44 protein-coding genes (1 of these 44 cut by a window edge) are annotated in these 49,526 nt (G+C 41.0%); 12 read left to right on the plus strand and 32 right to left on the minus strand.

The window, feature by feature from the left end:
* From RYH73_RS19340 to RYH73_RS19375, 8 genes are all read right to left on the minus strand, one after another.
* On the minus strand, window positions 1-1,465 hold the 5' portion of the coding sequence (locus RYH73_RS19340) for a RagB/SusD family nutrient uptake outer membrane protein (RefSeq protein ID WP_335315121.1). Its footprint begins 2 nt before the window's first position; the window shows 1,465 of its 1,467 coding nt (coding positions 1-1,465); its start codon is at window positions 1,463-1,465; its stop codon straddles the left edge of the window (only 1 of its three bases is visible, at window position 1).
* Between the two features lie 17 nt (window positions 1,466-1,482).
* Window positions 1,483-4,578 carry a SusC/RagA family TonB-linked outer membrane protein gene (locus tag RYH73_RS19345; RefSeq protein WP_335315122.1) on the minus strand — a complete coding sequence of 1,032 codons (3,096 nt, stop codon included), beginning with the start codon at window positions 4,576-4,578 and terminating at the stop codon, window positions 1,483-1,485.
* A 607-nt stretch (window positions 4,579-5,185) separates the two neighbouring features.
* The gene (locus tag RYH73_RS19350; RefSeq protein WP_335315123.1) at window positions 5,186-5,401 is read right to left on the minus strand and encodes a hypothetical protein; all 216 of its coding nucleotides are present in this window, start codon (window positions 5,399-5,401) and stop codon (window positions 5,186-5,188) included.
* A 201-nt stretch (window positions 5,402-5,602) separates the two neighbouring features.
* Entirely contained in the window at window positions 5,603-6,034 is a 432-nt protein-coding gene (locus tag RYH73_RS19355; protein ID WP_335315124.1) for a DUF5675 family protein, read from the minus strand.
* 185 nt (window positions 6,035-6,219) lie between these two features.
* Window positions 6,220-6,852, minus strand: a complete 633-nt coding sequence (locus RYH73_RS19360; RefSeq protein ID WP_335315125.1) for a DUF6266 family protein — start codon at window positions 6,850-6,852, stop codon at window positions 6,220-6,222.
* A 49-nt stretch (window positions 6,853-6,901) separates the two neighbouring features.
* Window positions 6,902-7,543 carry a DUF6266 family protein gene (locus tag RYH73_RS19365; protein WP_335315126.1) on the minus strand — a complete coding sequence of 214 codons (642 nt, stop codon included), beginning with the start codon at window positions 7,541-7,543 and terminating at the stop codon, window positions 6,902-6,904.
* A 383-nt stretch (window positions 7,544-7,926) separates the two neighbouring features.
* A complete protein-coding gene (locus RYH73_RS19370; RefSeq protein ID WP_335315127.1) occupies window positions 7,927-8,217 on the minus strand; it encodes a hypothetical protein in 291 nt (96 codons plus the stop codon).
* Between the two features lie 179 nt (window positions 8,218-8,396).
* The gene (locus tag RYH73_RS19375) at window positions 8,397-9,266 is read right to left on the minus strand and encodes a hypothetical protein (protein WP_335315128.1); all 870 of its coding nucleotides are present in this window, start codon (window positions 9,264-9,266) and stop codon (window positions 8,397-8,399) included.
* Between the two features lie 209 nt (window positions 9,267-9,475).
* Here RYH73_RS19375 and RYH73_RS19380 point away from each other — a divergent pair, with 209 nt between their 5' ends.
* From RYH73_RS19380 to RYH73_RS19390, 3 genes are all read left to right on the plus strand, one after another.
* The gene (locus RYH73_RS19380) at window positions 9,476-9,865 is read left to right on the plus strand and encodes a hypothetical protein (RefSeq protein WP_335315129.1); all 390 of its coding nucleotides are present in this window, start codon (window positions 9,476-9,478) and stop codon (window positions 9,863-9,865) included.
* A gap of 102 nt (window positions 9,866-9,967) precedes the next feature.
* The gene (locus RYH73_RS19385; protein ID WP_335315130.1) at window positions 9,968-10,975 is read left to right on the plus strand and encodes a helix-turn-helix transcriptional regulator; all 1,008 of its coding nucleotides are present in this window, start codon (window positions 9,968-9,970) and stop codon (window positions 10,973-10,975) included.
* Between the two features lie 416 nt (window positions 10,976-11,391).
* Window positions 11,392-11,724, plus strand: coding sequence for a hypothetical protein (locus tag RYH73_RS19390; protein ID WP_335315131.1), 333 nt, complete (start codon window positions 11,392-11,394; stop codon window positions 11,722-11,724).
* Between the two features lie 60 nt (window positions 11,725-11,784).
* Here RYH73_RS19390 and RYH73_RS19395 read toward each other — a convergent pair whose 3' ends face one another.
* The 4 genes from RYH73_RS19395 to RYH73_RS19410 all read right to left on the minus strand — a co-directional run bounded on the left by RYH73_RS19395 (window position 11,785) and on the right by RYH73_RS19410 (window position 18,760).
* Window positions 11,785-13,272, minus strand: a complete 1,488-nt coding sequence (locus RYH73_RS19395) for a TlpA family protein disulfide reductase (protein ID WP_335315132.1) — start codon at window positions 13,270-13,272, stop codon at window positions 11,785-11,787.
* Between the two features lie 2 nt (window positions 13,273-13,274).
* Complete coding sequence (locus RYH73_RS19400) at window positions 13,275-14,666, minus strand: RagB/SusD family nutrient uptake outer membrane protein (protein WP_335315133.1); 1,392 nt, start codon at window positions 14,664-14,666, stop codon at window positions 13,275-13,277.
* 10 nt (window positions 14,667-14,676) lie between these two features.
* Window positions 14,677-18,339, minus strand: coding sequence for a SusC/RagA family TonB-linked outer membrane protein (locus RYH73_RS19405; RefSeq protein WP_335315134.1), 3,663 nt, complete (start codon window positions 18,337-18,339; stop codon window positions 14,677-14,679).
* A gap of 283 nt (window positions 18,340-18,622) precedes the next feature.
* Window positions 18,623-18,760: a hypothetical protein gene (locus RYH73_RS19410; protein WP_335315135.1), complete on the minus strand. Its 138-nt coding sequence runs from the start codon at window positions 18,758-18,760 to the stop codon at window positions 18,623-18,625.
* A 351-nt stretch (window positions 18,761-19,111) separates the two neighbouring features.
* Between RYH73_RS19410 and RYH73_RS19415 the strand changes: the two genes are divergently transcribed.
* Window positions 19,112-19,684, plus strand: a complete 573-nt coding sequence (locus RYH73_RS19415; protein ID WP_335315136.1) for a hypothetical protein — start codon at window positions 19,112-19,114, stop codon at window positions 19,682-19,684.
* A 479-nt stretch (window positions 19,685-20,163) separates the two neighbouring features.
* On the opposite strand, the gene RYH73_RS19420 is transcribed toward RYH73_RS19415, so the two are convergent.
* Entirely contained in the window at window positions 20,164-21,006 is an 843-nt protein-coding gene (locus RYH73_RS19420) for a hypothetical protein (protein WP_335315137.1), read from the minus strand.
* Between the two features lie 147 nt (window positions 21,007-21,153).
* Between RYH73_RS19420 and RYH73_RS19425 the strand changes: the two genes are divergently transcribed.
* Both RYH73_RS19425 and RYH73_RS19430 read left to right on the plus strand, forming a co-directional pair.
* Entirely contained in the window at window positions 21,154-21,345 is a 192-nt protein-coding gene (locus RYH73_RS19425; protein WP_335315138.1) for a hypothetical protein, read from the plus strand.
* A 166-nt stretch (window positions 21,346-21,511) separates the two neighbouring features.
* A complete protein-coding gene (locus RYH73_RS19430) occupies window positions 21,512-22,186 on the plus strand; it encodes a hypothetical protein (protein ID WP_335315139.1) in 675 nt (224 codons plus the stop codon).
* A gap of 292 nt (window positions 22,187-22,478) precedes the next feature.
* On the opposite strand, the gene RYH73_RS19435 is transcribed toward RYH73_RS19430, so the two are convergent.
* From RYH73_RS19435 to RYH73_RS19500, 14 genes are all read right to left on the minus strand, one after another.
* On the minus strand, window positions 22,479-24,056 hold the full coding sequence (locus tag RYH73_RS19435; RefSeq protein WP_335315140.1) for a hypothetical protein: 1,578 nt from the start codon (window positions 24,054-24,056) through the stop codon (window positions 22,479-22,481).
* An 11-nt stretch (window positions 24,057-24,067) separates the two neighbouring features.
* Window positions 24,068-25,864 (minus strand): O-antigen ligase family protein, encoded by a 1,797-nt coding sequence (locus RYH73_RS19440; RefSeq protein ID WP_335315141.1) that lies wholly within the window; start codon window positions 25,862-25,864, stop codon window positions 24,068-24,070.
* On the minus strand, window positions 25,861-26,403 hold the full coding sequence (locus tag RYH73_RS19445; RefSeq protein ID WP_335315142.1) for a TlpA family protein disulfide reductase: 543 nt from the start codon (window positions 26,401-26,403) through the stop codon (window positions 25,861-25,863). Before RYH73_RS19445 ends, RYH73_RS19440 begins: the two co-directional genes overlap by 4 nt.
* Window positions 26,404-26,449: 46 nt before the next feature.
* Window positions 26,450-28,750, minus strand: coding sequence for an outer membrane beta-barrel protein (locus tag RYH73_RS19450; RefSeq protein ID WP_335315143.1), 2,301 nt, complete (start codon window positions 28,748-28,750; stop codon window positions 26,450-26,452).
* 28 nt (window positions 28,751-28,778) lie between these two features.
* A complete protein-coding gene (locus RYH73_RS19455; RefSeq protein WP_335315144.1) occupies window positions 28,779-29,321 on the minus strand; it encodes a hypothetical protein in 543 nt (180 codons plus the stop codon).
* Entirely contained in the window at window positions 29,281-30,462 is a 1,182-nt protein-coding gene (locus RYH73_RS19460) for a hypothetical protein (protein WP_335315145.1), read from the minus strand. The genes RYH73_RS19455 and RYH73_RS19460 overlap by 41 nt, the downstream gene beginning before the upstream one ends.
* A 57-nt stretch (window positions 30,463-30,519) precedes the next feature.
* Complete coding sequence (locus RYH73_RS19465; RefSeq protein WP_335315146.1) at window positions 30,520-30,783, minus strand: hypothetical protein; 264 nt, start codon at window positions 30,781-30,783, stop codon at window positions 30,520-30,522.
* 839 nt (window positions 30,784-31,622) lie between these two features.
* The gene (locus tag RYH73_RS19470; protein ID WP_335315147.1) at window positions 31,623-31,835 is read right to left on the minus strand and encodes a hypothetical protein; all 213 of its coding nucleotides are present in this window, start codon (window positions 31,833-31,835) and stop codon (window positions 31,623-31,625) included.
* Window positions 31,836-32,251: 416 nt separating this feature from the next.
* Entirely contained in the window at window positions 32,252-32,890 is a 639-nt protein-coding gene (locus tag RYH73_RS19475) for an NADPH-dependent F420 reductase (RefSeq protein WP_335315148.1), read from the minus strand.
* Window positions 32,891-32,940: 50 nt separating this feature from the next.
* Window positions 32,941-33,723: an SDR family NAD(P)-dependent oxidoreductase gene (locus tag RYH73_RS19480; protein ID WP_335315149.1), complete on the minus strand. Its 783-nt coding sequence runs from the start codon at window positions 33,721-33,723 to the stop codon at window positions 32,941-32,943.
* Between the two features lie 69 nt (window positions 33,724-33,792).
* Window positions 33,793-34,374 carry a TetR/AcrR family transcriptional regulator gene (locus RYH73_RS19485; protein ID WP_335315150.1) on the minus strand — a complete coding sequence of 194 codons (582 nt, stop codon included), beginning with the start codon at window positions 34,372-34,374 and terminating at the stop codon, window positions 33,793-33,795.
* A gap of 764 nt (window positions 34,375-35,138) precedes the next feature.
* The gene (locus RYH73_RS19490) at window positions 35,139-35,984 is read right to left on the minus strand and encodes an aldo/keto reductase (RefSeq protein WP_335315151.1); all 846 of its coding nucleotides are present in this window, start codon (window positions 35,982-35,984) and stop codon (window positions 35,139-35,141) included.
* A gap of 62 nt (window positions 35,985-36,046) precedes the next feature.
* Window positions 36,047-36,622 (minus strand): TetR/AcrR family transcriptional regulator, encoded by a 576-nt coding sequence (locus tag RYH73_RS19495; protein WP_335315152.1) that lies wholly within the window; start codon window positions 36,620-36,622, stop codon window positions 36,047-36,049.
* 101 nt (window positions 36,623-36,723) lie between these two features.
* Window positions 36,724-37,632 (minus strand): helix-turn-helix domain-containing protein, encoded by a 909-nt coding sequence (locus RYH73_RS19500; RefSeq protein ID WP_335315153.1) that lies wholly within the window; start codon window positions 37,630-37,632, stop codon window positions 36,724-36,726.
* A 133-nt stretch (window positions 37,633-37,765) separates the two neighbouring features.
* Between RYH73_RS19500 and RYH73_RS19505 the strand changes: the two genes are divergently transcribed.
* From RYH73_RS19505 to RYH73_RS19525, 5 genes are all read left to right on the plus strand, one after another.
* Window positions 37,766-39,361, plus strand: coding sequence for a GMC family oxidoreductase (locus RYH73_RS19505; RefSeq protein WP_335315154.1), 1,596 nt, complete (start codon window positions 37,766-37,768; stop codon window positions 39,359-39,361).
* Between the two features lie 5 nt (window positions 39,362-39,366).
* Entirely contained in the window at window positions 39,367-40,848 is a 1,482-nt protein-coding gene (locus tag RYH73_RS19510) for an aldehyde dehydrogenase family protein (RefSeq protein ID WP_335315155.1), read from the plus strand.
* On the plus strand, window positions 40,832-41,401 hold the full coding sequence (locus tag RYH73_RS19515) for a hypothetical protein (RefSeq protein ID WP_335315156.1): 570 nt from the start codon (window positions 40,832-40,834) through the stop codon (window positions 41,399-41,401). Before RYH73_RS19510 ends, RYH73_RS19515 begins: the two co-directional genes overlap by 17 nt.
* 43 nt (window positions 41,402-41,444) lie before the next feature.
* Entirely contained in the window at window positions 41,445-42,524 is a 1,080-nt protein-coding gene (locus RYH73_RS19520; protein WP_335315157.1) for an MBL fold metallo-hydrolase, read from the plus strand.
* Between the two features lie 232 nt (window positions 42,525-42,756).
* Window positions 42,757-43,620 (plus strand): pirin family protein, encoded by an 864-nt coding sequence (locus RYH73_RS19525; protein ID WP_335315158.1) that lies wholly within the window; start codon window positions 42,757-42,759, stop codon window positions 43,618-43,620.
* A gap of 180 nt (window positions 43,621-43,800) precedes the next feature.
* Here the strand turns inward: RYH73_RS19525 and RYH73_RS19530 are convergent, their stop codons facing one another.
* Window positions 43,801-44,784 (minus strand): quinone oxidoreductase family protein, encoded by a 984-nt coding sequence (locus RYH73_RS19530; RefSeq protein ID WP_335315159.1) that lies wholly within the window; start codon window positions 44,782-44,784, stop codon window positions 43,801-43,803.
* Between the two features lie 177 nt (window positions 44,785-44,961).
* On the opposite strand from RYH73_RS19530, the gene RYH73_RS19535 reads away from it, so the two are divergent.
* Window positions 44,962-45,564 (plus strand): Crp/Fnr family transcriptional regulator, encoded by a 603-nt coding sequence (locus RYH73_RS19535; protein WP_335315160.1) that lies wholly within the window; start codon window positions 44,962-44,964, stop codon window positions 45,562-45,564.
* A gap of 31 nt (window positions 45,565-45,595) precedes the next feature.
* Here RYH73_RS19535 and RYH73_RS19540 read toward each other — a convergent pair whose 3' ends face one another.
* From RYH73_RS19540 to RYH73_RS19555, 4 genes are all read right to left on the minus strand, one after another.
* On the minus strand, window positions 45,596-45,784 hold the full coding sequence (locus RYH73_RS19540; RefSeq protein WP_335315161.1) for a hypothetical protein: 189 nt from the start codon (window positions 45,782-45,784) through the stop codon (window positions 45,596-45,598).
* Window positions 45,785-46,323: 539 nt separating this feature from the next.
* Complete coding sequence (locus tag RYH73_RS19545; protein ID WP_335315162.1) at window positions 46,324-46,689, minus strand: hypothetical protein; 366 nt, start codon at window positions 46,687-46,689, stop codon at window positions 46,324-46,326.
* Window positions 46,690-47,375: 686 nt separating this feature from the next.
* Complete coding sequence (locus RYH73_RS19550) at window positions 47,376-48,317, minus strand: DUF4625 domain-containing protein (RefSeq protein ID WP_335315163.1); 942 nt, start codon at window positions 48,315-48,317, stop codon at window positions 47,376-47,378.
* A gap of 188 nt (window positions 48,318-48,505) precedes the next feature.
* A complete protein-coding gene (locus RYH73_RS19555; RefSeq protein WP_335315164.1) occupies window positions 48,506-49,240 on the minus strand; it encodes a DUF3526 domain-containing protein in 735 nt (244 codons plus the stop codon).
* Window positions 49,241-49,526 lie beyond the last annotated feature (286 nt).

Genomic DNA, 49,526 nt, shown 5'->3' on the forward strand with positions numbered 1-49,526 from the left:
AATTCGCATATCCCGGATTTTGCGTTAATAATTTGTTAACGTCCAGTTCACGCTGCGGTAAAGGAAATAAATTGTGGTAATCTTTCACGTCTTGTATCCCTTTCTTTTGCATTACTTCCTGCAATTTCCCGGTCCGTACCAAGTCAAACCATCGAATCCCTTCGAAACCAAACTCCCATCGACGTTCGTCCAATATAGCTTCCCTGAATTGAGATTGGCTTAAGTTTCTAAGATCAACAGCGGGGTCCGTCCGATCCACGGGTAAACCGTAAGCACGTCTTCGTACCCGGTTGATCGCGTTATATGCTTCATCGCCGGGTCCCTCTAATTCATTCGATGCCTCGGCAGCAATAAGCAACACTTCAGCATAACGAATAACCGCATAATTAAGATTACCTTCCCCTAATGTGCTGATGGCGGCAGGGTCAAAATATTTATACCAGTGTGGCTTAAAAGTCACCTTTCCCGCTCCAGCATCATATTCCGTAAAAAAAGTACGATTGCGTCGTAAATCACCCGGAAGGAAACTGTTGTAAAACTCCTCTGTAGGCACATCTGCGCTATTTCCCGCTACGGTGCCTCCACCAGGCAAAGGAATTGTGGCCCTCGGCAGGAACAGGGCAAGTCCGAAGCCGTTACCGGTACCCGTCATGCCTTTATTTTGCACAGCAAACAAAAATTCGCGATTCTGCTTATTTTCCGGTGTAAAAAGATCAAAATAACTTTCTTCCAGTCCATAACCCGACAGGTTTAACGTTTCCTCTGCTTTACTTTTCGCAAGTGCATAGTTCTTCCTTGTCAGGTAAACAGAAGCCAGAAGCGCCTTGGCAGATGCCTTAGTGGCACGGCCGTTATTTGCCGAGCTGTTCGCTTCGTCCAAATACTCCTCAGCAAAAGTTAGGTCAGCAACAATTTGTTGATATATCTCCTCTGCGGGGCTCCTGGCAATATTCACTTCGTTCAAGGAAGTTGCCTGGTGCAGCACCAGCGGCACATCGCCGAACAATCGTACCAAGTTATAATACAGTAACGCTCTTATAAAACGGACCTCTCCCAACAGGCGATTTTTCTTTGCCACATTAAAGCTGATTGCAGGGATGTTATCGATTGCTGCATTTGAATTTTTTATAGCGGTATAATGCCCCGTATACACTGCATTTATCCGATCATTTACCGGTCCGAAAGTAAAAGCATCCAAGGCAAATATATTTGCATTGGCTACCCCTACACCGCAGGTTGCGTTATCCGTGGGTAGTTCTGCCAATAAATAAACACCTCGGTAATAGATATCCCATTGGTTGTTCAGTAAGTCGTAAGCCGCAACAACCGCCGCATCTGCATCTGCTTCGGTCTTATAGAAGTTACCGACCGTCATATCCGATCTTGCGTCCTCTTCCAAAAAGTCCTTACAAGAGGTCATCAACAGACCACTAACAATGCTTAAAATATATACTATGGTTTTCATCTTATATTTATTTCGTTTTAAAAATTCACTGCCAAACCAAATAGCCAGGTTTTCGCACTTGGATAAGCATCCGAATCGATACCCCGAAGAATATTATTTTGCCCGCTCTGATTGACTTCCGGATCATAGCCGGTATAATCTGTCCAGGTCCAAAGATTGAGCGCCGATACGTAAATACGCAACTGTTCGATAGCGCTTCTTTTGAATAAATCCTTACTGAATGTATAACCAAGTGTCGCAGTGCCCAGTCGTAAATAAGATCCGCTCTCCAACTGGGCGTCCGAAAAGAGAAAGGCTCTGCTCAGATTTGCGCGGGGAATACTGTTACTGGGATTTTCCGGTGTCCAGCGCTCCGCTACCCTTGCTGAACTATTCTTTTGCCCCGTGGGTAAATCCAGTTCGGTTCGTGTGCTGTTTAAAATTTTATTTCCGTACACCCAATTAAAGAAAAGACTAAGGTCAAAATGCTTATAAGACAATTGATGCGTCATTCCGCCAAAATGTTTTGGTTGTGCGGAACCCAGAAAAGTTCTATCACGTGCATCCAGCACACCATCACCATTGAGATCAACATATTTTCGGTCACCAGGCAACGCATTTGGTTGAGGACTATTGGCAATGTCGTCATTTAATTGAAAAATCCCCTGACTCACATAACCATAAAAGCTATTAAGAGCTTCGCCCGGCCGGATCACGATCGGATCATTCAGTTTTAAATATCCATTGATTTCACCGGTCAATATTTCGCTAACCGGGCCCAGGTCTAACACCTTGTTTCGGTTGAAGGCGATATTTGCATTAGCGGACCATTTGAAAGCTCCCTCGATAATATTAGCTTGCAGCGCTAACTCCAAACCTTTATTCTCCATACTCCCGATGTTTTGCAGTGCGGAACTAAAGCCACTGGACCAAGGTACATTGACCCAGAGCAACATGTCTTTCGTCTTTTTATAATATAGATCTGCCGTTAAGTTAATCCGTCCCTGCAAAAAGCCGACATCTAAACCTATATCGAACTGCGAAGTAGACTCCCACTTTAAATCTGGGTTCGCTATATTGCTCGGTGAAAAACCTTTTACAACGTTATCACCGATGATATAACTCATCGAACCCAAGCGTGCCAAGGATTGGTAACTATCGATTTCCTGGTTTCCCGTACGCCCATAACTTGCACGGAGTTTCAGTTCACTGAAAGTATGTAGATTCTTAATAAAGTTCTCCTCACTTAATTTATAAGCTAATGCTCCCGAGGGAAAAAATCCATAACGATTATTGATACCAAATTTAGAAGAACCGTCAACCCGTCCGGTTAAGGTTAATAATAACTTATCTTGATAACCGTAATTGGCTCTACCGATCCATGAAAGTAAACTCCAATTATTCACATTTGTAATAGGAGCATTGATAAGCGAGCCAGCTCCCAGATTATCCGGTCCTAACAGATCATTAACAAAACCAGAAGCGGAAGCAAGCACCAGCTCCCGCTCGTATTTCTGGGCGGTAAAACCCGCTAATAAGTTTAACTCATGTTCATCGAAACGGTGTTGATAGCTGAGCGTATTTTCGTTCAAAATCGAATAAGCATTAACAGTTCCAACCCTGCCTAGCCCCTGTACGTTGTAACCTGCTAAGGTCGTCCTTGGTGCATAGTAATTCTCTTTGTTATTCAAAATGTCGGCGCCGATAGAAGTTTTGAAATGTAAACCATCCAAAAGTTCGTATTCAGCAAAAACATTTCCCAGGGTTCTGTAGCTCCTCGTCCGATTTGTTAATTCGCGAGCGGTGGCTACGGGATTTCCCATCGGAATGCCCCGATCATTCTCCAACACATAACTACCGTTCGCCTGGTATACCGGTAATATCGGAGAAAATGCCAATGCCGATTGTACCACACCAATCGTTCCCTCGCCACCGTTCGTTGCACTCAACGCCTGATTTGCATCTGAGCGACTGCTGGTCAGGTGCAAACCAAAAGTCAATTTGTCAGTTGCCTTTTTTTCGAAATTAAAACGAGCAGCATATCTTTTAAAATTCGAATTGATAATTATTCCTTGTTGGTTAAAGTAATTCAGGGAAAAAGCGTACTTTGTTTTTTCATCGCCTCCCGAAGAACCTAATTGATAATTTTGCATGGGTGCAGTACGAAAAATTTCGTTCTGCCAGTCAGTGCCCTCACCAAAAGAGGCGATCTGCTCTATACTGTAAACCTCGCGCCCGTTCGCATCGTTTACCAATTGTGCAAATTCTGTTGCATTCAACAAATCAAGAGTTTTACGCACTTTTTGCGAGCCATAATAAGCATTAAATTGAAATTTATTTCTGCCCGCTTGTCCCTGCTTTGTTGTGATGAGTACAACGCCATTTGCGCCCCTCGAACCATAAATTGCTGCTGCGGAAGCATCCTTTAATACCTCCATGGAAACAATATCATCGGGATTTAGTAAGGATAGTGCATTCGTGGCCGGCCCAACCGTCGCGCCTGCACTACTGCCATCATTGTCGTTATACACCGGAAAACCATCAATCACATAGAGTGGCTCGCTTCCGGTATTAACCGAATTACTGCCTCTAATGCGAATACTGGTAGCCCCTCCTGGCTGATTTGATGTAGTCGTTACCTGAACACCTGAAGCGCGTCCACGTATTGCCTGATCAAAAGACGCCGCCGGAGTTTCTTTGATGGCATCTGCGGCAATGGAAGATACTGACCCCGTTAAATCGGCTCGTTTCTGCGTACCGTAACCAACTACAACCACATCTTCGAGCTGATTGAGGTTGGGCTCCAGAAGAATATCTATTGGACTTTTATTTACCACCAATTCTTGTGTCTGGTAACCAAGGTAATTTACAATTAAGGTGTAGGGGAATTTTTGCCCCGTAACAAACTGAAAGCCCCCCTGTTCGTCTGTACTGGCTTTGTGCGTAGTTCCCTTGATCAATACAGTAGCACCGGCTAGTGTTTCTTGCGTTTTTGCGTCCTTTACTACACCGTAAAGCGTAGAGTTAACCAATGGTTTCATTTGTTGAGCATAGGCGTGCGTAGTAAACAAAAAAAATACCGTACTATATAAAAGTAGTATAAAATTGGTACGACTGTAAAATTTGTTTGCCATAAAATAATGGATCATAGCGATAAGCTGAATTTTAATAATAGAAAAGAGGATAAGGATGGATTGATGTATTTTACTGCCAAGAGCAGTAAGGCATTTTCTATGAAAAGACAAAAATCAACAACAGTTCATTTTGGGCGAACAACATGTACGGCATGCCTTATACATTATTGTTTGCCGATTAGCATGGTATGGAATAAGAAGGTGATTGATTAAAGGCAAAATATTTGTCGTCATTTTACAATACATTAAATCTATAGTTTTAGTAGAAAATAATACACAGCAAAAGTAAGTGAGATGAATAGAAGATAACATGAATAAAACATGCATATTTTACGAATTATTTATTCGCAATTCGAGAAGCCCGTAGATTTGGAATACAGATTTGGATCCATTCGTTTCTTGCCGCCTGCGTTCTGTAATTGTTTGGTTCATGTATACGAGAGTCATGTATCAATATTATAATGCTAATTTGGACCTAAAAGAGATTTCTCTTTTTCTTATTAGCGCCTATCAAATATTAATGTAGTATATGAGTGCTAGTTTCTTTCGAAGTAGCACGCTACCTCAAAGAACGCGCTCGGCACTACATATCCGAGCGCCTCTGCTTTTAAGAATTATCCTCTTTCGCCACTGTAGAGATGGCCGAAGCCACTATACCTGCCGTTGCGAGGTAACCCGCAAGGGTAACTACCGTTGCCGGTAAAGTAATCGGAGCTGTTAGTAAAGCTCCGCCTACCGCACCCAAGGTTAAACCGATGGTTCTTATTCTTTTAAAGAACTTCGGTGTGGGTGATTTGATTCTTTCCGTTATTTCAGTTTTCATATTTTTCGTTATTTGTTATTAATTGTTCATTGTTAAAAGCGGTGATTCCGCTCAGGGTGATAAGCTGATGATTTCATGATTATTTTTTTAATTAAAATTATTTGTTGTTCTTTTGTCCTATGCGCGAGAGCCCCGTGTGATTTCATCACGCGCAACTGGCAACGCACAACTACATACATCACTCACAACTAAACTACTTAACTACTCGACAACTAAACTACTCCCCGCGGCAGCGGCCTTTGCTAATAAAGGATACACCCTTTTATAGGCATCCGCCGAATGCAGTACCCGATAGTCTCCATCAACCAATTGATAGTAGCTCCCGGTTAACAGGCAACCACGGGTGTCGGTGTGGTAGTTGCCGATATGGAAGAACACCAGACTGAAATTGGGAATCCCTCTGATTTCAACCATACCCTTGTGCATGGAATTATATCGACTTTGGTATTTCGCATTCATACCGGCCAGCTTATTCAAGCCCAGTTGATAAGTCCCCGCCGGAATGGCTGTTTCTCCCGGGATTTTCTCATCCCGTATCTTATCTTCCAGAATATAACATTGGAAGAGATCATTGATATATAATTGGCCGAGGGTCGTGTTTATGCCTTCGGCGATTCTTATTAGTTTGATCATATTATTTAGTTTTTAGGGGTTAAGGATTAGCTTTAAGTTTTCGGCCAGCAGCGGTCGGCTATCGGCAGGTAAGTCTCATTATCAAATTAGCTCATCAGCTCACCAAGCGTGGTGAGCTCATAAATACCTTTAAAGTGAACACGAAGGAATAATTCCCTACTTAACAACGTTGCTACGCAACGACTCTACGACTCCACTAAACCAGAAAACGCGCCTACATATCTGCTCTCCGAATAGGTTTTACTTAGGCGATCGGACAGGTAGTAATAAAGGTGGAATGTGCCATCTAAAATAGCATCCTGTAATGCTACCTCCAGTTGCTTATCACCTAAAGGATGCCCTTCGCTCAATTGCACGAGTTCCTGTTCTACATTATAGGCCACCAGAAATAGTTGCTGATGGTTTGAAAACCGAAAATTGTCTGCCCATTGCAGCTTCAAATGGCTATTAACCAGTTGAACAGTCTCGAGGTACAGATCGCCCGACCTACCTCTACTTACTTTTACTTTGGTAGGATCCACATAAGGACCACCTTCCGAGTTAACCAACGCTTCCCTGATCACTTGTTGTACTGCCCGGTTCATCCCTGTCATCCGCTCATTGTAAGGCCGACACGTATTATAAATAATCGATTTTAACGGAACCAGGAATCTCATAGCTGCTTTCATGCGGGCTACCTGCTTCGCCCTTATATCGCTGATCGGTTTATTACTTCTCGCTTTCTTCTTTACCGACCGTACACACTGCACGCCGTTGCGAACATAGAACAATTGATCTCCTACGCGGCCATACAAACGACCGCCCTTCATAATTGCCATAACAAGAGGGATTATGCGGGCGACAGATTGTCGCCCGCAGGGTTAAAAATTAAAGGAAGTTAATTGAGCCGACATAAGTGGTACGTGAAATTTTCTTGCCATCCAAGCTGGTAAAGAACATCCAAATATGCCCCACGTCACCTGTTTCCATATCCTCCAATGAAGCCATTGCCACACCAGCTTGGCGATCGGCTGGCGCATCCGGTGTAAAGAAAAGGTCCTGGTTTACATTATAAACCAACACGTGAGCAACATCGTCTGCTTTGCCATTAAATTCATACTCGTTGGCATTCCAACTGACAGTCAAGGTATCGACTGACACGTCCGTCGTCACGCCACGAGGGCGGAACAGTCCACCGTCGCTCAACTGGATCGCCGGATAATTAAGCTCAATCGGCGCCGTAAGTGTCACCGCCCCCATGTCCATGTTATGCTTTACCGCATAGCTAAAGGCCGTCGCCAGTTTGAGATTGCGCCCGGCAAAGCCCTTATCCAAGAGTTCTTTAAGCGGTGCGATAAATTTCACCAGCGTGGAAAAACGATCGCGCTGTAAACGCTGCAGCTCAGTTGCCGGAATTTTGGATTTTTTGCCTAATCCGCGAAGGTAATTGATCCCTCGCCAACTACTACCGATAACACTACCAACTTTGCCCGAAAAGGTACCATTGGCACCATTGATAAATTTTGCCATGTTTTTACATTTTAATTAAACATTTCATTCATCAGCGTTCAGTACCGGTACGCTTTGCTGACAGGACAAAAGTAGAAAGCCTCGAAGGGCGGAACAACAGCATAAAGTATTCATTCCCACCATGTTCCCCTAAAAAGAAAAAAAGGGAACGTAAATTCTCCTTATGTTCCCTTTTTTTGTAATTAGATTAACAGCAATGTAATAAATCAATAGGTTCAATAGTGTTCAGATTCGTTTGGCCGCTCTCTTTAAAAGGATCAATCAGGAATCAAACAGGACTTTAATCCGACCGCCATCCCTGAAAACTCCCACGTGATCCCCTTTTGATACCTTGTATGTCCGATTCCAGACGAACAGGGCATGAGGCTGGTACGAGCATTGGGCTAGCGATCTTTACGTCTTCCCCAATACCATTCAAAGCAACGATCCAAATCCGATTGACGATAAAGCGGCGCCTTTCGATCTTTTGTAATGGCTGATAAGAGTTTCCTATTGCGCCAATTAGTGATCGTTTTAGGATGTACCAGTAAATAATCCGCGGCTTGCTTTCGATTAAAAAGGTGTTCCTCTTCCGAGGTTTCCGATAGGCTTTTATGGTTTTCTTCAATATACGTTTTAATAATGGAAAGGATGATCTCCAATAAGTCTTTAATAGATTTAAGATAATGTTTCATAATGTGGTGCTTGGCTGCTTATCAGATAAGCTCGGCAATAAATCGTCAACCCTACACCACTTTGATTACGATCCCATACCTCTGATAAAGCATATTCAACAATAATTTAACTAATAAAAATATCAAAATAATAGGCCACAAGGCAGACATGTGATGAACTGAACAAAGTGAACAGTCGTTTAAGCTTTTTCCAGTTTAACATACTTACCGAAGACCTTACGATAATGTCTTCCAACCTGAACGTACCGGTCTCCGCTTCGTTCACCATCCTGATGTGCTTTGCGAATTAGGTTTTGTATATCATTGCGCATAATAACGATATGATCGCTCCGATAATCTATAATATGACTTATGGCCACCAGTGTCCACCGATTGATCTGCACACAAGTTTCTCGAGGCAAGTAAGCCTGCAAATCAGTCACCTTCATGTCCAGACTGTGCTGCTCACCATTCAATAAATAGAGAATACCTCCTATTTCCAGCTTTACGAAAGCTACCAAATGCCGTATCGGCACTTCTATGCTCATCTCATCCATACGAATAAGCAGCTGCTCTTCCTTCGTAGACGTTGCTTCTTCGTGTATAACCCGTAACTTCTTATCTGATGTCGCAAAATACCAGGCAAAATGAAAGAGATTTAGAAAAGGAATCATCCACCTAACCTCAATAAATTCCCTTTCCATATATCCGCTCGCTTCAAAATCCCCTGTGAAGCAATAAAAGAAAAATCGCACCGAGCCATATACAAAAACAATAGGTACTACAACACCCAAAAAGAATTGAAGCTCCAATCTTTTAAACCAACTATCCTCCCATGGAAGTCTTTGATCCAGTAAATTAGTGATACGATGCACGTAAGTAAGCACCCCATAAGCCACAGATACACTAAACGCCAAGCCTATCCAATAATTTGTTTGTCCCATAATTACCCAAACCGATTTGGTTTGATGATTCACTAAAATAAAGTGGCCGGCGGGAAAAGCAACGATGATACGGATGTAGCGTAAAAAATAATACCTTAACCGTCCCAAATTCGGTTTAAGTCTCATAATTAACAAGCCTTTAATTATTGTAATAGTTAATGAAATCTAGGTAAGGGTATCAAGAACCCTTGGTTAAAACGATGCATTTCGCCTGAAAAAGATTGCATTTCGCCTTTTTTTGCTTTTGCAGCCCTTTACATGCCCCGATGAGAAACATAGTTTTGAGACGAATAAACAAAAATTATTTTTTTATATCAAACTTAAATTTAACGATTATGGAAAAAGTACCATTTAATTCACTGGGTGTTAGCACCTTAATCAGCAATCTTTACGCCTTATCAGACGAGGCATTAAACAATGAAATGATTGATTTTGAGAGTAATCCAAGTAAGTGGTTAACCGCACATTTCGATTTCACTGAAAGTCAGTCAACCTATCTGGCACGGATGGACAGTGCTTTTCTGAGCTCCATGGCCATTGAAGTGAGTGATCATCTGGATGATAGGGAGCCTGTTGCCTTACTGAAAGAAGACAGGCCAAAAGATGGAGATGACCGAGGTAAATTGCTTCAATTTTCTTACACTAACAAGGATATTTATTCCTTAGCCGGTGGACGTCAGTTTACAAAAACATTGCTCATACAAATTAGTTATCCTAGCCATTAGCAGTGTTCAAATAATTACCCTACACCATTAGAACAAAACATTACCTAGCTGCCTTCGGTTTGAGCTCCCGCTGGCAGTCGGGTAATAAACAACAGACCAGAAATGATAAAACCTGTTTATATAGGTTTACCTACCGATAATAATGGCCATCTACTGTATAGTGAGCGCTTACCGGCAAATGCCATGCACCGCTTGGTGATGGCTGAAGTAAATTATTGGCAAAGCGACAAATTTTCCCTGATCGAACAGTATTACGATGCACCTGATGCCTTCATCTGCCTGGCCGATATACATGCCGATAGCCCCATAGAGGTGCCGATAAGTTGTGGGCTCTCTGATCTATATTGGCTTTATCAATTACATGGCAATTACCGTATTCACCTGGCGGACCAAACACGGCAGATCGTGTTGAAAACAGAGGGAACCAGCTACACGCAGATTTACGTACCCGAAGGCCAATACATTACCCGCTTTGATAAAGGGAAGCACCGGCTGTTTTATTTTGTTATCAAACCGAATTGGCTTCAACGGCAGGGACGACGTGCCATGGAAGGTTTCAACCACCTCCTCGATAGCCAACGGGCACAACGGCAGGAAGCGCAGCACAATCAGTTTTGCCCGCTTCACGATAAAGTTTACAAGTTGCTTCTTAGCCTTTTCACTTTACCCAAAGTCAAACGCTTCCATTATGATATTCTCATTTATGAGCATTGCTTTAGCCTATTGGATTTGAGCCAGGAAGACCTTAAAAGAAATAGTACATCGGCATCCACGGAAAATGACCTGCTCTCGCATATTAGAAATTATATAACCGAGCAGATACCAAAAGGAAACCTTATTTCGGTAGCGGATATAGCTGCATTTTTTAAAGTGAACTATCGGAGTCTACGGCGTCAGCATTATCAAACCTATGGTTACAGTTTAGGAGAATTCATCCAACATAAGCGGATGGAACAGGCAGCCGATTTCCTGATCAATACAGATATGCCCATTAAAGAAATTGCTTATTTCCTTGGCTATACCATAAATACCTCCTTCGACCAACGGTTTAAGCGGTATTATGGCACTTCTCCCTCAACTTACCGCCTGAATAATCTCAAAACATCGTAATGACCAAAAGATACAACATCAATTGCCACAAAACGCTAACTGCGCGTTGTGCATACCTATTAATTTTGCTTTCGGGAAACAATACTATTCATCATGAAACCATCATAATATATTCAAAACCATAGGGATGAATAAACGGCTTCGGCCATCTTGAATGCCGTTTAAAAACATACACTAATGAAAAATCTGATAGCTTCATCACCTTTCTAAAACAATTTATTAAAATGAAAAACCAACTAAGCATCCACAGTAAAAAATTCGCGGTATTTCCGGGCTGGCCGGTACCTGTTACAAAATTTCAGCCCCTGTTTGCAGCAAACGGCGAGAAAGGTTTGGCGGACCTGAAGATGCCCCGATTCTAAAACAAATGTAATATAAACTTAAAGGTAGCATTTCCCTTAAATGCATATATGCCCATGACACGTATATTTAACGCGCGACTACTTGTCGCAGCATTTTTCGGATCTATTTTGGCGTTGTTCTTATACCTAAGTTTAAATGCAAAGGAAAAACCTGTCCCGGTAAAAAGAGCAACTACTTACTATGTGCAAAGTACCAATCCGTCCAATCCGGATGAGTATGTGATTTCTCAAAGTCCTTCCGGTACGCCATGTTTGGAAACCGTTCAGGAGCATCCCTGTAGATTTACATCCCCTGATCCCAATCTGGGTTCTACGATAGCAAAAGAAACAGTGGATAACCAAGAGGATGATATTGAAATCATCGGATGGAGAACGACACAGCCGTAATCCGGTAACGGCCGGGCTTTATCAAGGGTATTGTGGGAAAATCCCCGGCCGTTTCTAGAATTAAATCTCATCTAAAAGCTTCGTTAGCTCCTCTACATTATATAAATTACTTGTATTATATTGGAGCACTTTATTGTTTTTATCAACCACTAAAAGCGTGGGATAACTCGTTACCTTCAAGTTTTTAACAAGAGGATGTTTCGCTCCCGGTTCACCGGTGTATAAATTCAGGGCATCCGCGGAGGTGTATTTGCCGCTTACCACACTTTCATTCCAGACATTGAATTTTTTATCGACAGCGATCGAAATAAATAAGATATCCTCCCGTGCTTTCATCCTGTCCTTAATCACCTTTAAAACATCGGCATAAAGTTTTGCGCAGGCGCCGCAGCCCGTATTCCAAAAATCAACGACTAAAACCTTACCTTTTAACGAAGCTAAAGATACTGGCAATCGGTCTTTATCCAATAATGTATCGTCAGGCAGTAACTTCCCGGTCATTTCATTTTTAAACACATAGGCTTTATTAACAACCGATCTGAGCTGTTCATCTTTCATGGTCGCTAAAGCGGTAGCAAACCATTCATCAGCTGTTTGCTGTGGAAGCTTCTCTTTTAAAAAGAAAGAGGCTAACAATCGGTCCCTTACTTTTTGGATCGGCTCGTTTAAAATATAGTAAAACAAGCTATCTATATCGTATCCTTCTGAAAGCTTAGTAGCCTTGCTTCGATATATAGCATTTCGAAAATAAAGAAACTGCGTTGACAGAGCCAATGCGCTGTCACTTAAACCATACACCTTTTCATCATCAAATGCCTGCAAATAAGACTGTACATTTCTATTTATCGCATACCCTTTTGCATCTTCAAAGATTTTCTGTGGTTGCTTGATTAAAAGATACTTTAAATGGTACAGAATATCCGCTTTCAACACTTCGTAACTGAGCTTACTCATTTGCCTCTCCCATCCTTGCAACATTTGCATTTTGCTTTCCGCTAATTTTGCCCATTTTATCAATAGATTTTCGTCCTGAAAGTCTGTCAAACGTGCCTTCTGATCCGGATTGTCGAGCAGCTCAAACCGTGCATTATATTTTTCAGCACCTCGTCCGGTACAACGGATGATGCTATTTGTGCCTGCGGCAGTCTCCTTATTTACAATCGTTAACGTGATACTGTCCCCTGCTTCCCAAAATTGGGGACGTGTCACCGGTTTCCTTCGATTCATAGCCCCCTTTGAATTTTTACTGACCTTATTCTTAAAAAGTGTAAAAAAACCTGCCGCTTCCACCCTACCCAGCTGAAAATGCACTTCTCCCCCGGCATCCGCAATACCGATCTTTTCATTGGCATCGTTCCATATCGGAGACCAAAATATTTCGTTCCCCAACAGCAAAAATACGGTATCGCCCGGAACGTTGTTCAAAAGACGGACATGGACTGTAAAACCATACCTGTCAACAACAGTGCCCGAAGCGGCTTTGCACATTAAAAAAAAGCTCGAAAACAGGATTGTTATAGCAATCCGACTATTATAAAACCATTTCATTTTTATCGTTGATTTTGGGTGATATTACTGATCTGTATTTCCTGTTCGGGTATGGGCAGCACATATCGATTTTCATTGGGCAATAATGAATACGTGACGCCATCGATTACACGTTCAATGCCACTCTGACGATCTGCTTCTTTATTCAACCGCCGGAGGTCCTCCCATCTTATATTAGCTGTAAAAGGCAGTTCTTTACGGCGTTCATTCAGAATAAGTGTTAAAAGCGCATCCTTCTGAGATTCATCGTCCACCAGATAGGTTCCGGTCTTATAACGTTTCATTAAAATTTCATTCAGGAAGTGCCTCGCCTTTGAATCGTCGCCGAGGCGGTTGTAGGATTCTGCCAGTATAAAGTAGATTTCGTTCAATGCTATACCGCAGAAGTTAGTTTGGCTTCCTGTATAAGTGCCGATAAACTTATGATTGCCGTTTACATCTAAATAAAATACAGACTTCCTCAGATCGTTATCATGGTAAGAACGATAAAGTTGTTCAGTAACGGAGCCGTTATAAGGCGGAGCCGGCATTACCGATAGGTATAAGGCCGACTCGGCATAGTAAATGATTTCCGGATTGCCAATTCCGAGCGCCGGGAAGCGGTAGGTATCCTCCAGATTAACTTTGGTTTCATCGTTAAAATCGAGTAAACCTGTATTTCCTTCAAGTGCAAGTTCTCCATAATGGAGACTCTGCCGGTAATCGCCCATCAGCAGATAAACTTTTGCCAGAAGCGCGAATGCCGCCTGTTTAGAAGGCCTTGTGGTGTAAGGAGATTGGCGATCCAGTAGTTCGACCGCCAATTCTGCATCGTGGATCATGAAGTCGAAAGTTTCCCGTAACGATGCCCGTCGGTAAACTACATTTACGTCCGGGTCGGTACGGAGCGGCAGGCCAAGCGCCTGCTGCGCAGCATTATCATCATATGCCGTGCAGAAGAGATTGACCAGAAAGTAGTAAGACAAAGACCGGAAGAAAAGAGCCTGGCCCTTGATATTGGCATATCCGGATTCACTTTCATCAATTTTCTTTAAACCTTCAAGCGCCAGATTCGCTATTTCAATCTTTGCATACAGGAAGTTCCAGTCGGAAGAAACACCGCTGTCCCAGATCTCCCGGTTCCATGTATATAAATTCCTTTCCAGTTGGGACATGCTGAGGTATTCAGCTTCATTCAAAAAGAGGTTATCGGACATTGCCAATCCGGCCGTGGAATACCGGCTTGTAAGTCCCGTCCCGTTATTCAGCAGATGCTGGAAGTCGGCCAGTGTTTCGGGTAGTACGTCACCTTTACTATTTTTAATATCCAGCCAATCTTCCTGTCTACCACAACCTATAAATACCGGAAAACACAGGATGAGCAGCAAGCGTTTCGCTATTTTTGTATACTTCATATTGTTAGATTTACAGATTGATGTTAACACCGAATGAGCAGGAAAACGGAGCCGGGTATAACCCGGCATCGGGATCAATTCCCTGCTTATTTTTTCTCCATATGATTCCTAAGTTGTTCAGATAGGAAAATAGGCTGATCGACTTTATGCCTGTCCGTTCGGTTACCGATGGCGGTAGTGTATAGCCGAATCTGATATCCTGTAACCTGATATGATCCGCTTCCTCAATCAGCACTTCGGCATAGCGGTAAAAAGTATTTCTACGGCTATCAGCGGGATACACCACAGAAGGCACCGAAGTACGGGTCTCATCTCCGGGATTTTGCCAACGTTTCGAATAATCGGTATGCCCTCCCGTTGAAATCAGTTCCGCATAGTTGAGGCTTATACTTGGCCGTCGAAAAATATATCCCATTTTGTAAACAATATTTACAGATAGGCTAAAGCCTTTAAAACTGAAATCATTTCGGAACGACCCGAAGATCGGTGGACGTGACACCCCACTGTAAACCAGGCTGTCGGGCTGATAGTTATTGATGATGGCCGCATAATCACGACTGACCTGCCCGTTCAATATCCCCTGCGGGTCTCCGCTTTCGGGGTTAAGGCCCGCCCACTTATAGCTGAACAGGCTGAATAATGACTTACCTTCAACCCCTCCCCCGCTCTGTATGGTACCGGAAGTCAGTGGTGCATCGTACTTCAAAATACGGTCACTGATAAAATTGCCGATAAAGGTAGAGCTCCATCGAACTTTTTTACGTAGGATATTCGCTGTCAGTAAGAGATCGACACCGTTGGATACGGTGCTGGCCGTATTTGCCATATAGTCTGTAAACCCTGTTTGCGGTGCCAGATTTGTCCGTTGTATCAGATCAATCCCTTTTTTGTTATAATATTCAATAGAACCTGTCAGCAAATTGTCAGTGGTTCCAAAATCAAGCCCGACGTTAATATTCTTAACCCTTTCCCAACGTAGCGATGCATTAGGGGCCCTTAGGTTATAGATTCGCCTGTCCCCTGTGTAACTATCATTTCCGTACACCCCCGTTAGATAGGCTCCGCCGCTCTGGTAGACATTGCCATTGAACCCATAGGTGGTTCTCAGTTTGAGGTAGCGGAGTGCTTTCCAATTATAAAAAGGTTCATCACTGATGTTCCAGGCCAGCCCGGCCGACCATAAAGGTGTTATCTTCTGATTAGTTTTTGCACCGAATATATTAGCGCCGTCTCTTCTGGCACTGAATGACAGGGTATATCGGTCTTTGAAGCTATAAGCTGTGTTCAGGTAATAAGACAGGTAGCGGTTGGTTATCCCCGTAACATTGGCAGGTGGACTCGGAATGCGCGCAAGCCCCGATGGGTTGACGGTAAAGTAATTCACATAATCAAGGTTTGTTATGGCAGTACCAAACTGATCGTCGTAACCGTAAGAAGTGGCATTTGTTCCCTCGGTTTTAAGCTCACGCACTTCGCCTCCCAACAGTGCATCAACACGGTGGTTTTTCCATCGTGGCGCAAAATTCAGTTGGATACGTCCGTTGTTCGAATTCCAATCGTAGTTCGCTGCCGATCGTATTCCCCCACGGGGAAAATGGTAGGTGATTGTTCCGTTGACTTCATCAATCATCGAAAACCGGTTGATCAGGTCTCTTGCGTAGAAAGTCTGCTCCGGCTGGTGGTTTACCATGCCAATCAGCTGTCTTTCGTTTTGGAACTGCGCATTTAAGCTTAAGAAGGGCTTAAACTTATAATCAAGTGAAAAATTAACCAACATGTTTTTTACCGAAGTGCGCTTGTCTGCAAGTTCAATTTCACGTAAGGGGTAATAACTCCAATCGAGCAGCCCCTGCTCCTGCATCCGGTCAATATAATCGTAGCGATAGGTTCTCGGTATACGTAAAGGTGTTCCATTTATATCGGCCAATTGCGCATAGGGAAAAACCCGGGCGTAACGCCCTCCCGTCCCCATGAAACTGCCATAGGCAAAATCATTGTTCTCTTCGGTAGTGCTGTTACTGTACATGACCGTGGTTACGATATCAAGCTTGGCCAATGGCGAATAGGTATTGGAGGCACGGAGCGTGGTACGGCGGAAACCATCGTTGATAAGGTTATCCCTGTTACGGTCATGACCGACCGAAAAGGTATAGGCAAGGTGTTCCGCTCCGCCCTTTAGGTTAACCGAATACTGTTGATTGAGAGATGTTCGGTACACATACTTCAGGTAATCTGCTCTTACATCCTTGTTGGTGTAAGCTGTGAAGTTTTCCTCTAATTCCTGATCGGTTATGAGATTGTTCCTGTGGTCATTCAATAAACTGACAATGGGAGAAATCGTCGGAAACGTTCTTGTATTATTTATATCGGCATTGAAATAGCCTCTTTCGAATAAATAACGTTCCACCTCTATAAACTGAGGGGATGACAGATAGTTTTGATCATACAGAATGTCGGGTTTTTCGCCCAATGACAGGTTGCTGCTAAAACCAACATGCATCGGTTGCCCCTTTTTACCCTTCTTCGTAGTGATTACAATAACGCCATTTCCCGAACGGGCACCCCAAATCGATGCTGCGGCAGCATCTTTAAGTACCGTGACACTTTCAATATCATTCGGGTTTATATTGCTGATTTCTCCTTCGTAGGGAAAATTGTCCACAACGATCAGGGGTTGCCTGGAAGCGTTGATGGTGCTCTGTCCCCGCACGTTTATACCATAGTTTCTGTTGGACAATGTTGCCGTAGCAATGTTATTTGAAGCTGAACCGTTAAAAAACACCCCGCTCGTTACCCCATCCAAGCGGTCAAGAATATTGGTTGATACCCGCCTGTTCAACAGTTCATTATCCACCTGCACAAAACTGCCTGTGGCGCGCTCTTTGGGTAAGGTTTGGTAACCGGTACTTACCTGCACTTCTTCCAGTTGGGTACCATCGCCTTGCAGTTTGATGGTAAAAGGCCCTGCTTCCCTCCTATTGAACGGCACTCGTTCCGGCCGGTAACCGATGTAAGTGATAAGCAGTACGCCGGTAGTGTCGACCGTCGATATACGGAAACTCCCATCAACCCCTGTAAGTACACGGGTGCGGCTACCTTGTATAGCAATCGTAGCTCCTTCCAAAGGCTGGTTATTATTTCCGTCAAATACTTTTCCTGTAATTGAATAAACGTTCTGCAAAGCCACGCCGTGGGCAGCCTCCTGGGAGGAGGACTGCCGGGCGTGTGCCAAACAAACACAGAACAAAATCTTTAAGGTTATAAGGTATACGCTGTAAGGTTTAAGAGCACGTAGTGCTCCCCAGATTTTTATAGTCTCGTAGGCAACATTTTGCGACGAAAAACGGTATCTACACCTAAATTTCCAGTACTTTTTTATACAATTTTTAGCCGCAAAAAACCAACAAAAAGTACCTTTAAACCTTCTTAAACCCCATTTCCCTGTAACTCGCGAGTTACAGGTGGTTTTTTCAGTATTTTTTTGTATACGCGATGGTACGTGCGAAAAACTACTCGTTGAGAAGAGAAAAGTATTCATCACTAATCGCTCATCTCTTATCATTAACGGCGCCTTGCACGCTGTACTTAATATTTTATTCTTTCGAGAGATGGCTTGAACCAATAGTTTCCTAACAGCACACACCCCTCCTATTAAGCGTAAAAATGCTTTCATTTGGGTCGATTTAATTCGGTTTAGGTTTAAAAAATTTTAAAAACCGACCCACATGTTACTAAGAAGACCTTAAAATTTGCTGGTTTAGGAGAAAGCCTTTATCTTTATAGGTAATTGCAATAACCAAAAGAACCGGCCTATTCTTAAAACCTAAGCAAAGCTTGGTTTACTCATAATATAGGGTCGGCAACAGACTAGGATATGGTTTTTTAAAACCTGCTTCAGGTTGAGCTTTTTTAGGCTTCTTCCTTATGCTATCCGCCTGTTTTATCTTTAGGCTACCTTATTCGGGTGAAGCGATTACGTTCTTTAGCATTGATTGAAAGGATTTAGGGTTTACCTGTGACTGATCGTAGTTGTTAACCAGTAATGCAAGTAATTCACGGTTTGGATAGTTTGGTTTAGTTCTTTTCGCTTTCATAATTTTTGATTTTATGGAAACGACGCTGCTGAGACACCTAAGAAACAATAAGGTGAGTCTCAATGCTTTGGCAAGCGGCACCGCTAAGAGCCTCCTTGACAAAGTCAAGGTTCCCCCAAAGTCTAACATGAGACCCACCCTATTGAATATGATACGACAAAGGTAACATAATTCAATGAAAGGGCGAGTTCACGGTTGACTCATGGGGAAAATTAGCGGTTTTCTTGCACGAGCAACATCGTTACGGTAGAGATCAACTCCTACTCCGTATTATCGCTTTAATCAACTAATGCAAAGATAAATATATAAAGTATAAAAACCAAAGATTTTAGACTAATTATTTAGATATAGATGACGGTACTCAAAGAATATGCTGACACACTAAGATGGTATATGAAGAAATTTGGTTTAGAACCGATTGATATAGCCTATTTAGCGAAGTCAGCTAAGAAGAATATTATAGCTGTACTGAATTACACTGGAAGTTTAGAATTAGAAACTCTAGAGGCTATATCGCAAATTTTCGGGCTGAAATACTATCAATTTGGAAATCCAGATTTTCCGATACCGAGTTTTGAATCTCTTCCAGATAAAACTAAAGAGAGAATCGCATATAGAAAAAAAGCTGGTAAACCTGTTTTAAAGGTCTATACTTCCTTAGAGCTAACTGAGAAAATAAGCGAGGTACTTTCCGAATATAAAACCGGATATGTTTTCCTTCCTTCTGAAATTGGCAATAAGGTAAATTCAAAGTTTGACCTCGGCTTAACGGATTTCAAACAGATCACAGACCGTTTCAAAAAGGATCTTCAAGGTATCGTTGAGAAGACTGGAGAAATTAATAAAATAGAGGGCAAACGCGGTAGACCCGAAGAATATTATAAGCTAATAAAACCTATCACAAAAAGTAAATCAAGCACGTAAATATTTATGCATCTATATCAAGAGAACTTTACAAATTGCCTTAATCTAAAACAACGGTTTATTAGGCTTCAATCAAAATTAGTCCGATCATCCATGTAACGCTTGCAAGCGCTCTTTAAAAGAGTTGGCTATAACCGCTTTTAAAGGATTGGCATTTTTAAAGGTGGTATGTTCTTTAACGACAGGCATTTAAAGTTCATAACCAATTTTGCAAAACACTCATCTGCCTGGACTACCGTATTGAATAGATCACAACAGGCAGGGAAAATTAACAGGATAAATACACCGAGCTTTTGGAAAAACACAATATGCTTTTAGAAGAAAACAACGAGCTCAAATATCAGCTAGCGGAGTTAAAACAAAAGTTGATTAAGAAGTAGGAAACTTTCGTACTTAATTTATAGCGCTTAAAAAACTTAACAAAAAAGCCGTCTCTTAAAACAAGAAACGGCTTCAATATATCTACAAATACTAGATGCTTAATTTTTCTTCTTTTTAGCCAAATCGGCACGGATTTTTTGGACGAAGTCGATTGATACTTCGGCAATACGTGCAATTTGTTCGTTAGATAATTTGAGCTCAGTAATCAAATTTTCAACCACATCATGGCTTTTCTTGGCTTCACCTTCAACTTTACCCCTTGCTTCGCCTCTACGAAACAGCGGATCTCGCTCTTCCTTAAAAAATTTTGTTATCGTTTCCATAGCTATATCCAATTGATTCTCTAATTTACGCAATTGCACTAACACACGCAACTGATTAAAATATCTGCTTTCAGACAAATCCCCACCGGAAATTGATTTTATTTCCTTTAGGATCGTCACAATAGCCTCTAACGGGCTATCATTTACAAAGTTAGCTAATACTGCCAATATTTTCTCTTCGGGTTTATCAGACTTAAGAAATATTTTATAGTCTACCGAGGAAAACGCGACCAGGTTATATCGGAACTGAAAATCTTCAGTTACAATAGCTGTTACCATCTTCGGTTTGGCCGAACCGATAAAAACAACATATTGCTTTACAGGTAACCGATACCTCCGCTGCAACATTATATTGTATTCAGCCATCCGGAACACCATATCGGACTCGTTCTTTGTTTGGTACTCTACATGCAGGACATAAACTTTATCGGATGCATCTTTTACCTTTTTGAGCAAATCGGGTCTGCGTTCTTTTGTATGCTGCAAATCATCGGGCAATTCTTCACTTTCTATTATATCGAGTTTTAGCAGATACTTGATAATACCGGGTAACACCACTTCCATGTTCTCACGGAAAATCTTATCATACTGATTCGCTTGTTGTTTGCTTTGACTCATTCAGATTTAGGTATAACGCAAATATAATAAATCTAATTTTTTTAGCAAAAAAATATTTAGCGATTCTATTTTTTAGAACGCTTGCTCATTAAATATTGTTAAAGAAAAAGAACAATTCCTCAACGGGATGTTATTAAAGTAAATGATATGAAAAAGAAAACACGGAGTAGTTCAAAAAATTTTGCCCTAACTTCCGGATGGTCGCCCGGGCATGCACATACCATCCTTTTTCGTTTGCCACAGACGGAATGGAGTTGTACATACCTTCCAAATGAAGAAGGATATAGAAAACTCAGCAACGACCTTTATAAGAAAATTTCTACAATTCTGACAACTTAGCTCTCTAATATGATTTAGCTATGGAGCGAGTAAAAAATTCGAATCGGCAATTGCCAAAATAACTTTTTATGGAATATTTATGCTTAGCGCAATCATGCTTTTAAAGCAAAAACACATATATTTAATTTCGGTTGAAAAGGTGGTCTATTGCCTAAAAACGATCATAATGAGCGATCAAAATAAAAAGAAAGTGGATGACTATAATGGTCTTGAGGATCTTCTAGAGCAAATAAATATCTTGCAAAGATTGTTTCTGAGTACGTCTAAGTCCATAATGGAGGCCGCAGATAGTTCCATTCATCCATTGGATTATTTTGCATTGTCCGTAATAGACAGAGCTATATCCTTAAACAAAGGTTACAAAACTCTCATCGAATCCGATAATATGGCTAGTGCAGTGTGTTTAGTTAGATTACAATTAGACAACTTAATAAGATATTACGCATTATTGATATGCGATGCCCCTTTGAAATTAATGGATCATATATTCGCTGGCAAGCCGTTAAATGAGTATAAAGAAAATAATCAAAAGTTTACAGATAGTTTTCTGGCAAGAAGGCTTGACGCAGACTATCCAAATTCTTACTCCTTATATAAGCATCTGTGTAACTACATTCACTACGGGTATACTCATATCGACTACATCTTTAGGGAAAAGGAAGTAAAGTCTGAAAAATCGTCCCACCGAGTTGTGATAGGAGACAGTAATAAATTCAATACGGAACAGATCATCGACTATACGGAAAACCTTCTTTTTATTTCCGGCATTTTGCTCAAACTTATGAAAACTTGGGCAATAGAAAAGAATGTTTGGGGCCGATCAATAAATGGTGTTGAATGACTTGCATATCGCCTTGTCCCAAATAACGATGAAAATAAGATTCAATAACGTACGTGTACTTTACAGAAACAACCTTTGTAAGAAAGAAGTGAAAGGCGTAGCATATAAAATTGTTTACATTAATTTATATGCTCTACTAGATAGATTGCAATAGCCGTAAATCCCGGTTTCAGCTCTTTTGAAGTGTCTGTAATCAGAGTAAAACCATATCTCCGCAAATTGTTGAAAAAGCAGTCATGTTTAATGTACCTACTAGTGAACGCGTTAATCTTAAGAGCTGTGTCCGTCGCAATCATTTTCGATATCCTGTATGCTGCTTGTACAGAGCAGTATCTATTTCCATCAACCAGTCTTGATTTCCCCCTCGTATAGAAAAATATCGGGACAGATTTCTTCTGGCACCATCCTGTTTAAGGATATAATATGTGGCATCGGGAACTCTATTGAAAATTAAATTACTATCAAGCTTGCAGACGCTGGATTCAATAAGCTTTTCGTTTCCTGATTCATCGACAACGAACAGAGAATAGCGTCTTCCTCTTTTTACGTATGCTTCCGTTCCGTGATTAATTCTTTTGATCTTTAAGGAAATGCTTTTGCTGTTATCCAACTTGGGGAATATCAGTTCCCCATTCTGATTTAAATAAAACATTGGGGAAACAAACGATACATCACCGGTTTTGGTAGGGACTGCAATTCTGTACAGGATATTTGTTCCCATATCCGTGAATTTTGCTATACTATTTTCAACTTTGGACCAAAAGATCGGTTTCCATTCACCGTAAGAATTAATACAGATATAGGCTAAGGGAACATCGATGGATGAAGGAAGTTCATACTCCAAATTTCTACTTAACACGTGTTCCCCGGTTACATCTTTGATATAGTCACTTTTTAAAAATGGTATTTTAAAATCATTGTCACTAACAATTTTAGAAATGTCATTTGTCCATAAGCCTTCATATTTGAATGTTTTTCTGAAGACCTTGGCAACTGGTAAATCAAAAGGATGTTCTTTCACCATCATCTTGTCCACAGGATCCCAATGAACATCCAGTCCGTGACTACCATTTATACTGCCCCAATAAGGAATAATATCGATGGTTGTCGGTATGCCCCCGGCTCTCATGAAATAGGTGGCGACGCTACTTCCCGTAAAACACTCACCTCTTTTAAAAATCTTCAATTCGGTGAAAGAAGGGAATTTACTAAGTGTTCCGATTTGCTCATCATATGTATAGAAATCACTTTGTCTCTTTCGGATCACCTTCCTAATATAATCACTGATAAACTTCTTTTCCCTATGCTGATAATAATTACTTTTAGTATCTCTTTTCCATTTGACCTTCTCTTCCTTTAAGACAGAGTCTAATTCTTTGCGCCAATAATCAGGGTATTCAGCATCAACCCGGTAGGGTAATAGGTAGTTCAAATAAATCCATTTGGGTGTATCTTTAAACCATTCGCTTGTTGTCCAGGCAGTATAAGATCGATCTATTTCATCAATTATCCTTTCCGTAGAAAGGACGCTGTTATCAGCGATAAACTCAAATTTCTTTTCCCACCCATTGTTTAGCATATCAGCTAACTCTAAGCTCGTTAGTGATGTTTTTTCTTCTCCCGTAACATATACGGTTTGTTTCGTTAACGGATCAACCAAGCTTATGACCGCAGAATAATGTCCATTGATATTTTCCTGCAAGAATTTAACGGCTTCCCGCTGGATTGAATCCTCAGCTGCTGAATAGTGATCGTATAATTGTTTCCAATTAATATTATTGCCTGTGTTACATGATATCGCAAGAAACGATATAATCCATAGGATAAATATGAACTGATATCTTGCTGTTGAAGAAAAAAATAACCCCATAAAATTACCTATTATCTAGCGTTTTCTAGTGACCTGAGTTTCGTTTTAACGTCGTTCTGCATGGTTGCTGTTGCCTGTGAAGCAACTTTAATATCCATGGACAATATTTCATTTGCAATATTCTTTGCCTCCTCAATCCGCCCATGGTTCACAAATAATTTGAACAGAAGATAACGCGGATACATTCTGTTGGGAATGCAGTCAATCGCCCTCCTCAGAAGGTTAGCCGCTTCATCTACTCTCGGTTCGAACGACTTCATTCTGTTTTCAGCCATCGTTATAAATAAAAATGGATCGGAAGTAAGCTGTTCTGCTTTGTTCAGTACCGTGTCGCTTAATTGATATTTACCTAACCGAGACAATGTTTTTCCATAATTCTGTAAAAACGAGGCATCATGATCCAACTCATGGAACAGCAAAAAATAAGACTTTTCCGCTCCAGGTAGATCGCCTGTTCGATAGCGTACATCTGCAGCAACCTGGTGTCTGCGTAGCACATACTTTCCAAATAATAGATAAGATGATGTAACGCTGGCAAAAAATACTGTAACACTTAAAACAATAACTTTCCATTTGGATAAATAGATGTTAATAGTTTTTTTTTGTTGAAAAGAACTTAATAGGGCCACTGATACTACCAAAAGATAACTATGTACAACCATCTCTAAAGGATAACTGAAAGCCATTGAACATACTATACAAAGAAGTAAGGCCTTCCACAAACTATCTTTCTTTTCCAAAGAAATCAGAAAAAAGACCGTGAATATAATTGCTGTAAAAAACAAAAGGCCGACGCTCCCCTGTTCTATAAAAATTTGAAGAAAATCATTGTATGCATATGCCACTTTATCGGCTAATAAGATTTCACTCTTCTTACCTCCTTCCGAAAAGTAAGATTCCTGCCATTTGGGGTACTCGTCCTGAAAGATATTAAGTCCTTTCCCGATCCAAAAGTCGCTTGACAAATTATTTAATGAAATCTTCCAGATCAAAATTCTTCCTGCTGCTGAATCTGACTTGAAGAAAAATGCTAGAAATCCTGAAAAAACAAGAAAAACAACTACCATAGAGGCTACAATCCCCTTCCTTGAAAGATATGATTTGCGTATAGACCAGATGTACGCCAACCCCACAAATAAACAAAGAAGCGATGTCCGTGAGTCATTGCCGGCAAATAAAATAAAAGCCATGGAAAGTACCATCAGGGATAGATACGTCATATATGAAGGAACTTCACTCTTATAAATCAGGTAATGAAACGCAAGACAACTCATATATGCCAGATATTGAGCAGCCGGGCCATTGTTAAAAAATGGATTTGTGACCAGGAAGTCTCTACTTTCAGGAAAGAAAATGTTAAAAATCATACTTAATGCAACTAATGAAGCAATCGCAAGCGTCACAGCTGTAACCATTAGGGAACGGTTCTCTTTATCCTCAGGAGCAAAAAACCTAATCAGGTAATAATTCAACCACATAAAGATCCACATCCAGCTAATATCGTCACCAAACCTCCCTCCTATGCTTTTCAACATTATCAGATACAGTATGTAAATGCCAACAATGATATCGGTGATATTCAGATCCAGGTTTATCGGGGTTCTATCAAAAAAAAATATAGATGCAACGCCAATCAGGAACAATACAGTCAAGAAAGCCATGGCAAAAAACTTTGACAGCTCGACTTCAGTTAAGACATCAGGTACAAATACAACACAGGTACTTAGTAAAAAATAAAAAATGGCCAAAACGGACTTGGCCGGTCTATCGTTTTTTAAGATTGTGATAAAAGACATTAAATCTTTCATAAGTAACTCTTTAACGCTTCAATCGTTTGCTTCGATGCGCTGGGACTTGGAGCGCGGGGCATTAATATTTTGCCATTTTTGGCAATCACATACCTTGGGATAAGATATCTCAGCTTCGTATTACCTTCAATTTTCTTGTACACTTCGAAATAAGCCTGTTCAGTCAAAAAAATATGATGTCCTGACAGTTCATACTTTTTTGCAAAAAACCTCCATCTTACCTGATCATCAACGTAGTTATATGGACTGCATAGATAGATAAAAGCAACCTTGTTATTGTCTTTAAAATACTCCGACAACTTTTTACTATCTGGAAACTCCTTTATACATGGTACACAACGTGTTCCCCAAATATCAATATAGAGCAACTTATCTTTGAACTTGGGATTTTTAATTATGTCATCGAGCCCCTGATATTGTTCACTCCTTGGGTCGAAGTAAATTTCTTCGGAGGAGTTGAAAAGACTGGAGAACAGCCATCGTAATCCCAAAAGGATACCTAATGCGAAGACAAATGAAAAGATTACTTTTTTCCTCATAATTATTAGAATAGAAGTGACGACCAGCTATATTTCTGTTTCCTTTTTATTTTGGCTCTTTAAATAAGTCTGTGCTTTTAATTCTTTTTGATCTTGCTTCCATCGTTCTAAGTTTACCAAAATTAAAAGATAACCCAAATGAAAACGACCGATAAGGGCTAGACGCAAATAGTGTTCTGCTAAGTAGACGATCCTCAATTACGCTCTTTAAAACAAGATCTTTTTTTAAGAAATTTGTAGCTGTTGCAAAAAGATTAAGCTTTCTACTCAGCAAATTTTTATTTATCTGTATAGAGTATGAATCCCTGCCCTCTTGATATCCCTGTAACAACAAATAATCCGGAGCAAACTCTACGTTAAAATCCAGACTCATCTTCGCAGGATTGATTTCAAGTTGACCGAATAGGCTAAGATTATAAACATTACTGGATTTCTCTCTACTCAGCCCATTTTCATTCCAAACAAAGGTATTCCGTATTACATAAACCGACGGCGATAACCGCAATATCTTCAATGGTTTAAAAGAAGCCCCATATTGAGCACTCCAAATAGTATTGTTTTCAATATTTGCATACATTGTCACATTTTCACCGTTCGACGAAGTCAACGAAGTCTGCTTTATTATCAGATCTGAAACTTTTGTTGCTGATACATTCAGAAATTGGCTAAAATCCAATTTATTGCCAAAATGATTTAACGAAAGCGAATAAGCTTGGTTCTTTTGCTGATTAAAAACCCTCAAACCGGTGGTTACCGTTCGGGAGTCTTGATATATATTAAATCTATTTAGAGTCATATAAGCGGGACGTATCATTGAGGCGGTATAGGTTCCCTGTAGGTATATGTTCGGCTTTATGTTATATTGAACAAATCCGGACGGTAATATATTAGTAAACGAGGACCTGGAACTGTCATCGACAATTAACCGATCGATGTCAATTTGTACTGATGCTGATAACTTATCATGTTTGTAGGTAAATTTGTTATAAGACAACCATAATCTTTGGTCAATGCGATCCGAGAAACCAAAGGGGATTACCTTGTTCTGGACAGTATCATAACCAAACTGATTGAAAAATTTCCGACTCACAAATTTTACACCATTCTCGATAGAAAATTTACCTTCTTTAAATGACAATAAATGATTAAGGTCTACTGCACTTTCTTTATTGGAAATCTGATTCTTTCCGTAGCGGTAAATATCTCCTAAAACGCTGTTATCAAGTCCGTCGTTATCAACTTCGTATTTTGCGGTTAGAGCTATGGTTGAAATTTCGGAGAATTTCATCGAGTAATCTAAACCGACTTCATTTTTTCTGTTCAAATAACCGGTACTGATATATTGGGGTACTGGAATATCATCGTATTGACTGATCACCTGTCTGTCGAATGGAACCCTGCCGAAACTATAATAAAATGCAATATAGGTATCCTCGTTAAAGCGGTAGTCGGCACTTACGTCATAGATCTGTTTTTTACTTAGCCCTGTGTCTATGACCGAAAAGTTCTGGACAACAGTATTATGGTCGTTTTGCATTATTGTCCCGTTTTGCATACCCCAGTTTTTTTCCCGGTCATTTCGAACAAGAGTCTGTATATTCCATTTGTTATATTGTGCCAATAGAAACGCATCGGCAGTATGATTAGTTAAGGTATTATAACTGGCGGCAACTTTCCCTATATAGCCCCGGTAATATGATGAGGAAGAAATTATGTCGATAATCACATCGTATCCCTCATTGACAATCTTGGCGCTCGGGTTCTCTATGATCTTGACTTTTTTCACAAAGTCAGAGGGGAAGTTGGAAAGCGTCTGATTCGGATATCTCGTTATGGCGCCAAATTTCTGTCCATTCAACATGATCAGGTATCTTTTTCCATTTTTGTACTCCAACTTCTGCTCATTCCCATTGAAAGTAAGTTTGAAAAATGGTAAGGACGCCAATACATCTTTAACATTCTTATTGACCAGCGAAGAGTCGATACTTATGTTATATTCAATCTCGTCACCGTTCTGTTGAAAGAGTCTGTTTTCGTTTACAGCAACTTCTTCCAGATGGACCTGATCGGAATGGAGTGAAACCGTCTTTAAATCCGTGTTTTGAACGATCTGCTTTGAAAGGATGAGTGGTCTGTATCCCAAGAGTATAAAAGTTAAATTGTATTTCCCTGTAGGAACGTCCGTTAGCTCAAAGCGACCGTTGTGATCCGAAGAAGTTATTAGATCTTGATACTTGCCGTCCTCTTTTGCCAGCTTGACCGTCACTCCCGAAAGCTCCTTATTTGCCAAACTGTCAATGACCATTCCCGAGACCGAAAACTGCGCTAAACCTTTGTTAAAGAGCATAATTATGAAGAATACCGTAGTAAGGACCTTATTCACTTTCATTTTTGCCACTAAATTTCCATTTGGAGTTTATAAAATCCAAGCCATTTTCTTCTGGGCTTTGGTATACCAGATCAACAACATTACCTTTTTCTACCAAAACCACCAGGGGGTATATTGATTTTGATTTATCTGGGAAGCTTATAAGGTTAATTGTATCCAATAGTATATTCGGATAGCGAAGCACGCTATCGGTAAGTTTAGCTTTCAATATTTTTTTCGACGTTATGCGGGTGAATATAAATTTCATGTTCTCGTTCTTTTTAAAATTGGAAAGAACATACTGTTCAGCGGTGCTGATACATCCCTCGCACCCTTCATTGGGAAGTATGAGATAGACAGATCTGGTGTCCGGACTGAACTGTTTATCAACCGCTTTTATGGAAGAAAGTAGCGAGTCCAGATTTGCATCGCGCGGCTGCACCTTTTTCTCATTTATGGAGGTACATGAAAATAGACAAAGGAACATCAGAATTAGCAACAAATAATTTTTAATCAAAGGAAAGTAGCGTGTAATGAGCTTTGTTTTCATCTTTATTGGTCAGATTAAGAAAGAATATTCCTTCTGTTGTAATAAAATAGTTGTCGGTTGAAAGATCCTCTGGTAAGATCGTCTCGTCCATAAATTCGAATTCGGGATTGAAAATCAACAATTTTGATTTCTTTGTTACTGGTAATGCTCCTGCTTCAGATGTATTTGGCAACTCCAATATCCGTATAATCCTTTGTTTGTTGGACAGATACATAATATTTTTATATGAATAATTATCCTGATAATGTTTGAGAATAAGATCATCGCGTTGGCCATGTTTTAGCATCTCTTTCCTAAATCCCATAGAGTTCACGCATATCCTCTGGGAAGGCCCCCCATTAACATAAGAAAGTTTTCCAGATCTTTCTACTTTCATAATCATATGTTCCGCTGGTAAACTGATAAATGATGTACCATCTTCCAAGTAACATGTGTAGGGAATACGGTAATAATCACCGCCCCAATTGGTTTCTCTGTAAATATTCGGATAAATTATATCAGAAATACAATCACCGCTCAATAGATCAACCTTGCCTCTGATGAACCGTCTATCAAACGGTTCCAGATCATGTTCACCGTACAGGTAACCTGTAAAAGTTAAAGTATCGCCGGCTAAATGGAATGGAGAGGCGTTGCACGGATTGGGGCTCGGATTTCCGTCCAACATACCGCCTTTTTTCTTATGCAACATAGTCACCACGTTGGTAACACTCCCTTTTGAATCTAGAGTATAAATATACTTTTCAGAATAATTGAATAGTAAAATAGAGTTTTGCTCGGTAATCAGAAAACCGTCAATCTTATGGGGTATATCCTCTTTTTTAAAAATAATATTCCCATTTTGTTTTCCGGACTGCACATCAAAGAACGCTATTCTGCTAAAATAACTATCAAGCACAGCTAAAGACCTTCTTTTCGGCAAATATTGAACTTGAGATTGAGCTGTTACAACAAGACTGTCATCTAAAATGAAAAACCTATCACCCTTTATTTTAAGCTTGGAGTCCGTTGACCTTTTAACAGGAGCAGGATGATTACAATGTTGAGTAACCTGGGCATTCATCTTTCGATCTTCACTATTTCTACAGGAATGAAGGAAAAGATATAGGATGATCACAGAAAAATGTAAAATGTATTTCATTGAATAGAAGATTTAGGTATGGATCCAAGGTCGTCACCTTGAATCCTGAGAGATGATTTACTTCTTACAGTTATTCGTTTCAAACCAATAAGAATCCACACAGGAGCCAGTACCTCCGTTTGAGCGGCAATGACCATTATTTCCTGTACTCATATTGCTACACTCGGCCTGAACGGCCTCGCTCTGTACACTGAGTTGAGCCATTGTAAAACCACTCGTTTCTTCACTTTGGTTAATTCTGATCTTGAGGTTTAGCACACCAAGGGAGAAAACTGCTACAACCAGCCCTCCTTTAATCCAATTTTTGAATTTTTTTGTCATAATGTTAAAATTTAAAGTTTAAGATATATTATACCAGCTGTGTATAATCGATGGAGTTTTAAGCCAAGTTGTTATTCATAATTTATGTTTTACCATAAACTAATTCAAATATATAGCGAGGACAATCAGAACACTTACTAAATTTTAACAAATAATAACCATATATTACCATTAATTTAATATCGCTAAAACTGAATATTATTACCCTCACAACGAACAGCAAATATTTATCCTTATTGATAAACATTCTTTTACATTAGAAAAAAGCTAAATAAACTCTTTGTATGTCGTTAATACCTGGCATCCAACCGATTTTTGATATTTAGCGGATAGCCAAATAACATCTTCTCTGGGTCACTTTGATTTTTTCAAATTCCCAGATTTCAGCAGTATAACAACAACAAATTCAATCGCAATTAATTTGAATATAATTAACTAGCGTGAGGTTACGCATCAAGCTTGATAATTGGAAGTCCCATTTGAAACACGGATCTTGAATCCCCTTTCATTGATTATTTTAGATATCGAGAATATGGGTATCTAAAAGTGCAATAGATATAGTGCTTCTTTGAAAAATTAACTCAGTGAGCACCTTGAAGATATTTATTAGAAATACACTAAAACTAGGAGATTAAACTTAGATAAATTTCCTTAACATGTAATTTATCGATCTCTCCTTAGCATTGAGAATTTATTCTATAAAAATAATATCAGCTCGCGGAGTTAAAGCAAAAGGTGATTAAGAAGTAGGAAGCTTTCGAACTTAATTTATAGTGCTTAATAGAAAAAGCCACCTCTAAACAAGAAACGGCTTCAATATATCTACAAATACCGGATGCTTAATTCTTCTTCTTTTTAGCCAAATCGGCACGGACTTTTTGGACGAAGTCAACTGAAACCTCAGCAATCTCCGCAGCTTTTTCGTTAGACAAGCCAAGTTTGATAAGTAGATTCTCTACGATCTCGTAGCTTTTCTTAATTTCACCTTTTTCCTCACCCCTGCGGAAGAAGGGATCGTTTTCTTCTTTAAAAAATGATGCAACCTTTAACATGATTTCCTCCAACGGTTTTGTAAAATTACGTAACAGCGCATGTTCTGCCTGACCAATTTGTCATAACACTGGCTTTCAGGTGCTTGACCCAGCATTGGCTGTTTCTTTTTATTTGTTTTTTGCACTATCAGGTTAGGTTTTATTGTGTAGGAACAAAATTAACCGTTTATCCGGCCTTTTCCCCCTCCATTCTTCAAATGAACGGAATGAACAAACCTGTTATCCGGAGAAGACATAAATAATATAGGTACTGTTCTCATTTATTCGTTTCATATTTTCGTTTTATTTAACCCCAATCTTGAATAATCGTTCAAGATTGGGGCAAAAAAAACTATTCCTTCGTAATTACGGCATCAAGAATGATACTTTCTTTAATATCATAACCCAACGGGCTTTATAAAGCTCATTCACTATCTTTATTTCAATTTGATAAGGTTATGAGTGATAAGGGCGCCTCCGAATTCCTGTAATCTACCGCCTTCATCCAAACCTCCTAAATCTATCGGATAAAAGCCCAAGTTTTTTGCAAAGGTTAGAACCTTTTTTTTCGACTCATCATCATCCCCTGAGACAAAGATGACACGTCTACCTTTATCCACATTAGGATCTGAAGCCAAAATTGCGGCCGGTAATGTATTAAATGCTTTCACAAGTGAAGCACCGGGAAATAAACTGGTATTAACCCTGCTGGATGTTTTTCCGCCAAAATCTTTAGGTTTAAACTCTGGAAAAACAATGGCATTGCTCGTATCTATAACGGTACGTCCTTTCCAATCTATATCTTTTACAGCATCCGGTATCTGATCAAAATGAACGGCGATCAGTACAAGGTCTGCCTGTGCTGCTTCAGTTGGGGTTCCTGCAGTTACTCCGTTCCCTAAAGAGAAGGCCAAATCAGCCAATTCGTCAGGTTTTTTCCTACTGCTGATGATTACTTTATAGCCTGCTTTTGCTGCATGTCTTGCAACAGCTAGCGCTATGTGTCCTGCTCCCACTATTCCAATGGTCTTAGTAGTTTCTTGAGGATTCACCTTGTTTGATATTCCATTTTCCATCTCGAAATTTTTTAGTTCTTAAAATATTGCTTGTCCAAAACCGGTATAATTTACCAAGGAAACGATCCTTCCGGTGCAGAGAACAGTACTGAAGGGTCATTTTCTCCAAGAGCTGCACGTACAATATTGCGGGAAGCCTCTTCGACGGTTTCCGTTCCCTCAAAATTATTCATGGCGGTCGCTGCAAAACCGGGACTTGCGGCCTCTACACGGATATTGCTAGATTCCAACTCAATGGACAAGGCTAGGGTAATTGCGTTGACGGCTGTCTTGCCGGCACCGTAAACAACATTGAAGCCTCCACGGTACGGATATTCCGGGTCTGCATTAAGATTTAAAGATGCCATACCACTGGAAAGATTAACGATGCGGGCAGAAGGAGCCTTGTGAAGCAATGGCAGAAAGGCCTGGGTAACAGCCAGTAGGCCGAAAACATTTGTTTCCCAAACGGCTCGCATCTCGTCAATATCTGCTACACTGGCTTTGCCAGACGCCAGTATTTCTTCCAATGACCTTTCTGATGAACCTGCATGCGAGATCCCGGCGTTGTTGACCAATACGTCAAGTCTGCCAAATTCTGTATTTACCTGATTGGCTGCCTTCAAAATGGATTCCTTATTGGTTACATCAATGGCGATCGGATATGCATTTTCACCTATTTCCGATACAGCCTTTTTTGAATTTTCTAATTTGCGAGACCCGACCAGTACAATGAAACCGTGGCCTGCCAGCTCTTTTGCTACCTGTTGGCCGATACCTCGGTTAGCTCCTGTGATCAACGCTACTTTTTTTTCTGTTTTTTGCGCTGGAAATGCGCTTTCTAAATTTGACATTGTTCTAAAAATTTAAAATGTTACTATTATTTATATTTGAATGATTGTTCAAGAATTGGGTAAAAAAAATCACTTTGTTATCAAATCCAAAAGATCATCAATGATTTTGGCTATGCGGTTTTTATCCTTATAAAGAATGAAATTCTGCCCCAAGCCCGGCAAAGTGGCTACGATGAGTTGGGCCAATAAGAAAGTATCCTGCTTATCACTGATAGACCCGGCTTTTTGTGCATTGATGACCATTTGTTCGAAGATCTCGAACAGTTTATCCATGCTGTTCTTCAATAACTGATGCGTTTCATCATCTGTCGTCGCGAGTTCGAAAGAGCTTTTAACTGAAAGGCAGGAGTCTTGGCTTAGTACGGAATTGGTAGCAACCTCCATATAAAATTCACGAAGTAATTCCAGCGGATTTTTCTGCGCTTCTTTCTGTTTCAAATCATATGTATAAATTGGATTCAGATAATCCTTAAGGCAAGCTAGAAATAAATCATGTTTGTTTCCAAAAGTATTATAGATACTTCCGGGATTGAGTCCGGTTGCTTCTACCAAATCTTTCATCGAAGTTGCATGATATCCTTTCTTCCAGAACACCTGTAGCGCTTTGGAAATTATTTTTTGCTCGTTAAATTCTATCACTCTTGGCATCATGATATCCTTTCTTCCAGAACACCTGTAGCGCTTTGGAAATTATTTTTTGCTCGTTAAATTCTATCACTCTTGGCATCATGATATCCTTTCTTCCAGAACACCTGTAGCGCTTTGGAAATTATTTTTTGCTCGTTAAATTCTATCACTCTTGGCATCATGATATCCTTTCTTCCAGAACACCTGTAGCGCTTTGGAAATTATTTTTTGCTCGTTAAATTCTATCACTCTTGGCATCATGATATCCTTTCTTCCAGAACACCTGTAGCGCTTTGGAAATTATTTTTTGCTCGTTAAATTCTATCACTCTTGGCATCATGATATCCTTTCTTCCAGAACACCTGTAGCGCTTTGGAAATTATTTTTTGCTCGTTAAATTCTATCACTCTTGGCATCATGATATCCTTTCTTCCAGAACACCTGTAGCGCTTTGGAAATTATTTTTTGCTCGTTAAATTCTATCACTCTTGGCATCATGATATCCTTTCTTCCAGAACACCTGTAGCGCTTTGGAAATTATTTTTTGCTCGTTAAATTCTATCACTCTTGGCATAATGATACAAAGGTAGGAATTATTTTTGAATGAACGTTCAAAAATAAATTCTTTTTGCGCATTTTTTTTTATCTATATATCTACTACAGGATATTGGCTTTGAATTTACGTAGAAACCCTAGCTATGATCTTCAGAATACTTCTTGATCAAATAGGATCCAGAGCCTGTACAGGCCATGGATCTTGATATTACTATTATTGTTGATCTGTTTAATTAGAACGTTAGCTTGGTCAGCCAATCCGCGGTTTCGGGATCACGATGATCAAAGAAAACACTTTTGCCGGTGTCCAGCTTTGCTATGGCATCAATGTCTTCCGCGGTCAGTTCAAAATCCCAGATATCGGCGTTTTCCACCATCCTTTCTTCACGCACTGATTTCGGAATCACGGCAACGCCTCGCTGGATAAGCCAGCGTAATATTACCTGTGCTACAGACTTGCCATATTGGTTGCCTATGGCAGTGAGTACTTCATTGTTGAAAATATCATTCTTACCTTCGGCAAAGGACGCCCAGGACTGTGTCAGTATACCGTTCTTCTGCAAAAGCTCGTGTTCTGTTGCTCTTTGATAGAAAGGATTGACTTCTATCTGGTTTACCGCAGGAACGATTTCATTGTGTGCCACCAAGTCAACCACGCGATCTGGAAAAAAATTACTGATACCAATCGCGCGGATTTTTCCTTCTTTGTACAGTTCTTCCATCGCACGCCACGAACCATAATAATCTCCCATAGCCTGATGGATGAGATATAGGTCCAGATACTCCAATTGCAACTCCTTCAAGGATCTTTCGAAGGCTGTTTTGGTTTTTTCGTAACCTGTATCCTGCACCCAGAGTTTTGTGGTCACAAACAGTTCTTCCCTTGGTACACCACTTTTTCTGATAGCATTACCCACCGCAGATTCGTTCTGGTAGAATGAGGCCGTATCAACAAGGCGGTAGCCTGATTTGATCGCCGTTAAAACGGTTTGCTCACATTCGTCCAGATCTGCTATCTGAAAAACGCCCAAGCCTAAGACCGGCATTTCGATGCCATTGTTTAATTTGATTTTCTGCATGTTATTATAATTTATATGAGTTTTTATTTTAAACCTTACGTTTCAATATAAGGCAAAAAAAATTATTGCGATATTGACCCTATCAACATCTCAGCCGTTTGTCTGGTCAGTTTTTTATCCGCAAATAATATATGTGTGTTGTATATCGACACGAGCCCCGATACTAAGAAGTGTGCCAGCGCCAGCGGATCTTTGTTAGATTGTAGCGTTCCGTTCTCCTTTGCCTGCTTCAATAATTTTTCAAAAAGTGCCACCGCTTTTAATGTCTGCGCCTTTAGAAGTCTGCACACTTCTTGATCGCTGAGCGCCAGTTCAAAAATTGAATTGGTAAAAAGACAGTTGTTATCCCGTAAGGCAGATTCGCACACAGAATAAATAATATTCTTTACCGCTTCCAAAGGTTCGTCACTTTTTTTTGCAGCTTGACCGTACTGCCTGTCTTTCTGCTGCATATAGTTTGTCAGCGCTTCCAAGAACAAATTATGTTTATTACCATAGGCGAGATATAGGCTGCTACGGTTAATCTCCATAGCATCTACCAGATCATTCATGGTTGTGGCGTTGTAACCTTTTTTCCAAAAAAGGTCTCTAGCTGTAATCAACTTTTCACTGTAATCAAACTCTTTATTTCTTGGCATACCGACAAAAGTATGTATTAAACCTATCGTTTCAAAATAATCACATAAAAAGATATCTTGACCAAGATTATTTTGCACCCCATAGGCAGTTGTGGTTGTTCCTATCTCACTGTTTTTGATGTATTTGTTCGAAATTGTGAGGGTGTTAATCCGGTATGTTTTTTGAAAAATTTACTGAAAAAAAACTGGTTACTGAAGTTTAACTCGGTTGCCACATTTCCAACGGTCAACGATGAAGTATCCAGCAATATTTTTGCCTCTGCGATTACCATTTCGTTTACCAGCTGACCAACAGACTTGCCGGTCTCTTCTTTAACAACTTTTGTTAAGTGCTTTGGGGATATAAAGATTTTCTCTGCATAAAACTGTACACTTCTTTCTACCTTATAATATACTGCCAACAACTTCAAAAAGCTGTTTAGTAAATCCATTCTACGTGTTGACGTTGCACCGTTGTTCGGCCGATGGCGTTTAATGATGGCCGCCAGCTCTAACATAAAAAGATTGAAGCTATGGAACATAAGATCAAATTGGAAGGCATGTTCCTGATTGGCATGGTTGGTCTTAAGCATCAACATCAAGTCGTGTAAAACGCCAGCTTCTTTAGTGCTTAACCGAAAGTGCGGATCGGTATTGGAAGATAGATATTCAAATACATTGATATCCTTTTTATGGATCAAAGACTCTGCATAAAATGTCTTTGTAAATCCTGTACCAATTATGAGGCCATCGATACCGGTGTGATATTCGTGAATAATCCCAGGGGCGATAACGAACAGGTCATTCGGTTCAAGTTTGTAATCCAGTAAGTTGTATTTCAAAGAAGTAGTCCCGGCCAGAACAAGCAAGAAAGTAAAGTGATCGCCTTTCACCGGCCTTTCATAGCTCGGTTGCCCGATAATCTCATTCGTACGCGTAACATGAAATTGATCTCCCAAAGATTCCTGTCCCGAAGCCGAATTGATTTCGCCGATCGAGACTATTCGCGTTGGGACATGGGTATCTTTCATTATGTAAAATTAAGACATTTTGTATATATAAAAGGCAAAAAGGATATATAAAAGCGCCGTTTGTACATGTCATCTGTTTTGATAAATGTAAAGATTTGTAAAGTCAAAATTCTCTTAGAAAAAATTAAACTAAATGACTAAAAACAAACCATTTACATCGCCAAAAAAAAGGAATAGTCAGCAGATCTATAGCCATATTATTTTAGGTGCCGGATCGGCAGGTACCGTCTTAGCTAACAGACTGAGCGAAAAAAATTCATTTAACATTTTACTGCTAGAGGCAGGCTCCATCTATGACGAGTTTTCCTATCCTGAATTGGTAGCCAATAGCCAGATACTCGGAGCTGGTGGTGATGCCCGATACGACTGGGCTTACACAGCCAATAGTCAGAAGGGCAGCGATAAAATTGGCGTACCGCGCGGTAAAATCCTGGGAGGCAGCTCCGCGGTAAACGGGGCCGTAGCGGTCAGGGGTATTCCCAACGATTTTAACCGCTGGGCGGATATGGGTATAGAGCATTGGTCGTGGGAGGAGGTGTTACCCTATTTTAAGAAACTGGAAAAATCCAATCTGGAGGATAGCCAATGGCATGGGCATTCAGGTTACTTCCCAATCAATCAACTACGCAAGTCGGATCTGTCCCCGATGCAGCAGGCTTTTATCGAGGCGGCCAAAGCAAACAACTATCCGGAAGTTACCGATTTTAACGGCGAAAAACAATACGGCATAGGCCCCTACCCGGTAAATATTATCAATGGTATCCGGATGAACACAGGGATGACCTACCTCGATATTTCCGTGAGAAAACGGAGTAACCTAAGCATTGAAGGTGATGTGCTGGTGGACAGGGTATTGTTCGAAAATAACAAGGCTGTTGCTGTACAACTTGCGGATGGACGCGTATTTCATGGCGACGAGATCATCGTATCCGGTGGCACCTACGGCTCAGCAGGAATACTGATGCGTTCGGGCATTGGTCCCGCTTCGGTTCTGAAAGACTTAGACATATCAGTTGTCGCCGATCTCCCTGTGGGCAGGCAAATCTTAGATCACCCCTTTTACTTCAATACCTACGCAGCAGATCCGAAGACGATTGGCCGTCTCTCTCCGGTTACGGGTGTCAATCTATGGACGAGAAGCTCTTATGCATCAAAGGACGAGCTCGATATCCACATCACGGCAGGCCATTTATTTAATCCCGATACGAGCCCCACGAAAGCAGGTTATGTATTCGGCGTGGCCTTGACCAATCCCAAATCAAGGGGAACTATAAAGATTGCCGGCAACAACCCGGAAGATGCACCGATCATAGACCTGAATTTCCTGGCGGAAGAAGAAGACCGTAAAAGGCTCCTTGAAGGAATCAGGCTTGCGCAAAAGATCGGTCAAACAGAACCACTGAAAAATCTTTCAGTCGGCGAATTGAGTCCCGGCCCTGAAGCATATAATGATGACCTTCTTTTGGCGTCGATAAAAGCGACGCTCCAAACGTATAATCACCCCATGGGTTCAGCACCTATGGGGCCTTTAGGGAGTGCTGGCGCTGTGGTGGATTTTTCCGGAAAAGTTCATGGTATCGATGGCCTACGGGTGGTGGATGCGTCCATTTTACCAGGTTTTATATCTACGGGCCCCAACGTAACGGTGATCATGATGGCTGAGAAAATTGCCGATGAGATGAAAGAAACAGGAGCAAATGCAAAGGTAGTGTCAAAAAACAAGTATTAACCGTGATGGAAAATTCAACAAAAGAAATGGTATCTACCAAGGAGAAACAGGTAAAACTGAACTGGATTAACGGAGAATGGCTGGATAGTAAAATTTATAGAAACAGCGTTAATCCGGCGACCGGAGAAATAATCGGTCGCTATGCCGATGCCAACCAATCGATTGCCGCGCAAGGTATCCGAGCCGCAAAATCTGCCTTCGAAAACAGCGAATGGAAAGAAAACCGCCACCTGCGATCCCACGTATTGAACGAGCTTGCCCATGCCTTTGAGGTTTATGCCGAACGTTTAATCGGGATGCTCTCTCTTGAAAATGGAAAAATAGCGAAGGAAGCTGCCATGGAGATTTCGGGTGTTCCATCAAAATTACGGTACTATGCTGCAGTGGTTCTGACCCATAGCGGACGGGCACTGGAATCTCGTCCGGGTGCTTTCAGTATGGTTCTGGAAGAACCGATAGGTGTGGCCGGAATTATAGCACCCTGGAATTCACCGGTGATTCTCATGATCCGGTCGCTGGCACCGGCATTGGCCGCGGGCTGCACAGCGATTATTAAAATGCCCGGGCAAACAGCCCAGGTCAATGCGCTGATATGTGAAGTTTTTGCATCGGTAAAGAGCTTGCCTAAAGGGGTCATTAACCAGTTTACAGAAAGTGGACATGCAGGAGCAGCATTGATTATCAGTTCTCCGGATGTTCCTACCGTTAGCTATACAGGCAGTACGGCAACCGCAAAGATTATGATGGCAAACGGTGCAGCGCACCTCAAACGTTTTGGCTTTGAACTGGGGGGCAAAACACCGATGATTGTTTTCGATGATGCCAATCTGGATAAGGCATTGCCCATCTTGGAAAAGGCCATTACCATTTTTGCAGGACAGTTCTGCATGACCGGCAGCAGAATTTTGGTTCAGAAAAACATTGCAGAACGGTTTATCACAGATTTCACCGAAAGACTTCTGCGTGTTAAAGTAGGTCCGGCTGCTGATCCTGAAAGTGATATGGGGCCATTGATTGATGAAGGCAGTTTAAAGCGTGTGGATGACCGTGTGGAACAGGCGATTAATGAAGGTGCCGCAGTGCTGCTTCGTGGCGGTAAAGTGTTAGACGGAAGCTTGGCAGCAGGCTCCTTTTATCGCCCTGTTTTATTACGTGTTACCGACAACAAAATGGCTATTGTACAGGAAGAAACCTTTGGTCCGGTAGCCACTGTACAGATTTTTGATACGGCCGAAGAGGCAATTAGCTTAGCGAACGATAATTCATATGGTTTGGCGGCGTCGGTCTGGAGCAGCCATGTGGATCTGCCTTTAAAGGTAAGCCGAAAACTGGATGCGGGCACGGTGTGGATAAACGATTGGGCAAAGATCAACGATGAGATAGAGGAAGGCGGCTTTAAAATGAGTGGTCTGGGACGTTTAAACGGCCTGGCGGCGATGCATGAATTTATTCAATTCAAACACATCTACCATGATGCAGGCATCTGATTTACCGGTAATCACGATCATAGAGCTAACGCCCAAAGCTTCTTACAGAGAGGAGGCACTTGAAGCGATTCAGACAATCAGTCTGGCTGCTGCAGGCTTCCACGGATATCAATCCGCGGACATTTTTGAAAAGGTGACGGCTGGCGGAGCCATTGTATTTGCCATTATCCTACGATTTGACACCTATGCCAATCTGACCTCCTGGAATGATTCGGAGCAAAAAGCGCGGCAGATCGCTTTAAGTAAAAACTTATTTAAAGAGGTGACACCGGAGGTTAAACTCACCGGTCTGGAATTCTGGTTTGAAAATAAACAACAAAAGGGAGTAGTGCAACCCACTAAATGGAAGATGCTGATTATCACCGTCTGTATCATATTTACACTTTTACATACGCTTATGCCCTTTATTAGACAATTATTGAGGCCAATTGGAATGCCTCAAATGATAAATACCTTGGTAGGGATTATCATGATGGTTACGCTCATGACTTATGTGGTGATGCCTTTTATTACCAGGATCTTCAGTAAATGGTTATTCAAATCCAAAGGATAAACACGGTAATTTTTTAAACACTTATATTATATATTCAATTATTATGAAGCATTCACAAATCGAAGAAAAACAAGGTAAACATGGAGATTTTTTTCACACGAAGCATGGTTTTGAAAAGGCAGATTGGCATCAGCATGCACCCTCACCTCAACAGTTCCAGCCAGCATACCTGAGCAGTCCTGAATTTATCAAAAATGGCTATCACTGTGAAGAGCTAAAGGACGGCTTTTATTGGGTAACCAGTGGTGGTTATGATGCTGCTTTTCTTGTAACGGATGAAGGCGTCATTGCAATAGACGCACCGCCCATTCTCGGTGAAAATATGCTGGCCGCTATAGAAGCGGCAACGGACAAACCTATCGTAAAGGTGATTTACAGCCATTGGCACTCCGATCATATTGGTGCGGCGGCCATGTATGGCCCTAATGTGGAAATCATAGCCCATGAAATCACCAAAGAATTGCTTACGCGTTTTCCTGATCCCTTGCGACCTATTCCAACTACGACATTTAGCGACAGTTATGTGGTGGAACTTGGCGGTGAAAAACTCGAGCTGAGCTATAAAGGTGCTAACCATTGCCCCGGTAATATCTTTATTTATGCACCGAAACAAAAGGCGCTTACCAAGATCGATATTGTAAGTCCAGGTTCTTGTACCTTTATGCATTGTGATGCCTCGGAGAACATCAGTGGTTGGATTGAGGCGCATGAGCAAATTTTGGAATTTGATTTTGATTTTTTAGTGGGGGGACATATCACACGCTGGGGAACCCGCGAAGATGTGCGTACATCACTGGAATACTTTCAAGATATGCTCGGTTTTGCGCAAGAGGCACTGAAAGAGTTTTGCACGCCCGTTGGAGCAGCTGTTTTCTTCTCAACTTCTCCCGCTGACCAATATTCCGTGGGCACGGAAAACTGGATCAACTCGATGGTCAATTATGTTACGGACAAAATGCTGTCAAAGATTACCTCGAATGGCCAAAAGTGGGAGGAGCGCCTTGCAGGTGTAACCACTAATACCAAATATCACGCATACACCATTGTGGAATCCACAAGAACGGAAAGGAGTCATTGGGGCTATCAGAAAAGGGGTACAGGAGGAACTAACTATTTTGTTTAATTTCTCAGACACGTGTCCTGTCTTGTGATAATGGGAGAAACTCTGCTCCCAAATCTGAAGTGGAAAGACCATTAAAAGGGGGGGTTATTAAAACATAAACAGATCAAAAGATGAATCGCAAAATTGTAAAAATANTGTCCTGTCTTGTGATAATGGGAGAAACTCTGCTCCCAAATCTGAAGTGGAAAGACCATTAAAAGGGGGGGTTATTAAAACATAAACAGATCAAAAGATGAATCGCAAAATTGTAAAAATAGTAGAGCCAAAAGCAACCCAGGGCTTTTTAGGCGAGGGCCATTCGGCTATCCAGGTCGTTGGCGGCAGTGACTTTCAGCAAACGGATCCCTTTATCGTAATGATGGATGATCAGCTCGACTTACCCGGGAATGGTGTTGTTGGGGGGCCACATCCTCACGCCGGATTTGAAATTGCCACACTCGTGTTGGAAGGAAGCCCGGAGAGCGATTTTCAAACAGGTAGCTTGGAATGGCTGACGACCGGAAGCGGCATCGTACATACGGAAGAAATCAAAACCAAAGTAAAATTAAGGATTTTACAATTGTGGCTGGTGCTGCCGAAAACCAAAAGGTGGACAGCCCCCAAATGGCAAAAACTTCCCTTCAAAAATGTACCGTCCAAAAAAACAGGTCGGTCTGAAATCTACGTTTACAGCGGAAGCGCATTTGGTTTAACATCTCCCATTAGCTCTGAAACCCCTATCACGATCGTTCTGTTCAAATTGGATAAAAATGATAAGGTTACGCAACAGCTTCCAACAAACTTCAATGGGTTTATTTACATGCTTGAGGGAAGTATGGTAGCGGGTGGAGAAGCGACACCTATAGAGAAACAGCAGGTTGCCTGGCTGGACAGATCTACAGAAGAAGGGCCTAGTAAGATTGATTTTATCGGTGGCGCCGAGGGTGGAAGCTTTGTGCTGTATGCCGGAGAACCGCAAAGAGTACCCATTATCAGCTATGGCCCATTTGTTGTCGACAGGGAAGAAGAAATTAAGCCGCTCTTTCAGGATTTTAAAGCGGGTAGAATACCTCATTTAAAAAACCTTTCAGAAAGTCAGGTCGTTTACCATGGCTGAGCCATTGGTAAAACGTCTTGGCTTTATGCTTACGGTCTTATTTTCTTTTACCCTACATAGCCAACGCCCTTTCCGTCAAATCCATTTGTAAATGGTCGTCCGGTTGATCACCCTTTAAAGAGGATCATCCGGATATGCCATTTATTTACCGATCAAACAATCGGTAATTATCCCTTTCCATCAAGGATGAAGAATGATAGATCCGGTTGTCTTACCCTCTTCTAAATCACGATGAGCAACGGCAGCATCTTTCAGTGCATAAACAGTTGGCGTTATCGTACCTAATGATCCATCGCGCCAAGCATCAAATAGTTCACGCGTGGCCAATTCCCTACTATGCATATCCGGCAGATACTGTTGCAGGGCGGGCCGCACCAGCCGAATTTGTCTTTTCGATAAATAGTTCATATCCAAATGCGGATTACCGGAAGCCATACCAAAAAGAACCGCGGTACCACCATTCTTTAATAACTTAACTGAGATTTCAAAGGTCGCTTTGCCAACACCATCAAATACCGCATCAATCCGCTGATTTCCAATCAGCTCCTTTACTTTAGCCCCCCAATCCTGTGTTTCCATCACAATCACATGATCGACCCCGTTATCGGACGCGATTGCTCTCTTTACCTCGGTTCCTACTGTACCGATTACGGTGGCCCCAAGCGCTTTTGCCCATTTACTCAACAATGAACCAACGCCTCCTGCGGCGGCATGCACGAGAATGATGTCTCCCGATTTTACGGCATAGATCTGCCTGATCAGCATACGAGCAGTAAGTCCCTTGGCCAAGATCGATGCGGCTTGATCATAGGAGATATCGTCGGGTAACTTGACCAGGTCTTCCATATTCACCAGCCGCTTTTCGGCATACGAACCTAATGAATTGTAATAAGCAACCCGATCGCCTTCTTTAACAGACGTGACGCCGCTACCGACATGTTCTACTATTCCTGCGGCTTCCCCGCCGATCGTTGCCGGAAAAGACATGATCGGGAAAGTCCCGTTTCTATACATGATGTCAACGAAATTGATAGCAATTGCTTTCTGACTGATCAAGATCTCGTGCGCTCCAGGTTCTTGTACCTCTTGGATGGAATATTGTAAAACCGCGGGAGGGCCCTGTGATTCGATGCGGACTACACCGCTTTTATATATTTTCTTCATATTGTAAGGCTGATTGCTCAGCGTTAGTTTATTCAAAGTTGAGACTTTATAAGTGGCATGAAAATGACATATGCAGTAAATTATCCTTGACATATGTCAAGAATATCATGGTTCACGATTAGCATCCCGCCTGTTAATTCCTTATTTTTGATTGCTCTTAAATAATCATCTGCGTATATGAGTTTACACGAACCATCGTTTGAAGTGCTTTTTTCGTATATTGAATCGAGATCGTCTCTATTACTCGATGATAATGATCGAGCGCTTGTAAAACAGGCATTTAAACAAAAAAACCTGAGAAAACGACAATATCTTTTGCAGGAAGGTGATATTTGCAAGTACATGGCATTTGTAGTGAAAGGCGCAGGTAGGATGTATACAATTAATAAAAATGGGCAGGAGCACACGATTCGTTTTGCTATAGAATCCTGGTGGCTTGGAGATGAAGAGAGCTTTAGGCAGGGAACACCGTCAATCTATACTATTGAGATGACCGAAGACACTGAAGTGCTGTTGGTAACAAAAGACAATCTTGACCAACTCTACGATCAAGTTCCCGCTATTACCCGTATGACTCGCAAAATCGATCAAAAACGTGCTATCGCCACCCAAAAGCGTCTACAGGATACCATCAGCTTGGAAGCTGAACAGCGCTATATACGTCTTGAAGAAACTTATCCCGAAATAGTACGCCGATTCCCGCAGGCAATGGTTGCCTCTTATCTGGGGATATCAGCCGAAACACTTAGTCGGGTTAGAAAAAAACTATTGCAGAAATAAGCGACGCTCAATCTTTCCTCGTAAGATGACTTTAAATGAACGATCCATCGTCCACCATGCGATAGGTGTAACGATGATACAGGATAACATAACAAGCTTGATAAAGTCGGTCGATATTAGCTTGACAATGCCCATTACACTTGCCCCCCGGCACCTTGCGTACGCCGATTTCCTTTTGACGCTGGAGTGTGCTATAAGCAGCAATTGCCAATAACCCCATGCAGGAAATGAAAATAGTCAATAAGGCAAAATAGAAAAACAACTTCAGATTATCCAGGAAAAATACACGGGGCTGTTAGAAAAACACAATCTGCTTTTAGAAGAAAACAATGAGCTCAAATATCAACTAGCGGATTTAAAGCAAAAGTTGATTAAGAAGTAGGAAGCTTTCGAACTTAATTTATAGTGCTTAATAGAAAAAGCCGCCTCTAAACAAGAAACGGCTTCAAGATATCTACAAATACCCGATGCTTAATTCTTCTTCTTTTTAGCCAAATCAGCAGGGACTTTTTGGACGAAGTTTAGTGATATTAACGGCATTCACCACGAGCGAGTTAAAACTCAAATCGTTTTATCATAGTTAGTGCACTATTTTAATTTCTCAATCTCTTCAATTGACAGTTTGGTTGTTTTGCAATAAAGTCAACAGCTAATCCCTCTTTTTTCAGTTCACGAGCAATAGCGATAGCTTTGTTTTTTTGCCCTCATTTTTTGCCTTTTCCAATAAATATTCTCTGGTTCCCATAGTGGTATTTCTCCCTAATTTGCTGTTATCGGCACTTTATATTTATCATAAATCTTATAGAAATACTCGAACATTCTATTGGCAAGATCACCTTTACCTCTTTTTGACTGCACTTCAATGTGGCAGAGAATGAACTTCTCCCCTCCTTCCTTTAACTGAACTTTTACCAGTTTATCTACATACCTTACGCCCTTATTGTTAGGTTCCGGCGGAAAAAGCGTTTCAAACTCTTTATCGAGGTATTCAAATTTCTTATCCAGTGCAAAGACCTCGTTAGCATTGGGAAAAAAGAATGTCAGGAAATGGGCAAAGGTCTGTTCGAGAACAGACTTCCAAAAGGGATCATCAATGCTTTTGGCAATAGGTTTCTTTTTTAGCATTTTAGGCTATTTTCCCAATGAATTGCGACAGTCACCGATCATACCGGGCAATACTGCTTCCGTGTTCTCACGGAAAATCTTATCATACTGATCCGTTTGTGACTTATCTTGACTCATTTAGATTACGATTCAGGTATAGCACAAATATAAAAAATCTAATTTTTTTAGCAAAAAACATTTCGGATTTTTCTTTTATATATATTTGATGCTCAACTGGAGCTGTTTCCGAAAGGACGGAATTTCAGGTAAATTTTAATGGAATGGAGATGCGGGGGAAACTGTTAGCCCCACAAAGTCAGGATCGCTTAAACAATAAATAGAAAGGTGTTTGATATTTTCATTATTAATGTTTTGTTGTAGATTTTCTTAAACAGCATGGAAGCGACTGCTTATCTTTCGTTTAGATAGGTCCGGATCATGGAAACGAGCTTCTCCTGCAACTCGATCCGTATATCGTCTTCCTTAATTTTTCCGCCAAGTGCTTAATACATGATCTTGCCAGACTTATCGATAACGATTATCGTCGGATAGAAGAGGTGGAAAACATTGCTATGTTTTAACATCGCTATGTGAAACCTTTCTATGTCTGGTAATAATTATTTAAAAGTTGCCGATATTGTTAGTTTTTTGCTTGATAATTACTTAAACATTCAACCAGGCTCAATGCCCAGTTGAATGCAGCCAATCTAAAACCCTGTAATATCTAGTTCAATGTAATAATGGGCACTCATATTATAGGTAGTGTTCGTATAGATCACCCCAAAATAATATGCACCATTTTCCCACACCTTATCTCCCTGAATTATGTTTGGATCAGGTGAATTGTTATCAGTAGTGCCACCGATCAGTAGTTCCTTTGGCATATGGTCTACCTGACCTTCAAGCGCTAGATAGTTTGTAAAATAATCAAGCTCAGCCATGTTTTTATGTTCCCTCATGTCAGTAACAATTACTTTAGAGAAATCGATGTCTTCCGCAGTTTCCGGCAGATGCCCTGCACTCTTCTTGATGAGCACGGTATATAACACACCGTCACCCTTCACATTGCGGATATCCACAGTAGACCTGAGCGTATCGCCCTCCCCATAACCCTTATCACCCGGGATCATGAACCCTCTATTTAAAATATACAGATAGCCCTTGCCTAATTTTTCCAGCATAAGTGAATACAATTCCGGATTGACAGGGAGATTTTCCAGACTGATCAGCTCGATGGAATGGGTTTCCTCTATCACCGTACCATTTTCATCAACTATTCGGATGATAAAGTCATAAACTCCTTCGGGTGCTTCTTTATCAATATCGAAATGTTTATGCACATTGGTATTTTTAGCTCCTTTAAATTCATCCCAGGTGATATCGAAAGACCAGCTTTTGGTATAGGTCTCACCAGGACGTTGTTCGATAGAAACCTGCACACTGTTGATACGCGTTGCAGCTGTTACATCCATATCCAGATGGAAGTCCCTGCCGATCACTCCTTTTCCATTGTTACCTGAACCAATTTCCACATTTTCGATCTTCGACTCTGCCTCGGGCTCCTTTACGTTATCATCTTTTGAACAGCTTGTGATACCTAAACTTAAAACGGCCACAAAAAGGCTCATCATTTTGATTGATTTTTTCATGTTTTTTTATTAAATGGTTTCTATTTGATTTTTATACTGAGCCCTCTTAAGGTTTGTTGTGCATACGGATCTGCGCGTAATCATAGCGGACAGCGCCATGGAGAAGCACCTCATTGCTTAGATAAAAAACCGAGCGAAATATCTCGATAAAGACATATCTGGTGTCTCTTTATTTAATTGAATCAGTCTTACAGAGCAACCACAGATTTTTTGCGGTAATTTATTCCTGCCCAAAACACGAAAATCAAGATAACCGCAATAGAGGGTAGCAAAATGGTAATCCAATCGATCCGGACTTCCTCTTCGTAATGCTCAACTCCGAACGCGTCCCAATCTTGATCATTGACGGCCGCATCTTCAAAAATCCTCGGGTAAAAATACAGACGCATCTTCTCGTGGAATAATGCCGTATTGTCTTGAAACCGCAGGTGGTTGCTCAAACCTGATCTGGCTATTGTATTCAGCTGATGCTGGGCATGTAAAGTGGGCAGAAAAACGGCAATCAATCCACTCGCCCGATCACGTTGCCAAAGCTTATTACGCATTTGCGCTGTGTGCTCTTTTGCATCATCATCACCTAGCTGCTGCATCGCGTAGTACCAAAGCCAACTCGATTGTTTTTCCGGAAAGCCGTACTTACGGAACTGCGGATAATGTGCATAAAACTTATCCATGGTGAGCTTTTTGTCCATATCCCACTTCTCATGGTACCCTTCCCGCTGGTCAACAACGGTTGCCAGCGCTTCAGGTATGGGATACCTGCTAATTATATAGTTATTAACTGCTGCCGGAAGAATGATAGTTAGCAACAGCCACGTGCTGATAAGGATCGCTGCATTTGTACTCGAATCCCTTTGGAAAGAAATTACCAGAAAACTGACTGTAAACCAGAAAAACAGGTACAGACATGATATGGCAAACATTGTCAACAGATACTTATCAAAGGGTAGTGATAACATAGGAACCGCCAACAGCAGCAGTACCGATAATGCGACCATAACCACCAATGCCCTGACGGCTAGATTCCATATCAATATTTTAAGGGGACCTGTACTCTGTGCAGCCAGCAATTGCCAGGTTCCGCCCTCTTGGAGTTGCTACCTTTAAAGCGAGACAGATTTAGATAGTAATTTTAAATTTGTAGAAATGCATAGAAAATTTGATGATTCGTTTAAGACCATGGCGGTCGATTTGAGCGTTGTTAAGGGG

The sequence above is a fragment of the Olivibacter sp. CPCC 100613 genome (assembly GCF_036959255.1).
Classification (GTDB): Bacteria; Bacteroidota; Bacteroidia; order Sphingobacteriales; family Sphingobacteriaceae; genus Olivibacter.

Excerpts from the sequence above, each read along its gene's own strand:
- RYH73_RS19345 (WP_335315122.1), bottom strand. The coding sequence starts at position 4,578 with ATGGCAAACAAATTTTACAGTCGTACCAATTTTATACTACTTTTATAT.
- RYH73_RS19350 (WP_335315123.1), bottom strand. The coding sequence starts at position 5,401 with ATGAAAACTGAAATAACGGAAAGAATCAAATCACCCACACCGAAGTTC.
- RYH73_RS19355 (WP_335315124.1), bottom strand. The coding sequence starts at position 6,034 with ATGATCAAACTAATAAGAATCGCCGAAGGCATAAACACGACCCTCGGC.
- RYH73_RS19360 (WP_335315125.1), bottom strand. The coding sequence starts at position 6,852 with ATGGCAATTATGAAGGGCGGTCGTTTGTATGGCCGCGTAGGAGATCAA.
- RYH73_RS19365 (WP_335315126.1), bottom strand. The coding sequence starts at position 7,543 with ATGGCAAAATTTATCAATGGTGCCAATGGTACCTTTTCGGGCAAAGTT.
- RYH73_RS19370 (WP_335315127.1), bottom strand. The coding sequence starts at position 8,217 with ATGAAACATTATCTTAAATCTATTAAAGACTTATTGGAGATCATCCTT.
- RYH73_RS19375 (WP_335315128.1), bottom strand. The coding sequence starts at position 9,266 with ATGAGACTTAAACCGAATTTGGGACGGTTAAGGTATTATTTTTTACGC.
- RYH73_RS19380 (WP_335315129.1), top strand. The coding sequence starts at position 9,476 with ATGGAAAAAGTACCATTTAATTCACTGGGTGTTAGCACCTTAATCAGC.
- RYH73_RS19385 (WP_335315130.1), top strand. The coding sequence starts at position 9,968 with ATGATAAAACCTGTTTATATAGGTTTACCTACCGATAATAATGGCCAT.
- RYH73_RS19390 (WP_335315131.1), top strand. The coding sequence starts at position 11,392 with ATGACACGTATATTTAACGCGCGACTACTTGTCGCAGCATTTTTCGGA.
- RYH73_RS19395 (WP_335315132.1), bottom strand. The coding sequence starts at position 13,272 with ATGAAATGGTTTTATAATAGTCGGATTGCTATAACAATCCTGTTTTCG.
- RYH73_RS19400 (WP_335315133.1), bottom strand. The coding sequence starts at position 14,666 with ATGAAGTATACAAAAATAGCGAAACGCTTGCTGCTCATCCTGTGTTTT.
- RYH73_RS19405 (WP_335315134.1), bottom strand. The coding sequence starts at position 18,339 with ATGAAAGCATTTTTACGCTTAATAGGAGGGGTGTGTGCTGTTAGGAAA.
- RYH73_RS19410 (WP_335315135.1), bottom strand. The coding sequence starts at position 18,760 with ATGAAAGCGAAAAGAACTAAACCAAACTATCCAAACCGTGAATTACTT.
- RYH73_RS19415 (WP_335315136.1), top strand. The coding sequence starts at position 19,112 with ATGACGGTACTCAAAGAATATGCTGACACACTAAGATGGTATATGAAG.
- RYH73_RS19420 (WP_335315137.1), bottom strand. The coding sequence starts at position 21,006 with ATGAGTCAAAGCAAACAACAAGCGAATCAGTATGATAAGATTTTCCGT.
- RYH73_RS19425 (WP_335315138.1), top strand. The coding sequence starts at position 21,154 with ATGAAAAAGAAAACACGGAGTAGTTCAAAAAATTTTGCCCTAACTTCC.
- RYH73_RS19430 (WP_335315139.1), top strand. The coding sequence starts at position 21,512 with ATGAGCGATCAAAATAAAAAGAAAGTGGATGACTATAATGGTCTTGAG.
- RYH73_RS19435 (WP_335315140.1), bottom strand. The coding sequence starts at position 24,056 with ATGGGGTTATTTTTTTCTTCAACAGCAAGATATCAGTTCATATTTATC.
- RYH73_RS19440 (WP_335315141.1), bottom strand. The coding sequence starts at position 25,864 with ATGAAAGATTTAATGTCTTTTATCACAATCTTAAAAAACGATAGACCG.
- RYH73_RS19445 (WP_335315142.1), bottom strand. The coding sequence starts at position 26,403 with ATGAGGAAAAAAGTAATCTTTTCATTTGTCTTCGCATTAGGTATCCTT.
- RYH73_RS19450 (WP_335315143.1), bottom strand. The coding sequence starts at position 28,750 with ATGCTCTTTAACAAAGGTTTAGCGCAGTTTTCGGTCTCGGGAATGGTC.
- RYH73_RS19455 (WP_335315144.1), bottom strand. The coding sequence starts at position 29,321 with ATGAAAACAAAGCTCATTACACGCTACTTTCCTTTGATTAAAAATTAT.
- RYH73_RS19460 (WP_335315145.1), bottom strand. The coding sequence starts at position 30,462 with ATGAAATACATTTTACATTTTTCTGTGATCATCCTATATCTTTTCCTT.
- RYH73_RS19465 (WP_335315146.1), bottom strand. The coding sequence starts at position 30,783 with ATGACAAAAAAATTCAAAAATTGGATTAAAGGAGGGCTGGTTGTAGCA.
- RYH73_RS19470 (WP_335315147.1), bottom strand. The coding sequence starts at position 31,835 with ATGTTAAAGGTTGCATCATTTTTTAAAGAAGAAAACGATCCCTTCTTC.
- RYH73_RS19475 (WP_335315148.1), bottom strand. The coding sequence starts at position 32,890 with ATGGAAAATGGAATATCAAACAAGGTGAATCCTCAAGAAACTACTAAG.
- RYH73_RS19480 (WP_335315149.1), bottom strand. The coding sequence starts at position 33,723 with ATGTCAAATTTAGAAAGCGCATTTCCAGCGCAAAAAACAGAAAAAAAA.
- RYH73_RS19485 (WP_335315150.1), bottom strand. The coding sequence starts at position 34,374 with ATGATGCCAAGAGTGATAGAATTTAACGAGCAAAAAATAATTTCCAAA.
- RYH73_RS19490 (WP_335315151.1), bottom strand. The coding sequence starts at position 35,984 with ATGCAGAAAATCAAATTAAACAATGGCATCGAAATGCCGGTCTTAGGC.
- RYH73_RS19495 (WP_335315152.1), bottom strand. The coding sequence starts at position 36,622 with ATGCCAAGAAATAAAGAGTTTGATTACAGTGAAAAGTTGATTACAGCT.
- RYH73_RS19500 (WP_335315153.1), bottom strand. The coding sequence starts at position 37,632 with ATGAAAGATACCCATGTCCCAACGCGAATAGTCTCGATCGGCGAAATC.
- RYH73_RS19505 (WP_335315154.1), top strand. The coding sequence starts at position 37,766 with ATGACTAAAAACAAACCATTTACATCGCCAAAAAAAAGGAATAGTCAG.
- RYH73_RS19510 (WP_335315155.1), top strand. The coding sequence starts at position 39,367 with ATGGAAAATTCAACAAAAGAAATGGTATCTACCAAGGAGAAACAGGTA.
- RYH73_RS19515 (WP_335315156.1), top strand. The coding sequence starts at position 40,832 with ATGATGCAGGCATCTGATTTACCGGTAATCACGATCATAGAGCTAACG.
- RYH73_RS19520 (WP_335315157.1), top strand. The coding sequence starts at position 41,445 with ATGAAGCATTCACAAATCGAAGAAAAACAAGGTAAACATGGAGATTTT.
- RYH73_RS19525 (WP_335315158.1), top strand. The coding sequence starts at position 42,757 with ATGAATCGCAAAATTGTAAAAATAGTAGAGCCAAAAGCAACCCAGGGC.
- RYH73_RS19530 (WP_335315159.1), bottom strand. The coding sequence starts at position 44,784 with ATGAAGAAAATATATAAAAGCGGTGTAGTCCGCATCGAATCACAGGGC.
- RYH73_RS19535 (WP_335315160.1), top strand. The coding sequence starts at position 44,962 with ATGAGTTTACACGAACCATCGTTTGAAGTGCTTTTTTCGTATATTGAA.
- RYH73_RS19540 (WP_335315161.1), bottom strand. The coding sequence starts at position 45,784 with ATGGGGTTATTGGCAATTGCTGCTTATAGCACACTCCAGCGTCAAAAG.
- RYH73_RS19545 (WP_335315162.1), bottom strand. The coding sequence starts at position 46,689 with ATGCTAAAAAAGAAACCTATTGCCAAAAGCATTGATGATCCCTTTTGG.
- RYH73_RS19550 (WP_335315163.1), bottom strand. The coding sequence starts at position 48,317 with ATGAAAAAATCAATCAAAATGATGAGCCTTTTTGTGGCCGTTTTAAGT.
- RYH73_RS19555 (WP_335315164.1), bottom strand. The coding sequence starts at position 49,240 with ATGTTTGCCATATCATGTCTGTACCTGTTTTTCTGGTTTACAGTCAGT.